Origin of the sequence: Streptomyces sp. NPDC057137, assembly GCF_042670825.1 — a bacterium.
GTDB lineage: Bacteria > Actinomycetota > Actinomycetes > Streptomycetales > Streptomycetaceae > Streptomyces.
In genome coordinates, this window is record NZ_JBHUUW010000056.1 from 1 (window position 1) to 53,929 (window position 53,929).

General features: G+C 70.3%; 44 protein-coding genes and 1 pseudogene. 20 read left to right on the forward strand and 25 right to left on the reverse strand.

The genetic code is table 11. The annotated features are described in order from the left end of the window. The first annotated feature begins 223 nt into the window (after positions 1 to 223). Positions 224 to 1,747, forward strand: coding sequence for a GMC family oxidoreductase (locus ACFT9I_RS31250; RefSeq protein WP_382569798.1), 1,524 nt, complete (start codon positions 224 to 226; stop codon positions 1,745 to 1,747). A gap of 45 nt (positions 1,748 to 1,792) precedes the next feature. Here ACFT9I_RS31250 and ACFT9I_RS31255 read toward each other — a convergent pair whose 3' ends face one another. From ACFT9I_RS31255 to ACFT9I_RS31265, 3 genes are read right to left on the reverse strand one after another with little or no spacing between them, the layout of a single operon-like run. Then, positions 1,793 to 2,431 carry a GerMN domain-containing protein gene (locus ACFT9I_RS31255; protein ID WP_382569799.1) on the reverse strand — a complete coding sequence of 213 codons (639 nt, stop codon included), beginning with the start codon at positions 2,429 to 2,431 and terminating at the stop codon, positions 1,793 to 1,795. Then, positions 2,428 to 4,140, reverse strand: a complete 1,713-nt coding sequence (locus ACFT9I_RS31260; RefSeq protein WP_382569801.1) for an ATP-binding protein — start codon at positions 4,138 to 4,140, stop codon at positions 2,428 to 2,430. Before ACFT9I_RS31260 ends, ACFT9I_RS31255 begins: the two co-directional genes overlap by 4 nt. Then, on the reverse strand, positions 4,137 to 4,835 hold the full coding sequence (locus ACFT9I_RS31265; protein ID WP_382569803.1) for a response regulator: 699 nt from the start codon (positions 4,833 to 4,835) through the stop codon (positions 4,137 to 4,139). The genes ACFT9I_RS31260 and ACFT9I_RS31265 overlap by 4 nt, the downstream gene beginning before the upstream one ends. Positions 4,836 to 5,164: 329 nt before the next feature. Between ACFT9I_RS31265 and ACFT9I_RS31270 the strand changes: the two genes are divergently transcribed. Continuing rightward, the gene (locus tag ACFT9I_RS31270; RefSeq protein WP_382569805.1) at positions 5,165 to 6,058 is read left to right on the forward strand and encodes a DUF3152 domain-containing protein; all 894 of its coding nucleotides are present in this window, start codon (positions 5,165 to 5,167) and stop codon (positions 6,056 to 6,058) included. A gap of 152 nt (positions 6,059 to 6,210) precedes the next feature. On the opposite strand, the gene ACFT9I_RS31275 is transcribed toward ACFT9I_RS31270, so the two are convergent. From ACFT9I_RS31275 to ACFT9I_RS31285, 3 genes are all read right to left on the reverse strand, one after another. Further along, positions 6,211 to 6,699, reverse strand: a complete 489-nt coding sequence (locus tag ACFT9I_RS31275) for a hypothetical protein (protein WP_382569807.1) — start codon at positions 6,697 to 6,699, stop codon at positions 6,211 to 6,213. Positions 6,700 to 6,789: 90 nt separating this feature from the next. Beyond that, on the reverse strand, positions 6,790 to 7,866 hold the full coding sequence (locus tag ACFT9I_RS31280) for a protein kinase family protein (protein ID WP_382569809.1): 1,077 nt from the start codon (positions 7,864 to 7,866) through the stop codon (positions 6,790 to 6,792). A 129-nt stretch (positions 7,867 to 7,995) separates the two neighbouring features. Then, complete coding sequence (locus ACFT9I_RS31285; RefSeq protein WP_382569810.1) at positions 7,996 to 8,649, reverse strand: hypothetical protein; 654 nt, start codon at positions 8,647 to 8,649, stop codon at positions 7,996 to 7,998. Between the two features lie 125 nt (positions 8,650 to 8,774). Here ACFT9I_RS31285 and ACFT9I_RS31290 point away from each other — a divergent pair. Beyond that, positions 8,775 to 8,906: pseudogene (locus ACFT9I_RS31290) on the forward strand (DUF6924 domain-containing protein); the annotation flags it as partial. A gap of 184 nt (positions 8,907 to 9,090) precedes the next feature. Here the strand turns inward: ACFT9I_RS31290 and ACFT9I_RS31295 are convergent. Then, entirely contained in the window at positions 9,091 to 10,344 is a 1,254-nt protein-coding gene (locus tag ACFT9I_RS31295; protein WP_382569875.1) for an MFS transporter, read from the reverse strand. Positions 10,345 to 10,662: 318 nt separating this feature from the next. Continuing rightward, complete coding sequence (locus ACFT9I_RS31300) at positions 10,663 to 10,890, reverse strand: hypothetical protein (RefSeq protein WP_382569812.1); 228 nt, start codon at positions 10,888 to 10,890, stop codon at positions 10,663 to 10,665. Between the two features lie 285 nt (positions 10,891 to 11,175). On the opposite strand from ACFT9I_RS31300, the gene ACFT9I_RS31305 reads away from it, so the two are divergent. Then, positions 11,176 to 12,132, forward strand: coding sequence for a YbhN family protein (locus ACFT9I_RS31305; protein WP_382569814.1), 957 nt, complete (start codon positions 11,176 to 11,178; stop codon positions 12,130 to 12,132). On the opposite strand, the gene ACFT9I_RS31310 is transcribed toward ACFT9I_RS31305, so the two are convergent. Next, complete coding sequence (locus ACFT9I_RS31310; protein ID WP_382569816.1) at positions 12,062 to 13,324, reverse strand: glycosyltransferase 87 family protein; 1,263 nt, start codon at positions 13,322 to 13,324, stop codon at positions 12,062 to 12,064. The two genes, ACFT9I_RS31305 and ACFT9I_RS31310, sit on opposite strands and share 71 nt — an antisense overlap. Continuing rightward, positions 13,321 to 14,751 carry a polyprenol phosphomannose-dependent alpha 1,6 mannosyltransferase MptB gene (gene mptB, locus ACFT9I_RS31315; protein ID WP_382569877.1) on the reverse strand — a complete coding sequence of 477 codons (1,431 nt, stop codon included), beginning with the start codon at positions 14,749 to 14,751 and terminating at the stop codon, positions 13,321 to 13,323. The genes ACFT9I_RS31310 and mptB overlap by 4 nt, the downstream gene beginning before the upstream one ends. A gap of 238 nt (positions 14,752 to 14,989) precedes the next feature. On the opposite strand from mptB, the gene ACFT9I_RS31320 reads away from it, so the two are divergent. Then, positions 14,990 to 15,190, forward strand: coding sequence for a ferredoxin (locus tag ACFT9I_RS31320; RefSeq protein ID WP_382569818.1), 201 nt, complete (start codon positions 14,990 to 14,992; stop codon positions 15,188 to 15,190). 180 nt (positions 15,191 to 15,370) lie between these two features. On the opposite strand, the gene ACFT9I_RS31325 is transcribed toward ACFT9I_RS31320, so the two are convergent. After that, complete coding sequence (locus ACFT9I_RS31325; protein ID WP_382569820.1) at positions 15,371 to 16,093, reverse strand: TetR/AcrR family transcriptional regulator; 723 nt, start codon at positions 16,091 to 16,093, stop codon at positions 15,371 to 15,373. A gap of 132 nt (positions 16,094 to 16,225) precedes the next feature. Here ACFT9I_RS31325 and ACFT9I_RS31330 point away from each other — a divergent pair, with 132 nt between their 5' ends. Both ACFT9I_RS31330 and ACFT9I_RS31335 read left to right on the forward strand, forming a co-directional pair. Next, complete coding sequence (locus tag ACFT9I_RS31330) at positions 16,226 to 17,476, forward strand: saccharopine dehydrogenase family protein (RefSeq protein WP_382569821.1); 1,251 nt, start codon at positions 16,226 to 16,228, stop codon at positions 17,474 to 17,476. A 176-nt stretch (positions 17,477 to 17,652) separates the two neighbouring features. Then, a complete protein-coding gene (locus tag ACFT9I_RS31335) occupies positions 17,653 to 18,357 on the forward strand; it encodes a hypothetical protein (protein ID WP_382569823.1) in 705 nt (234 codons plus the stop codon). A 61-nt stretch (positions 18,358 to 18,418) separates the two neighbouring features. Here the strand turns inward: ACFT9I_RS31335 and ACFT9I_RS31340 are convergent, their stop codons facing one another. The 3 genes from ACFT9I_RS31340 to ACFT9I_RS31350 form a co-directional block, all read right to left on the reverse strand. Next, positions 18,419 to 20,311, reverse strand: a complete 1,893-nt coding sequence (locus tag ACFT9I_RS31340) for an ABC transporter ATP-binding protein (protein WP_382569825.1) — start codon at positions 20,309 to 20,311, stop codon at positions 18,419 to 18,421. A gap of 369 nt (positions 20,312 to 20,680) precedes the next feature. After that, positions 20,681 to 21,139, reverse strand: coding sequence for a substrate-binding domain-containing protein (locus tag ACFT9I_RS31345; RefSeq protein WP_382569827.1), 459 nt, complete (start codon positions 21,137 to 21,139; stop codon positions 20,681 to 20,683). Positions 21,140 to 21,170: 31 nt separating this feature from the next. After that, positions 21,171 to 23,438 carry a hypothetical protein gene (locus tag ACFT9I_RS31350; protein ID WP_382569829.1) on the reverse strand — a complete coding sequence of 756 codons (2,268 nt, stop codon included), beginning with the start codon at positions 23,436 to 23,438 and terminating at the stop codon, positions 21,171 to 21,173. 203 nt (positions 23,439 to 23,641) lie between these two features. Here ACFT9I_RS31350 and ACFT9I_RS31355 point away from each other — a divergent pair, with 203 nt between their 5' ends. After that, on the forward strand, positions 23,642 to 24,193 hold the full coding sequence (locus ACFT9I_RS31355) for a hypothetical protein (RefSeq protein ID WP_382569831.1): 552 nt from the start codon (positions 23,642 to 23,644) through the stop codon (positions 24,191 to 24,193). Positions 24,194 to 24,396: 203 nt separating this feature from the next. Here ACFT9I_RS31355 and ACFT9I_RS31360 read toward each other — a convergent pair whose 3' ends face one another. Beyond that, positions 24,397 to 25,038, reverse strand: a complete 642-nt coding sequence (locus ACFT9I_RS31360; RefSeq protein WP_382569833.1) for a TetR/AcrR family transcriptional regulator — start codon at positions 25,036 to 25,038, stop codon at positions 24,397 to 24,399. On the opposite strand from ACFT9I_RS31360, the gene ACFT9I_RS31365 reads away from it, so the two are divergent. Beyond that, on the forward strand, positions 25,037 to 25,750 hold the full coding sequence (locus tag ACFT9I_RS31365) for an SDR family NAD(P)-dependent oxidoreductase (RefSeq protein WP_382569835.1): 714 nt from the start codon (positions 25,037 to 25,039) through the stop codon (positions 25,748 to 25,750). The two genes, ACFT9I_RS31360 and ACFT9I_RS31365, sit on opposite strands and share 2 nt — an antisense overlap. A 148-nt stretch (positions 25,751 to 25,898) precedes the next feature. Further along, positions 25,899 to 26,540, forward strand: coding sequence for an NAD(P)-dependent oxidoreductase (locus ACFT9I_RS31370; protein WP_382569837.1), 642 nt, complete (start codon positions 25,899 to 25,901; stop codon positions 26,538 to 26,540). A gap of 286 nt (positions 26,541 to 26,826) precedes the next feature. Here ACFT9I_RS31370 and ACFT9I_RS31375 read toward each other — a convergent pair whose 3' ends face one another. Then, entirely contained in the window at positions 26,827 to 27,915 is a 1,089-nt protein-coding gene (locus ACFT9I_RS31375) for a magnesium and cobalt transport protein CorA (protein WP_382569879.1), read from the reverse strand. 203 nt (positions 27,916 to 28,118) lie between these two features. Between ACFT9I_RS31375 and ACFT9I_RS31380 the strand changes: the two genes are divergently transcribed. Further along, complete coding sequence (locus tag ACFT9I_RS31380) at positions 28,119 to 28,874, forward strand: DUF4118 domain-containing protein (protein ID WP_382569839.1); 756 nt, start codon at positions 28,119 to 28,121, stop codon at positions 28,872 to 28,874. 96 nt (positions 28,875 to 28,970) lie between these two features. Here ACFT9I_RS31380 and ACFT9I_RS31385 read toward each other — a convergent pair whose 3' ends face one another. Next, positions 28,971 to 30,680: an alpha-keto acid decarboxylase family protein gene (locus tag ACFT9I_RS31385; RefSeq protein WP_382569841.1), complete on the reverse strand. Its 1,710-nt coding sequence runs from the start codon at positions 30,678 to 30,680 to the stop codon at positions 28,971 to 28,973. Positions 30,681 to 30,905: 225 nt separating this feature from the next. Between ACFT9I_RS31385 and ACFT9I_RS31390 the strand changes: the two genes are divergently transcribed. Then, the gene (locus tag ACFT9I_RS31390) at positions 30,906 to 31,994 is read left to right on the forward strand and encodes a phosphotransferase family protein (RefSeq protein ID WP_382569842.1); all 1,089 of its coding nucleotides are present in this window, start codon (positions 30,906 to 30,908) and stop codon (positions 31,992 to 31,994) included. A gap of 24 nt (positions 31,995 to 32,018) precedes the next feature. Here ACFT9I_RS31390 and ACFT9I_RS31395 read toward each other — a convergent pair whose 3' ends face one another. From ACFT9I_RS31395 to ACFT9I_RS31415, 5 genes are all read right to left on the reverse strand, one after another. Then, positions 32,019 to 32,561 carry a hypothetical protein gene (locus ACFT9I_RS31395; RefSeq protein WP_382569844.1) on the reverse strand — a complete coding sequence of 181 codons (543 nt, stop codon included), beginning with the start codon at positions 32,559 to 32,561 and terminating at the stop codon, positions 32,019 to 32,021. A 164-nt stretch (positions 32,562 to 32,725) separates the two neighbouring features. Further along, positions 32,726 to 36,034, reverse strand: a complete 3,309-nt coding sequence (locus ACFT9I_RS31400) for a S8 family serine peptidase (RefSeq protein WP_382569846.1) — start codon at positions 36,032 to 36,034, stop codon at positions 32,726 to 32,728. A 163-nt stretch (positions 36,035 to 36,197) separates the two neighbouring features. Next, on the reverse strand, positions 36,198 to 37,622 hold the full coding sequence (locus ACFT9I_RS31405; protein ID WP_382569848.1) for a hypothetical protein: 1,425 nt from the start codon (positions 37,620 to 37,622) through the stop codon (positions 36,198 to 36,200). 51 nt (positions 37,623 to 37,673) lie between these two features. Then, the gene (locus ACFT9I_RS31410; protein ID WP_382569850.1) at positions 37,674 to 38,261 is read right to left on the reverse strand and encodes an anthrone oxygenase family protein; all 588 of its coding nucleotides are present in this window, start codon (positions 38,259 to 38,261) and stop codon (positions 37,674 to 37,676) included. Then, positions 38,258 to 39,127: an SDR family NAD(P)-dependent oxidoreductase gene (locus tag ACFT9I_RS31415; protein ID WP_382569852.1), complete on the reverse strand. Its 870-nt coding sequence runs from the start codon at positions 39,125 to 39,127 to the stop codon at positions 38,258 to 38,260. Before ACFT9I_RS31415 ends, ACFT9I_RS31410 begins: the two co-directional genes overlap by 4 nt. A 64-nt stretch (positions 39,128 to 39,191) precedes the next feature. On the opposite strand from ACFT9I_RS31415, the gene ACFT9I_RS31420 reads away from it, so the two are divergent. Next, a complete protein-coding gene (locus tag ACFT9I_RS31420) occupies positions 39,192 to 39,674 on the forward strand; it encodes a MarR family transcriptional regulator (RefSeq protein ID WP_382569854.1) in 483 nt (160 codons plus the stop codon). A 30-nt stretch (positions 39,675 to 39,704) separates the two neighbouring features. On the opposite strand, the gene ACFT9I_RS31425 is transcribed toward ACFT9I_RS31420, so the two are convergent. Then, on the reverse strand, positions 39,705 to 40,346 hold the full coding sequence (locus tag ACFT9I_RS31425) for a hypothetical protein (RefSeq protein ID WP_382569856.1): 642 nt from the start codon (positions 40,344 to 40,346) through the stop codon (positions 39,705 to 39,707). A 253-nt stretch (positions 40,347 to 40,599) separates the two neighbouring features. Here ACFT9I_RS31425 and ACFT9I_RS31430 point away from each other — a divergent pair, with 253 nt between their 5' ends. Together ACFT9I_RS31430 and ACFT9I_RS31435 are read left to right on the forward strand one after the other, a co-directional pair. Then, positions 40,600 to 41,112, forward strand: a complete 513-nt coding sequence (locus ACFT9I_RS31430) for an SRPBCC family protein (RefSeq protein WP_382569858.1) — start codon at positions 40,600 to 40,602, stop codon at positions 41,110 to 41,112. 17 nt (positions 41,113 to 41,129) lie between these two features. Beyond that, complete coding sequence (locus ACFT9I_RS31435) at positions 41,130 to 43,445, forward strand: FdhF/YdeP family oxidoreductase (RefSeq protein ID WP_382569860.1); 2,316 nt, start codon at positions 41,130 to 41,132, stop codon at positions 43,443 to 43,445. A gap of 102 nt (positions 43,446 to 43,547) precedes the next feature. On the opposite strand, the gene ACFT9I_RS31440 is transcribed toward ACFT9I_RS31435, so the two are convergent. Both ACFT9I_RS31440 and ACFT9I_RS31445 read right to left on the reverse strand, forming a co-directional pair. After that, entirely contained in the window at positions 43,548 to 45,164 is a 1,617-nt protein-coding gene (locus ACFT9I_RS31440; RefSeq protein ID WP_382569862.1) for a class I adenylate-forming enzyme family protein, read from the reverse strand. 52 nt (positions 45,165 to 45,216) lie between these two features. Then, positions 45,217 to 47,277, reverse strand: coding sequence for a 4-hydroxy-3-methylbut-2-enyl diphosphate reductase (locus ACFT9I_RS31445; RefSeq protein ID WP_382569864.1), 2,061 nt, complete (start codon positions 47,275 to 47,277; stop codon positions 45,217 to 45,219). Positions 47,278 to 47,756: 479 nt separating this feature from the next. Here ACFT9I_RS31445 and ACFT9I_RS31450 point away from each other — a divergent pair, with 479 nt between their 5' ends. The 5 genes from ACFT9I_RS31450 (at position 47,757) to ACFT9I_RS31470 (ending at position 53,833) form a co-directional block, all read left to right on the forward strand. Then, on the forward strand, positions 47,757 to 48,350 hold the full coding sequence (locus tag ACFT9I_RS31450; protein ID WP_382569866.1) for a cupin domain-containing protein: 594 nt from the start codon (positions 47,757 to 47,759) through the stop codon (positions 48,348 to 48,350). A 46-nt stretch (positions 48,351 to 48,396) separates the two neighbouring features. Beyond that, positions 48,397 to 49,548: a DegT/DnrJ/EryC1/StrS family aminotransferase gene (locus ACFT9I_RS31455; RefSeq protein WP_382569868.1), complete on the forward strand. Its 1,152-nt coding sequence runs from the start codon at positions 48,397 to 48,399 to the stop codon at positions 49,546 to 49,548. A 57-nt stretch (positions 49,549 to 49,605) separates the two neighbouring features. Further along, positions 49,606 to 51,579, forward strand: a complete 1,974-nt coding sequence (locus ACFT9I_RS31460; RefSeq protein WP_382569869.1) for an FAD/NAD(P)-binding protein — start codon at positions 49,606 to 49,608, stop codon at positions 51,577 to 51,579. A gap of 71 nt (positions 51,580 to 51,650) precedes the next feature. After that, on the forward strand, positions 51,651 to 52,778 hold the full coding sequence (locus ACFT9I_RS31465; RefSeq protein WP_382569871.1) for a type III polyketide synthase: 1,128 nt from the start codon (positions 51,651 to 51,653) through the stop codon (positions 52,776 to 52,778). Further along, positions 52,775 to 53,833, forward strand: a complete 1,059-nt coding sequence (locus ACFT9I_RS31470) for a methyltransferase (RefSeq protein ID WP_382569873.1) — start codon at positions 52,775 to 52,777, stop codon at positions 53,831 to 53,833. The genes ACFT9I_RS31465 and ACFT9I_RS31470 overlap by 4 nt, the downstream gene beginning before the upstream one ends. Positions 53,834 to 53,929: the final 96 nt, after the last annotated feature.

Sequence of the window (53,929 nt, forward strand, 5' to 3'; positions counted from 1 at the left end):
GTCCGGGCCCTGCTGCCGTACGCCGAAAGTCCCGGTGTCGTCGCTCTCGAAATGCGCCGGCCCTACGGCGGATTGCCGGCCCCCGCATTGACGCGTTTATCCAGACCCACTCGACGCGTATTGATTCGGGATCGATTCATCGACTGGTTGACTATCATGCGGGGGCCGATACTGCAGATGCCCCAAGGCAATAACCCCGCGCTCGAAAACGTGAGGACGAATTATGACTGTCGAGTCTGATTATGATTACGTCGTCGTCGGGGCTGGGAGCGCGGGCTGTGTGATCGCGAGCAGACTGTCCGAGAACGGAAGCTCCCGGGTACTCCTGCTGGAAGCCGGTCCCGCTCAGGGGCCGGACATCATGGGTGTTCCGCCGGCCTGGTTCGGGCTTCTCGGCAGCGATGTGGACTGGAAGTACACCACCGTTCCGCAAAAGGGCACGAACAACGTGGAGCATTTCTGGCCCCGGGGCAAGGTGTTGGGCGGCTCCAGCAGCATCAACGCAATGGCGTTTCTCCGGGGTGACCGACACTCGTACGACGCCTGGGAAGAATCCGGTGCCTCCGGCTGGACGTACGCGGACATGCTGCCGTTCTTCAAGCGCAGTGAGACCACCCAGGGACGTGACCCGGCCCTCCGGGGAACATCGGGCCCACTGAAGGTCGCCCCGGCGAAGAACCGCAATCCGCTGGCCGAGGCCCTCTTCGACGCCGTGGTCGAGACCGGGTATCCGAGCACGGAGGACCTCAGCGGCGAAAGTCCGGAGGGTGCGGGCTGGTACGACCTGAACATCGTCGAGGGCGTACGTCAGAGCGCCGCAGACGCCTATCTGCTTCCTCATCTGGACCGCCCGAACCTGACCGTCGTCACCGACGCGCTCGCCCACCGGCTGACCTTCGAGGACGACCGGTGCACGGGGGTGGAGTACGAGGTCGAAGGAGTCATGCTGCGGGCGCGGGGGCTCCAGGAGGTCGTACTGACCGCCGGCGTCATCGGCTCCGCCCAGTTGCTGCTGCTGTCCGGGATCGGCCCGTCGTCCCATCTGAACGACGTCGGCATCGAGACGGTCGTCGATCTGCCCGGTGTGGGAGAGAACCTGCAGAACCACATCGAAGTCCCGATCATGTACAAGGCCTCCCGGCCCATCCCCCAAGGCAAGAACAACCACGGCGAGATGATGGGACTTCTACGCAGCTCCCCGGGGTCCGCCCACCCGGACATGCTGATTTTCGCCATCGACATGCCGTTCGCTCCCGGCGTCGAGGAACTGCCGGAACAGGGCTACAGCATCATGACCGTTCTTGCCCGGCCTCACAGCAGGGGAACGCTGCGCCTGGCAAGTTCCGACCCGGCACAGCACCCGGTCCTGGACCCCCAGTACCTCACCGACGAGCGCGACCTCGAAACGCTCCTGGCCGCGCTGCGCGTATCCCGGTCCATCGGCGAGGCACCCGCTCTGGCACCCTGGCGAGAAACGGAACTGTTCCCAGGACCGGATGTACAGGGCGACGACGAACTTCGCGACCACATCCGCAGTACCACTGTCACCGAATGGCATGCGGCCGGCACCTGCAGAATGGGCACCGATGATTTGTCGGTGGTCGACCCCGAACTCCGGGTCCGCGGCTTGCGGGGGCTGCGCGTCGCCGACGCTTCCGTCATTCCCGTCCTGCCTGCGGTCAATATCAACGCATCGGTCATCGCCATCGCGGAGAGGGCAGCAAGCCTCATCGGCCAATCCGTCTGACCCAGGACCTGGAGAAGAGACCTGGAAATGAACCGGAGCCGGGCCTTAGGGCGAAAGACACGCCTCGATCGCCGGTACGGGTTGCCCGCCTGCTCCCTCGACGATGATCCGGGCCGCAGGACGTGGAGAGAGGTCGGGAATGACGCCCGGCGAGGGGGTCGACGTCGGCGCCGTCCGACCTTCCCCGCCCCCCGCACCACCCGTGCCCCCCGTGCTCTGTGCGGCTCCGGCGCGGACGGCCAGCCCGACGGTGCAGGAGAGTTGACGCAGCGCGGCGACGCCGAGCCGAGGCGTACCCGCGGGAAACCGGATCACGACAGTGCCGGCCTCCCGGTCTCTCCCGAGGGTTACCTCCGGGCGGCCTATGTTCGGGGGCAGCGCGGTCGCGAGGCCTTCCGATTCCGCGCGGGTCGGACCGGCGAGCAGTTGTCGTACGGCCGAGGTCACCGGATCCAGGCCCGGGATCCGGTCACGGGCCACCGCGCGCAGGACCACTCCGTCGGCCGGCTGCGCGTCCGTTGTCCCAGGCCCCGCGCGGTCGAGGAAGTAGACCGCGTTCGAAAGTGCCATGCCGGTGGCCGGTTCACCGACCTCGACGACCCCCGAGGGCGGCACTCCGCAGCCTGATGCCAGACACAGAGCGGCCGCCGTCACCGCGAGGGCCGTCGCCGTCCGTCGTGTCACTCGTCCTCTCCCTTCCTGAGCGCGATGGGCTGCTCCCCGTGCCGCTGCGGCTCGCGTGTTCCGTGCGGTCGTAGGGGAAGTTCCACCGTGAAGACCGCTCCGCCGCCGGGGCGGTTCGCAGCTCGGATACGTCCGCCGTGCAGGTGGACGTTCTCCTGTGTGATCGCGAGGCCCAGACCGCTGCTCTCGCTGCGGCTGCGAGCCGAACTCACCTTGAAGAAGCGGTCGAAGAGCTGCGGCAGCGCTGCCTCCGGGACGCCGGGCCCCCGGTCGGACACCTCGATCACCACTACGGGGCACTGCGTCTCCGCTTCTCCCCTCACCGGCCGAGGCCCTGTCGGGCCGTGCGGTGTGCGACGCAGGGTCAGGGCCACCGGCTGTCCTCCGTGCCGCAGCGCGTTGCCCACGAGGTTGGCGACCACGACATCGAGGCGGCGCGGATCGACGCGTGCCCGTATGCCGTCGGGCAGGTCGGTGTCCACGTCGTGGAGCCAGCCCCGGATGGAGAGCGTGCGTCGCAGCGACTCGGCCAGGTCGAGTTCGTCCAGGCCCAGTTCGGCCGCGTGGGCGTCGAAGCGGGAGATCTCCATGAGGTCGTCCACGAGTCGTGCGAGTCGCACGGTCTCCTCGGTGATGAGGCGTACCGCGTCGGCGGCGTCACCATCGAGGCCGGGCATCTCCTCGGCGAGCACGTCGGTGACCGCCGTCATGGCGCTCAGAGGCGTTCGCAGTTCGTGCGAGACGTCGGCCGCGAAGCGGCGTGCTCCGGCCTCCATGCGGCGCAGTTCGGTGACGGACTCCTCCAGCGCGGCGGCGGTGTCGTTGAACGCTTCGGCGAGGTCGGCCAGTTCGTCGGAGCCTTGGACGCTGAGCCGGGTGTCGAGGTGGCCGTCGGCCATGCGCCTGGTCGCCCGGCGCAGCGCCCGTACCGGCCGAAGGACACCGCGCGCCAGAAGCAGCGCCAGCAGGGCGGCAAGGCCGAGGGCGGGCAGAGTGGCCCGCTCGACAGCCCTGACCAGCGCGTCCACGTACGCCTGTTCGCTCTTCTGGGGCACGACGAGGTAGAGCGTGAGCCCCGACAACGTGCGTGAGGTGTAAGGGCCGTCGGTGTACGTGACGGGCAGGCCGACGACGAGAGACGAGTGGTCTCCCGTCTGTACACGCTGGAAGACCGCGACCGCGCGCTGTTCCACAGAGGCGCGCAGTGCGGGCGTCAGTACGTCCGGGGCGGTCGGGCCGGCCGAGGCGGCGCGCAGATCGCCGTAGGTCGCCAGGACCGTCCCCTGCTGGGCCTGGTGTTCGCGTGCGAGCCGTCCCACCAGGCTGTCGAGTTCCTCCTGGCCGAGGGTGGGAGTCAGCCCGGGGATGGCGGCGTCGACGCTCCGCCGGAACTGGTTGACGACCGTGTCCTGGCTCTGCTGCAGCACACCGGTGCGCGCCTGCTGGAAGGTGAGCGCGCCAGTGCCAAGAGCGCTGAGCGCGGCAACGAGAACGAAGGAGAACACGAGCCGCACGCGTAGGGAGCGCGGGCGGAACCGGCGTCGCTTCCCGGCGTCCGATGCCGGCTCTCTCCGGGACGGCCCCTGTGCCTGGAGAGGTGTCTGCGCTTGTACGCGCTCGGGTTCCCGTCGCTTGTGCCGGCCTCCCTCCGGGACGCGTTCGCCGACCGTCCGGGCGTCCCCTTCCCGTTCGCGCCACGGAGCGTTCATGCGTCCCGTGCCACGCGGAAGCTGTAGCCGAAGCCGCGTACGGTCTCGATGCAGCCTGACGCCCGGCCGGCCTCGCCGAGTTTCGCGCGCAGGCGTTTCACGCACGCGTCGACGAGCCGGATGTCGCCGTGGTAGCTGTGCTCCCACACCGTTTCGAGGAGTTGCTGGCGGCTGAGCACCTGGCCCGGGGACGCCGACAGGGTCAGCAGCAGTCGCAGTTCGGAGGCGGCGAGGAGGACCCGCTCTCCGTGGTGGGTCACCACGAGGCCGGCCCGGTCGATGGTCAGCGGGCCGTGGGACTCGGCCCGGGGCCGGGCGTGACCGGGGGCCGGTGCGTCGAGGCGGCGCAGGACGGCGCGGATCCGGGCGTCGAGGACGCGTGCCTGGACCGGTTTCACGACGTAGTCGTCGGCGCCGACCTCCAGTCCGACGACCACGTCCACGTCGTCGCCCTTGGCGGTCACGATGATGATCGGCACCTGCTCGCGGTCGCGGACCTGGCGGCATACGTCGAGACCGCCCATGCCGGGCAGCATGAGGTCGAGCACCACGACGTCGGGCCGGAACGAGGCCAGTTGGCCGAGGCCTTCCTCTCCGGTCGCCACCGCGTGGACGTCGTGCCCCTGGCGTCTCAGCCCCAGGCCGACGGCCCGGCGGACGGCATCGTCATCCTCGATGAGAAGTACGCGGGACATGCGCCCCAGTATGCGTGCGTCCAGGTGAACGCCTGTGCGATCACGGCCTCGCCGAGAGGGCTGTTACGCGATGGTCTTATGCACCGCCCGCCTCGGCTGTGCGTAGTGCCGGCCGCGTGAGGTGAGGCGTGCGCCGCGTGAGGCGCGCGGCGCGGGGGACGTGCGCTGCGCAGGACGTGCGCAGCGCAGGACGGGGCGTGCCGTTATCTTCTCGTGATCTTCTGCACCAGGATCGGTCATGCGAGTTCCGCAGCCTGGGTCCGCTCCGAAACCGGGGCAGGAACCGGCCCGGTCGCACGGTGCCGTCGACGAGGGGAATTCGCTGCCTCATGCGCCATGCCGACAACCGACGCGGCAGACGATCCCAGCACCCTGCCCGCACCCGCCGCCGAAGGGTCCGCGAGCGGGCCGCCCGGCGCCGCCGTCTGCTGGGGCTGGCAGCGGTGGCCGCGGTGGCCCTGACGGCCTTCGGCGCCGTCCGCTGGCAGAGCGATGACCCGCACTCGGCCGACCAGGCCGCCACCTCGCCCCATCCGCCTTCGGCGACACTCCCGCCGTCGCCGCAGGGACCGGCCAACGGGTCCCCGTCACCCTCGCCCTCCTCCTCGGCGTCCGCGTCCTCGCCGCAAACCAAGGAGTCCTCCGCCGACCGTCGGGTGGCCAAGAGCGGAACCGGGGTGTTCAGCACAGCGGCCGCGAACGGCGGCCCCGTCGGCAAGGGCACCATCCGCCGCTACACCGTGCAGGCCGAAGGAGGGACCGGGGTGTCGGCATCCACCGCGGCGAAGGAGATAGCGGCCGTCCTCGGCGACCGGCGCGGGTGGACCGCGAACGGCCACGACGGCTTCCAGTTGGTCTCCTCCGGGCAGAGCGACTTCGAGGTGAAGATCGCAACGCCGGACACGGTGGACCGGATCTGCGGCGCCGCGGGTCTGCGCACACGGGGAGAGGTCAACTGCAACGTGGGCAATCAGGTGATCGTCAACCTCAAGCGCTGGCTGACGGGATCCCCTCAGTTCCCCGGCTCGCTGCACGAGTACCGCGCCCTGATCATCAACCATGAGGTGGGCCACCGGATCGGCCACGGCCACGAGAGCTGCCCCGGCCCCGGCCGCCCGGCACCGGTGATGATGCAGCAGATAGACGGTCTGCACGGATGCCGGGCCAACGCATGGCCGTACGACACCAGTGGCGGCTACCTGGAAGGGCCGAGCGTGCCGTGACCGGCGACGGTGGCCGTGCCGTACACGTGTTTTATGAGTTCGCTGACGGATACGGCACGACAATCATGTCGACATCGTCCTGGCCGCCCTCGCCCACGGCTACGTCGTCCGGAGGCTGCGACGATCCATGACGACCAATGACGACCGATTCGTCAGGGCCGGTCGGACCGGCCCCGTTGCTGCTGCAGGTCCAGATCCCAACTGGCCGGCGGATACGTCGCCTGCGGAGCGGCGAGGGCCACGTCGACCGCGATCCCGACCTCACCGGGGAAGAAGTCGAGGTCTCGGACCAACTCCATCGCCCGTACGGTGTCCTCGCCGAGCGGACGCGACATGCGATCGGCGCCGAAGGGGAAACCCACCGGTTTCATGCGTGCCATACCCAGCGCGTGGTCGGCCCGCCGGTCCAGGCCGATGGCGGAGTATCCGGCCGCCAGGGCAACCCACTTGAGCGCGCTGTTCACACCGTCGGACAGTTCCCCGGCCCCGAGCAACGTCTGCGCGGCGCTGCCTGCGGTCCCGTCTCTGGACGACCTCGGTCCCTGCTGCAGCCCCAGACGCTTTCGTTCACTCTCCAACAGGGCACGCGCCTCATCCAGCACACGACCAACCCGCCGCAGTTCGGTCAGGTCATCGGACATCTCGGTTCCTTCCGTCAACTGACCCGACTTTACGGGCAATTGCGGCGATCGCCAGGCGCTTACGCATAGTCGCCCTGTCTGACAGGTTCGTCAGTCGACGGATGGGCTGTCCATGCGGCCGATCCGGTGGATCTCCTCCAGCGGATACGGGGTCTGCCTGCTCCGGCGCTGGAACTTGAGGTTGAAGTCCGACATCACGGCGGCGATCGGCGCGTGCCGGGCGAGGATCGCTGCGGCCTCCTCCGGGATTCCGGTGGGACGTTTGCCCTCCGCGTAGGCGCGCACCAGCTCGTAGCGGCCGTCCCGGTCCTCCCTCCGGTATCCGAACAGAGCGGTGACAAGCCAGTTCACCAGATACGTGGCGGTGAAACAGCGGTCGTAGGTCTCATGCCGGTCGAAGAAGCCGGCCTCGTCCTGCGACAGTTCGAACCGGGAGGAGATCGCGAGACCGTAGTCCGCGAAGTAGAGGCGCTCACCGTCGGTCAGGATGTTCTCGAAGTGCGCGTCGAAGTGCAGGAGCCCGCGGCTGTTCATGAACGAGACGCCGGCTGCCAGTTCTCTCTCCACCATGGTGCAGGCCCGGTTGGCGACCTCGTCGCCTGCTTCGACCTGGGTGCCCAGCCACTGGTGCAGGTTCTGCGGGATGTACTCCAGGAACAGCGCGACGCTCGCCGAGGACTGCTGCAGAGCCTCGATCCGGCGGCGTACCTGCGATCCGCCGCCCCGGTAAGCAACAGCCCGTTCGATGTCGGCCAGGTCCTCGGGCAGGGGCGTCGCGTCCGGCAGCACTCGCCAGTGGTACATCAGGGGGAAGCCCTCGTGTTCCGCCGCGAGCACCCAGTTCGTCGTCATGGTGTGCACGGCGAGTTCTCTCCAGGCCCCGAAACCCGGCCCGGCGAGGGTGCCGACGCCGTAGTGACAGAAGTCGGGCAGCTCGAACAGGTTCCCCGTGGACCGGACGTGCTCCGGTTGCCTCTCCAAGTCGGTGAGGGGCACCCGCTTCACGAAGACCGGGGTTCCGGCGACATCCAGCAGGGACGACTTCCCGCCGATGCCGGATCCGATCGGCACCGCCGTGTCCACCAGCTCGTGCAGTGCGCGATCACTGCGCAGGGCCAGGGATGTGGAGACGGCGCTATGGGCGGTGAGACGCGCACCGTGCGACATGTCAGGGATTCTCACTGCTGCCTCCACCTGGATGTCGGGCTCAATCCCGCGATGGCGGTACAGCTGAGCCACGCGGCGACCACGTTCGACGTACACGTGCGACCCAAGGCTCGCGGGTGACGGCTTGGCTCAGAGTTCATCGTGGTCCGCTCCGGCGGCCCAGCGGCGAATGTGCCCGTCGGGGTGGGCCTGGGCGGACGCGCGGGTGCTCGCGAGCAGTTTGTGCAGGCGTGGTGGGTACGCCGCCCGGGAGGTGGGCAGGTCCAGCAGGACACGGTGGCGCATCCGCAGATCGGTGGCCTCGGCGAACACCTGCATTGACGCCTCCAACCAGGCGTCCTTGATGTCTCGCGACTCGTCCAGGGCAGGATCACGTACCCCACCAGGTCCATACGCGGGGGACCGATCTGCGCGTATGGGCAAGTGGGCCCAGTACCAGGCCCGCACAGCACCCGCTCGCTCAACATCCGTACCGGCCCGTAGACGGTCGACCAATGCGGCCATCACACGGCGGCGTCCGAATGCGTAGAGCGCCGGTTCGACGAACCAACGGCAGAAGCTGGGATCCGGGTCGTGTACGGCTGCCGCCATCAACGGGGCGAACAACTCCTCGGGCAGACCCGCACGTTCCAGGAGGGGCTTACGCACCGCATGGGCGAGATGGCGGGCGCTGCGTTCCTCCGGCTTCATGGCCACGTCATCGACACCCAGCAGCCGAGCCACCTCCGTCGCGCGCACCAGGAATGAACACGATTCCCTGTCGTTCTGTTCGTCTTCGGCCATAGCGGCATTCTGGACTGCGTCGGGGCGCTGTTCGTGATCGGCACGATGCCGTCGACGTCTCGGACGAGGGCCAGGACGAGGATCTCGACCCGATGTCCTAGCAGGAACTCGTCGACTCTCCACCGGCCCGTGAGTTCAGGACCACGCCGGCCGCTGTGCATGACGTGCACGCGAACCTGTCGCTCGCGAATGTGGACTTCGAGGAGTTCGTCGAGGCGGCGCGCGCCGATCCTGACGGCATCCTGCGCCCCGTGTGAAGAAGCGGGACCCCTTGCCGTCGGCTTCGCTCACCCGTTGGACGCCGACGACGCGGCGACGGCTCGGCCGGCGTGCGTGAAGCGGCCCCACTGCTCAGCCTGGCGCCGGGCTCCGGACCTTTGCCTCGGGACCGGACTCGTCACCTTGGTTGGCACTTCTGTGCGGAACGGCGGTGCCGTGCCGTCACCCCGCCCGCCCGACGGCGCCTTCGGCGTCGGCCGACACTGTGATGGTCTTCTCGCCGTTCCGCGTCCCCGCCGGCGGCGTGGTGGAGCGGCGCGTCAGCCGGCGTACGTCCGGCACGGCCAGGACCGCGGCCGTCAGCAGGACGACCAACGCCGAGCAGCCCCACAGGGCGTACGTGCGCCCGAAGGCGCTCTCCGCGGGTCCGGCGAGCGCGGTGGCCACCGGAATCATCCCGATCGAGCCGAGCATGTCGTACGCGGAGACCCGGGAGAGTTTCTCCTCGGCGATCTCCTGATGCAGCGCGGTCATCCACGACACCCCGAAGACCTCGATCGACAGCCCCGTCAGGAACATCACCACCGCCAGCCCCGCGCCCGGCAGCGGGACCGCGAGCCCGGCGGCCGGCAGTGCGAGCGGGAAGACGCAGAGCGTGCCCGCGAGCAGCAGCCGCCGCGGCCTCCAGCGCATCATCACCAGCGCGCCTCCCACGGTGCCCGCGCCGAACGCGGCGAGTGCCAGGCCCCAGGGGCCGGCCCCGCCCAGCTCGTCGCGGGCGACCAGCGGCCCATATACCGACTGGGCCGCCACGACGACCGCGTTGACCACCGCGAACTGGACGACGATCGCCCAGAGCCACGGTCTGCCGATGAACTCGTGCCAGCCGTCGCGCAGATCTGCGACCATCCCGCCGCCGGGCTCCCGTGCCGGGATATGGCTGACGTCGAGGAAGGCGCGCAGCGCCCCGGCCACCAGGAAGGCGGCGGAGTCGACGGCCAGTACCCAGCCGGGGCCGATCACCGCGACGAGCGCCCCGCCCAGGGCGGCGCCGCCGATCCCGGCGCCGTGCATCGACATCCGGTAGAGGGCGAAGGCACGGCCCGCCTGTTCACCGTCGACGCTGGACATCAGCATGCCCTCGGAGGCCGGGCTGAAGAAGGCGTGGCCCGTGCCGCCCAGTGCGGCCAGCGCCATCATCTGCCACAGCCGTGCGTCGCCCATGAGGACCAGAACGGCGAAGGTGGCCTGCGAGACGCAGTTGACAGCGTTGGCGGCGACCATCACCCGGTGCCGGGGCAGCCGGTCCGCCAACGCGCCGCCGATCAGCAGGAAGAGAACGAGCGGAATCGTACGGGCCGCCGCCACGAGCCCCACGTCGCCCGCGTCGCCGCCGGACTCCAGCACCGCGAACGCCGAGGCGATCAGGGCGCCTTGGCTGCCCAGATTCGTGGCGATCGCCGCGGCGGTCAGCAGTGTGTAGTTGCGGCCGGCCCACGCGGGGCGGTGCGGACGGGGGGCGCGTCGCGGGCGTCGCGGCCCGGTGTCGGCGTTGGCGTCGGCTTCGGCGGCAGGGGTCACTCCCGGACTATCCCCGCGGCCGTCGCCTCCTGCCAACCGGTTTTGTCGCCATCCGTCAGGGTGCCCCGGCCGGCCGGACGGGGTCCATGCTCTCCTCCCCAACCCGTCGGCCCCCGCCGGTGCCTCGGTTCTCACATGGTGCGGGTCGGTGCGACGCGGCACTCGTCAGCGATCACACGTCCGGGCATGAACGCGAAGAGTGGATCCTGCCCGTTACGCGTAGACGTACAGCGCCCACCTGGCGCCGGTGCGGACGCACGCGTGCTCGCCGACCTGTGTCTGGCCCACCTCGAAGCACTCCTCGATGGTGTCGTAGTAACCCACGAGCACGGGTGCCGATGCGGGTGCCGACGCGGCGGCCGATGCGGGTGCCGCGACGGCGCCCCCTGCCAGCATGACGGCCCCCAGCGCGACGCCCGCAGCCCAGATCCTGGTACGCATACGATTCTCCCCCTATGGTCGGTTCTCCTGCCCGACGGCAAACCTCGCACGGGCCGACAAGGCGGGCAATACGTCCGGCCGTCGTTGGCCGGATACGGTGCCCGTCTCCTCGCGTGTCCCGCACATCTGGCCGAAGTCGGGCGGTGGCAACATCCGCACAGCACACAGGCTGGGGCCGTTCGGCCAGTCGACGGGCGGAGGACACCGCGAAGTCGCGCGGAGTGGGCATCTCTTGGAGGAGACCCTCGCCCGCGCCTTGGCGGGTCATGGAAGGACTGCTGCGCCATGTCGATGACCCTGCCCTCCGCACTGCGGCGCTTGCCGTTGCGGCAGTTGCTCTGTCTCGTCGTCCTTCTCCTCGTGACCGCCTGGGTGGCAGGAAACTGGCCGGTGATCCTCGCGGGCCTCGACGAGCTGCGCGGCGCGGACCGGAACTGGCTGCTGGCCTCGGTCGTCGTGACCGGGGCGTGCTGGATACCGGTCTGCCTGCTGCGCCAGGGCACCGTCATGGAACGGCTGCCCGCCGGGCGGCTGTTGGCCTCCCAGATCGCGGCCGGGTCGGCGAACCATCTGCTGCCCGGCGGCCTCGGCGCGCACATGGTGACGCTGCGGTTCTTCCGGGGCTGCGGGATATCCACCGCGCGGTCCTTGGCCGCGCTCGCCCTCTACTCGCTGGCCCAGCCGATCGGCCGGTACGCCCTGCTGCTCACGCTCATGGCCGCCCACCCGGGAGCCGTCCCGCTGGGCGCGCTGCTGCCGGCGGAGTACGGGATCCTCGCGCTGCTCATCCTGGTCGGCGGACTCACGCTGGTGGCGCTGGTGCTGTGGTCGGTACGGCCGCTGCGCGGCTTCGTCCGGGACTTTCTGCGGACCGCGCTGACCGACGCGCGCGCCCTGCACGCCAGGCCCGCCCGGGCGATCGCCCTGTGGACCGGGGCACTGGCCTTCCCCACGCTCCAGGCCTGCGTCATGGTCACGGTGGCCCGCGCGCTGCAGATGCCGGTGCCCACCGTCGACATCATGATCGCCTACCTGGCCGCCGGGATCGTCGCCGGGATCGTGCCGACCCCGGGCGGGATCGGCTCCGTCGAGGCGGCGCTGCTCATCGCGCTCGTCGGCGCGGGCTCCCCGGTCTCCGTGGCGACCGCCGCGGTCCTCGGATTCCGCATCGTCACGGTGTGGCTGCCGCTGCTCCCCGGGGCTCTGGTGCTGGCCGTACTGGTCCGCCGGAAAGTGCTCTGAACGCCGGGTCCGGCGGCCGGACGGGGAGCGTCAGGAGCAGCGCGAGTTCCGTCCAGACGAACGTGTTGGCGCCGATGAACCCGTCGATGCCGCTCGCGTCGTACCGCCACAGCCATACGACATAGCTGCACAGGATCACGTACACCGCGACCGCCGCGATCAACGGGCGGCCGCGGCGCGGCGGTTGGAGGGCCCGGTCGGCGAGGACGGCGAGCGCCGGGAGCAGCCAGACGAGGTGGTGCACCCAGGTGACCGGGCTGACGAGGCACGCGGCGGCGCCGGTCAGCGCGATGCCGCCGCGCACGTCGCCCACCGCTCTGGCCTTGTCGACCCGGTACGCCCAGACGCCGACGACGGCGACGACGCCGCAGGCCCACCACAGCCGGTCGGGTTCGGCCGGTGCGGAGAGCCGGGCGAGGACGCCCTGCCAGGACTGGTTGGAGACGTAACCCAGGTCGCCGATACGGCTCGTGTCCCAGAGGGCCGATGTCCAGTACGCGTGCGAGGCACCCGGTGCGAGCCATATGGCGAGCAGGGTCGCGCCCACGGCGACGGCGACGGCCGTGCCGGCGGCACGCCACCGGCGGGTGACGAGGAGGTAGCCGATGAAGATCGCGGGGGTGAGCTTGACCGCCGCGGCGAGTCCGATACCGATGCCGGCCCACCGGCTGCCGGTGGACAGCAGACGGGCGTCGGTGAGGACGAGAGCCAGCAGGAGGAGGTTGACCTGGCCGAAGCTGATGCTGTCGTAGACCGGTTCCAGCAGTGCGAGCAGGCACAGGATCAGGACGTACGAGGTCCACCGGTCCAGGCCGTGACGGCGGATCACCGGCTCGGCGAGCCGCCGCAGGATCAGGGCCAGGGCGCCGAGGTTCGCCACGATGCCCGCGGTGAGCGCGGCGGGCCAGCTGAGCAGCGACAGCGGCAGCACGCACAGGGCGGCGAAGGGCGGGTAGGTGAATCCGTACGCCTGGCCGGGCACCCGGTAGTCGTAGAGCCCGGCGCCGCGCAGTCCGCCCCGGGCATCGGTCCAGTGGCGTACGGCGTCGTAGTAGACCCACAGGTCGAACCAGTCGCGGTGGTACGGCACGGTCGCGACGAAAGTCGTCACGCCCGCGCACAGCAGGCCCAGGAGCAGACGCCCGCGGCGCCGCGACGCGGACCACGCCCCCGTCAGGCCCCACTCCGTCATGCCGCCCTCCCCGGTTGCCGCACGGTCAGCGGTACTTCGTCGCCGGACATCTCGCGCACCCACCAGAGCGCGACCAGCGCGAACACTCCGCCGCATGTCGCGAGCGCCAACTGGAGGCCGTCCGCGGCGAGTCCGCTGGGCAGTTGGGCCAGCGCGAGCACCCCGCTGGCAATGGCCACCACCCGGCGCGCCGCGCCCGGTGGGGCGGCTGCCGCCAGCGGGAACAGGCCCCACAGCACGTACCAGGGGCGGATCGCCGGGCCCAGGACGGCGACGGCGATCAGGCTGAGGCCCAGCGCGTACACGGGGCTGTGCCGGGGGCGGCGCAGCCACACCAGCAGCACGGCGACGGCCGTCGCCGCCAGGCCGACCGCACGCCAGGCGTCGAGGGCGAACGGTGCCAGGTCGCTGCCCGCGCCGCGCAGCGCCGACGCGGTCATTCGGCCGAGGAGGGAGGTGAGGGCCCAATTGTGGCGGGACACCGGGGTGTTGAGGGCGCCGATCCAGCCGTAGCCGGTGCCCGCGATCGCTGTCACCGCGGCGGTCGTCGCGACGGCGGCACCGGTGACCGCGCACGCCGCTCTGAGCCATCGGTACCGGCCCGTGAGCCCGCCGGCCCAGAACGCGGCGACGGCCAACAGCCCCAGCGCGGCGGGTGCCTTGACCAGCGCGGCAAGAGTCATCAGGACCGCGCCCAGCAAGGGGAAGCGGCCCTTCGCGGCCACGAGCGCCATGCCCAGGAGCCCCAGCATCACGGCGTCGTTGTGCGCGCCGGCCACCAGGTGCAGCAGAAGCAGCGGATTGAGCGCCCCCAGCCACAGCGCGGCGGCCGGGGCGGTTCCGGCGCGACGGGCGAGCAGCACCAGCGACAGCACCATCAGGCCCACGCCGAGCAGCGCGACCAGCCGCATGCCGAGCACTCCGGCCGAGAGTTCGGCCCGTGAGGCGCGAGCGATCAGCGAGGCGAACGACAGGAACAACGGGCCGTACGGGGTCGGCGTGTCCTGCCAGATGGGCGCGACCTGCGCGGCGAGCGGACCGCCGAGCCGGTCGGGGCCGTGGGTGTACACGTCGATCCGGGCGTCCACCATCGCGCCCTGCGCCAGATAGCTGTACACGTCGCGGCTGAACAGCGGTGGGGCGATCAGCAGCGGCGCGGCCCACACGACGAGCGTGACCACCATGCCGCGCGTATCGGGCGGCCGTGATCCGCGTACGGCGCGGCCCAGCCAGGCCCAGGCCGCGACGAGCAGCACGAGCCCGAAGTAGGCACCGAAGAGACCCACCGCCGCCGCTTCCGACGACGGCGCGAGAGCCTCACCGACCGGCAGGGCACCGGCACTCTCGCCGCCGACGGCCACGGCCGCGGAACCGGTGAGCCCCAGTAGTCGGCATCTGCGTATATGTGATTCGTCGCCCGGGGTCAGCACCAGGCGAGCGTGCCCGCGGCCGATGGCGGGAAAGGAACGTGCGGCGCGCCGGAGGAAGTCCGGAACGTGTCGGCCCGCCTGTGCCCACGGTCCGGTGCCGGTGGTTGATGACCACACCGCCGGCGCACACCGAAGGGTTTCTCGGACACCGGGCACCGAGGCCAAATAGGCTGCTGCTCAGGGGGGTTGGTCACACCCCGGGCCTGAAATCGGAAACTGAGCGAGGAAGCGAGAAATGGTGATGAAGGTAGCGGTGGACAGGGACATTTGCTGCGGTGCGGGCCAGTGTGGGGCGATCGCGCCTGGAGTGTTCGACGAGGACGACAACGACGGTCTCGTCATCCTGCTCACCGACTCCCCCGCGCCCGAGCACCACGCCCATGTCCGCGAAGCCGCGGACGCGTGCCCGGCCGCGGCGATCGTGATCACCGAGTGACGGTCAGGACGAGGGCGTGTCCGGCGGATCTTCGCGGATCAGACCGCGGCGTCTGGTGCCGTGCATCGCAAGGCGGAGGATCGGCGTTGTGGATGGCCCGGCCGTACTTGGACGACTCCGACAACGCAGCGAGGTGCGGTATCAGGCGTCGCGGGCCCGCGAAGATCCGCCGGACAGGCCCTAGGCCGGTCGTGGTGGCCGTGGGGCGGGTGTGAGCCGCGCGGCCGCGTCGTTCAGCAGGGTGTCCAGGACGGCCGGGTAGGCGCTGTGGGTCATGCGGCCGGCCAGCAGGCGTGCGGTGGCGGCGATATGGGGGTGGGTGTCGGCGGGGAGCCGGGCGTATGTGGAGCTCCACATCTCCTCGTCCGTCGCGCGGGCCTCGTCGGTGAGGGCCAGCGATCCGGCGTCCAGGGCGGCGAAGGCCAGACTTGAGTCGATGAAGGCGTGGTAGACGCGGACCGCCGTGGCGTCGGGGAAGCCCGCTTCGCGCAGGATGCCGAGGATCGCTTCGTCCACCGCGATCTCGCGGGGCCGGCCGGTGACCCGGCTGGCGGTCAGTACGGCGGCCTGCGGATGCGCGAGGTAGGAGGAGTGGATGGCGAGCCCCAGGGCGCGCAGGTCGGCCTGCCAGTGCCCGGTGGCCGTCCAGTTGTCCAGTGCCCGTCCCATGAGTTCCTCGCCGATGGCCCGGGTCAGTTCGTCCATACCCGCGAAGTACCGGTAGAGGGTGCTCGGGTCGGCGCCGAGGGCGGCGCCCAGCCGACGGGCGGTCAGCCCGGTGCCGCCGTGCTCTCTCAGCACCCGCAGCGCGGTGTGCACGATCAGCGTCTCGGACAGTACGGAGCCTTGCCGGGTCGGACGGCGCCTGCGTCGCGCCCCCTCCGGCACCACCTTTTTCGGCACCGCGTTCCTCCTCTGTTCCCTGTCAGCCGCCACCGGCCGCCCTTATGCCAACACTGTTGACCCTAACCCGCGTCATCCCGTTCCATCGGGGCACCGGCAGGCGCCCGCCTGCGTGGACGAAAGGTGTGAGACATGCGAGTACTGCTCGTGGGCGCGGGCGGCGTCGGAACCGCCATCACCCGGATCGCGGCCCGCCGGGACTTCCTGACCCACATGACCGTGGCCGACTACGACCTCTCCCGTGCGGAGAAGGCCGTCGCCGCGCTGGCGGAGCACGGGGAGCACGGGGGGCATGGAGACCGTTTCAGCGCACGGCGCCTGGACGCCTCCGACGAGGAGGCGGTGCGCCGGGCACTCGTCGAGGACCGGTGCGACGTCCTGCTCAACGCCACCGATCCGCGGTTCGTCATGCCGCTGTTCCAGGCCGCCCTGGCGGCGGGCACGCACTACCTGGACATGGCGATGTCCCTGTCCTCGCCGCACACCACGCACCCGTACGAGCGCTGCGGTGTGAAGCTCGGCGACGGGCAGTTCGAGCTGGCCGGCGAATGGGAACGGTCGGACCGCCTGGCTCTGGTCGGCATGGGCGTGGAGCCCGGTCTGTCCGATGTCTTCGCGCGGTACGCGGCCGACGAACTCTTCGACGAGATCGAGGAGATCGGCATCCGGGACGGCGCCGACCTGACCGTCGAAGGCTACGACTTCGCCCCGTCCTTCAGCATCTGGACCACCATCGAGGAGTGCCTCAATCCGCCGGTGGTCTACGAGAAGGAGCGCGGCTGGTTCACCACCGCGCCGTTCAGCGAGCCGGAGGTCTTCGACTTTCCCGAGGGGATCGGCCCGGTGGAGTGCGTCAACGTGGAGCACGAGGAGGTGCTGCTGATCCCCCGCTGGGTCGACGCGCGGCGGGTGACGTTCAAGTACGGCCTCGGCGACGACTTCATCGCCAAGCTCAAGGTCCTCCACGAGCTGGGCCTGGACTCCACCACCGAGGTCACGGTCCCCGGGCGGAGCGGACCGGTCCAGGTCTCGCCCCGTGATGTGGTCGCCGCCTGTCTGCCCGACCCGGCCACGCTCGGCGACCGCATGACCGGCAAGACCTGCGCGGGCACCTGGGTCAGGGGCGTCAAGGACGGTGCCGTGCGCGAGGTGTACCTCTACCACGTGGTCGACAACCAGTGGTCGATGCGCGAGTACGGTTCCCAGGCCGTGGTCTGGCAGACCGCCATCAACCCGGTCGTCGCCCTCGAACTGATCGCCGACGGCGTATGGACCGGCACCGGAGTCCTCGGCCCCGAGGCCCTGCCGCCCCGCCCGTTCCTCGACCTCCTCACCGCGTACGGGGCGCCCTGGGGCCTGCGCGAGGAGAACCCGAGCGAGTAGTCCGGGCGGGCCCGCCGGTCGACTCCGTACGCGGCGTGGTCGGCGAGGGCCTCACCCCCTGGGACGCCTACTGACGGGCACGGGCCTCTCGCGGGCATACTCGTCATGCGCGATCACCGGCGGGCGAGCCCCGGCCAACTCGGGCCGAGCACTGGCCTCTTGACGAAAGAGAGAGTGTGAGTCCGACGCGGTCCGACCCACCGATACCCCTGCCCGATACCCAACGGCGCGTCCGCCGCAGCCGGTTGCTGTTCATGGCGCCGCTCGTGCTGCTCGGGATCCTCGTCGTGATCCTGCTGTGGGAGGTCGTACGGTCCAACATGTCGGCGGAGGCCCGGCTCGACTGGCCCTGGCGGCTGCGGATACTCGAACCGGACCCGCTGGGCAGTCTGCTGGCGGTCGCCGCGGGCGCGGTCTTCGCGCGGGCCCAGTACGCCCGTACCGTCAGGCCGTATCTGGGGTGGCGGGCGTCCTGGGAGCAGGGGGACCTCCGGTCGGAGGGCGCGGCGTGGCGCGTGGGCATCCTCAACGGCGGCCAGCACACCGCGGTGATCGAGAGCTATGACTTCCGGGTGGTCCCGGCGGGGGGTACCGAGGACGGCGAAACGTCGTGGGTGGACGCCCAGGGCGCCGGAGCCGTACTGACCGCGGCAGGACTCACCGCCGGGGAGGACTACCTGCTCGTCACCTTCGGCCCGGGATTTCCGCTGGTCGGTACCGGGAACTACGAGACCGTTCTGGTGGGCGCCTTCTCGAAACGCGTTGTCGACCAGGTCGACGCGCTGTATCTGCGCGTACGGGTCACGGACGCCGTAGGCGACAGCCATGAGCGGATCGTGAACTGTCTGAAGGCGGCGCGGGTGTCGCCCCGGCCGGTATGAGCGCACCCGGGGCTCGCCCACGGCGCACAGGCCCGGACGTCGCGAGGGGATGCCCCGTTGGTCAGGTGATCGCCTCCGTCTGCGTGGTGCGGGGTCGGTAGCCGCCGGCCTGCAGGGTGAACATCGCGGTGTAGGCGCCGCCGCGCGCCATCAGCTCATCGTGGGAGCCGGCCTCGGCGATGCGGCCGTCGTCGAAGACGTAGATCCGGTGACAGTCGACGACACTGGCGAGGCGGTGGGAGATCAGCACAGTGATCTGGTCCTCACGCAGCCGGCCGCGCAACACGGCCTCGTAGACGGCGTGTTCGGACGGCGGGTCCATGCTCGCGGTCGGCTCGTCCAGGAGCAGCAGGGGTGCGTTCTTGTACAGGCCGCGGCCCACCGCGACCTTGGCCCACTGTCCGCCGGACAGTTGCTGACCGCCCTTGAACCGCTTGGACAGCAGTGTCTGCCACTGCTGCGGCAGGGCGGCGATCACCGTGTCGGCCCCGGAGGCCCGCGCGGCGTCCATCGCACGCCGGGGGTCGGCCTCCACGAGGCTGCCGGTGGAGATGGTGATGTTCGACAGGGCGCTGAAGGGGAAGTGAGCCGGATCCTGCAGCACGCAGGCGACTTGGCGGTGTACCGAATGTGCGTCCATGTCGCGGACGTCGACACCGTCCCAGGTGACGCTCCCCTCGTGTGCTTCGTACAGACCCGCGAGGAGTTTGGCGCAGGTGCTCTTGCCCGATCCGTTGAGGCCGACGAACGCCACCGTCTCCCCTGCGGACAGGCTCAGAGTGACCCCGTTCAGGGCCGGGGTGTCCTTGCCGGGGTAGGTGAAGTGCACATCGTTCAGCGCGATCGTCTTCACCCGCTCGGGAGCCTTCAGTTCGCCCTCGCGCGGCAGGAGCCGGCGGCAGCGTTCCTGTACAGCGAGGAGGTCGTCGACCCACAGGGCGTGCTCGAAGACGAGATGCGCGACGTCGACGAGCCGGACGAGGGAGCTCTGGCCTGCCTGGATGGCGAGGACGGCGCCGGCGCCCGCCGCCAGGGGCAGCCAGCCGGAGACCAGCATGGCGCCCAGCGCGGTGTAGGTGATTCCGGTGCCGAGGCCGCCGACGGCCCGGCCGGTCAGGTTGAGCATCGCGGAATTCACGCCCAGGCGGGTGTCCTCCTCCGCGATCTTGGTGGTGAGCCGGCGGTGCTCCGCCAGGAGCGCGTCCTGAGCGGTGTCCGAGCGCAGCTCGGCCGCCGCGTCCACGTCGAGGAGCAGCCACGAGAAGACACGGACGCGGCGCTGGAGGCTGTTCCAGCGTTTGAAGGAGTGGAACCGGGCGCGGGCGCTGCGCACCGCGGCGGCTCCGACGGGGAGGACGGACAGCAGGAGCAGCGGCAGCAGGAGCGGGTGCAGAACGCTGAGCACGCCGGCGGTGCCGACGAGCCCGAGGGCGGCCGACGCGAGGGAGATGACCTGCCCGACGATCTGCCGGGCGTAGAACAGCCCGCGGTCATTGGCGCGGTGTACTTCGTCGTGCCACTCGGCGTCCTCGACGGCCTCCAGGCGTACATGCGCGGTGAGCCGGAGGAACTCGCACTCCAGGCTGGTGCGGATCTTGGGCGTGACCCGTGCCTGGGCTGCGGCGACAGCTGCCTCCAGCAGTGCGCGTGCGGCAAGGAAGGCGACCACCAACAGGATCTGTGGAACGGCGGCGCGCACGCGCTCCGCCGTCGGCCCTTGGGCGAACAGATGCTGGAGCACACCGACCGAGGCGATCAGGCTGAAGGCCGACATGGCGGCCGAAGCCAGCTGACAGACGATGACCGTGAGGGTGGCGGCGCGGTCCGCCTGCCAGGCGAGCCGTCCGATCAGCAGCGTGATCTTGGGCAGACGGACCAGGACCTGCCGCACGGTGGCCTTCGCCGCGGCGCCGTCATGGACAGACCAGTACGCCTCCTTCAACTCGTCGGTCACATCACCGTCTTCCGGACCGGCCGGCATCCGGGCGGGCGGAGGCGGGAGGGGAGGGTTCCTGGGCGAGGGGACGCCGTTCTCTGCGGACTCGTCCGACGTGTCGTCTGAGATCAACTGCGCTTCTCCTGCTCGATGGCCGTGGTCAATACGGAGCTACCCGGACCAACGACGGTGGTGCGGCTATCGAACACACGTGTTTGAGACGGAGCGGATTGCGTACACGGGCGGCGGAGTCTCCTCGTGTGCCGTACATCCACCCTTGAGGCATACGGCTTGCACGGTCGCGGGGTGATGGCCGAAACGCCGGTGCCGATACGCGTGTGACGCACGGGGTTGTGTGGGGACGGCCGGCGTCTTCCGTGAGCCGCGTCAGTGTGCCGCGGGCCCGGTGGAGTCCCGTACGACCAGGTGCGGCACGAATGCCTCCTGGCGGCGCGGGGACGTCGGGTCGGCGATACGGTTCCTGATCATGTCGGCGGCGCGCCGGTCGATGTCGGTCTTCGCCGGGGACACCGTGGTCAGTGGGACCTCGCACAGGTCGGCCACTTCGTCGTCGTACCCGACGACGGAAAGGTCCCCGGGTACGCCCAGTCCTCGCCGGCGGGCGGCGCCCACCAGGAGCGATGCCTCGCGGTCCGCGAAGCAGAGCACGGCCGTCGCGCCGTGCCGCACCAGCTCGTCGAGGAAGCGGTCCGCATCCTCGGCGGTCCGCGCCGTTCGACGTGGGTGCGTACGAGTTCTGATCTCCGCGCCGGCCTCCGTACCGACCGAAGGCCGCAGGTTACGACGCCCGGGGTGGGCCGCCCGGGACTTCCCCGGACGGCCCACCCGGCGCAACAGCGACTGCTGAAAGGACGACCTAGCCGGCGCCCCCCGTCCTGCGTCGGCGCGTCCACCACACCAGCGCTCCACCGGCCGCCACGATCGCGAGAGCGACCGCCGCGATGAGTCCTACGGGAGTGTCCGACCCGGTGTCGGCGAGATCGCCGTCGGGCTCCTTGCCCGTCACCGGCTCGGAGGGGTCCGGTGCCGGGGACGACGGATCGGCGCCGGTGTCGGTCGGCGGGTCCGTCGGGCCCGGCGTCGGATCGGGGTTCGCGCCCGGGTTCGCGCCGGAGGTGTTGCCGCCGAGGAAGAGCGTGTTCTCGTTCTCGGCGTCGTTCGTCATCGCCTTGACCGATGTGTCCTTGGTACGCGGCAGGTAGCGGTGCTCGGAGCGGAACTGCTGGGCGCTGACGTTCTGTTTGGGCGCCTTGGACATGTCGACGCCGCCGACGATGTAGATCATCGTGCCGCCCGCCGCGGGCACGTCGTACTGGAACTCACCCTCGGTGTAGATCTTCCGGTACTCCTGGAACAGCTCGTTCTTGTCCCACTTCTCGTTCGGGGCGCGCAGCGGCCACTTGGACACGTCGTTGCTGTTGATGATCGAGCGGTAGTCCGTGGGCGCCTTGGCGTCCTGCTGGCGGACGAACTCCGCGGCGACCCGTGCGTTGTAGACGCGGCGCAGGTCGGAGTACTGCGACTCGGTGTTGATCTGTTTCTCGACCGCGGGGACGATCATGGAGTCGATCACGGCCTGCGCGGCCTTGGTCTCCGCCTCGTCCGGGGTGCAGATCGGCTCACCGGGGCCGGGCGTCGACGTGGTCTGCGCGGTGGACTTCAGCCGCAGCGGGGCGTCGAGGATGTAGATGCCGCCGTCCTGCTCGCGGACCTGGGCGGGCTTGGGCTCGATCCAGTTGCGCAGGCCGGGCATGCACGGCTTGCCGTCCTCCTTGGGAAGAGCGGCCCAGTAGCGGCGGCCGAGGTCGGTCTTGGGATCCATCGCCCGGTAGAAGTCGTGCTTCATCCGGAGATCGGCTTCCAGCAGGACCCGACCGGCGTCGGTCCTGCCGAACGCCGCGTCCATGATCCGGTCGGGCTCGTCCGGGTTGAGATTGACCCAGAACTTGTCCGGCGTCAGGGCGAGCCAGGTGAGGAACGAGTCGGAGATGAGCTGGGCCTTGGCCTTGCCGCCCCAGCCGGAGTTCTCCTCCTTGTCCTCCTTCGCGCTGAAGGCGTAGTCGACGCCCTTGCCCTTGACCGGCTTGCCGACGTACTCCAGTTCCAGGGTGGAGAAGTCCACTCCGCCGGGACCGCGCAGCGCGTTCGCGGCGCCGGGCACGCCGCGCGCGGCCTCGATCTGACGGCGCATGGTCTCCGGCGTCGGCTGCGACCGGTTGATCATGTCGGCGCCGCCGGTCCGGGCGCCGGGCTGTCCCGGAGGTGTCATCAGGCCGTTGCCCCGCTTGTACGGGCTGCCGCCGGACGGCGGCCGTTCCGTGGCCGAGGACAGGTGCTGATACGTGGTGACGGTCCGGTTCGGCGCGTTGGTACGCAGTTCGTTGATGAACTTCGTCGTGCCGGACTTCTGCTGCTGGCCGTGGACGATGGTGTAACGGGAGCCGTTCCACTTGGGGTCCCTGGACCACGCGCGGTCCTTCGGCGCCTGCACCGGATCGTGCTTGCCGTTGGACTTGATCTCGACGATGTGATTGGTGCGCCTGTTGTAGGCGTCGAGGACGCGCCGGTGCTCCTTGCCGGTGGCGGGATCCTTGAAGATGACCTCCTTCTGGCAGATCCAGTCCGGACCCACCAGCCCCATGTCACGCACGACCTTCGCCTCGTACGCCTTGCCGCGCGGGTCGTGGCCGGAGGGCGGTATGTACGCCTCCCTCAGCCAGGTGCCGAAGTCCACCCACCGGTTGGGGTACTTGGTGCGCGCCCGCTCCCAGTACGCGTAGACGCGCTCCTTGGTCCCCTTCTTGTAGTCGTCCGGGTTGTCGCTGACCTCACCCGGCTTCGGCGCGGCGAGACCGTCCCACTGAAGGCCGTTGTTGACGTAGTCGTACGTGTCCCACAGTGCCTTCACGCGGGAGGCGTCACCGGCGGGCAGACCACCCGGGCGTACCCCTGAGATCTTGTACAGCTCATCGCAACGGGTCCCCGGATTCAGCGGCTTGGGCGCGGCCCCCGCCGTTCCCGTGAGAGCCGGCAGAGCGCCGAAGGACAGCACGGCCGCGCAGGCGACCGCGACCGTGGCACGCGTCAGGGCACGCAGACGTCCCCGTCGAGTCGATCGATTCACTTTGTTTCCCCCGGGGACCCCAGAAAGGCAGTCTTCGCACGGCTCCAGGGCCCCCATGGTCGATTGGAGCCGGCGAGGCCCACCACGATAGGGATGTCATGTACGTGCCGTCCCGCCCGACACGCGGATGAGTCGGCGTTCAACTCCCTTTGCTCACAGGGTCTTTACGCATGCGCCGGTGGCGGCCGTTAGAGTCGCGCGTTATGGAGTTCGAGGACGAGGACGCCTACCTGGCCGACCAGGAGCGCCAGCACGCGGAGGACCGGCTGCGGTGCGACAACCCCGTCCTGCACGGGTGGCTGGCCGAGCGGCGGGCCGCGTTCCCCGCGTGGGCGGAGGGCGCGGAGCGGGGGGAGGGCGTGGAGCCGTACCCGTACGACGACGTCTGGGACTTCGGCGTCGAGTCGGTCGACCGGCTGGAGAGGCTGATCCGCGCCACCTTCACCTCCTACGAAGACGCGCGGGCGCGGGAGGACGGCCCCTTCATGCTCGGCGCGGCCTGGTATCTGGGCGAGGTGCACAACCGGGCTTGCGGCACCGTGTGGCAAGTCCACCCCGACGCACGGAAGTTCCCCCCGTACAAGGTGCAGCCGTTCGTGACGATCCCCTGGGAGCGCAAGGACGAGTACGAGGACGAGGAAGGCGTCGAGGACGACGCACGCCCGCTGTACGGGCCGGTCAACGGGATCTGCCAGCTCTTCAAGTGGGGGCCGGACCGGCATCTGCGCGACGACATGAACCGGTACGCCCTCTAGGACCTGTCTTCAAAGTCCCGCCTGGCCCGCGACGCCTGGCACGGCACCTCGCCGCGTTGTCGGAGTCATGCAAGTACGCCCAGTACGAGCATGATCCTCCGCCTTGCGATGCACCGCACCAGCCGCCGCAGGCCCCGCCCTACGGGCGGACGGCGCTACTTTGAAGACAGGCCCTAGGTCGCGCCCGGAAGGACAGCGGCTTCTCAGCCTTCGTCGCGGTCGATCTCCAGGGGAGAGCGGGCGCGGAGCCCGTCGACGAGGAAGGCGACGCCCCGGCGCCAGGCGTTCGGATCGCTGTCCGCCGTGGCTTGGAGCGTGGCGGTCGTCAACCAGTACACGTAGGACAGATCCGCCGTGGTGAAGTCCTCGCGCAGAGCGCCTTGTCGATGGGCGTTGGCCAGGACGCGGCGGGCCGTGTCCGCCTGGGCCGAGCAGACGTCGATCAGACGGGTTGAGCGGAGGGCCCCGCCGCCGAGTGCCTCACCGAAGGACCGGTCGCCCGCCTGGAGTTCGCACAGCCGCTCGATGTATCCGGTGAACCCTGCCCATGCGTCCTGTTGTTCCAGTGCCCAGCGGCCGGCCTCCTCCAAGCGCGCGGCGAGGGCGTCCGGCACCACCGCGTCGATGAGCTGTTCACGGCCTCCGAAGCGGTGGTAGAGCGTGCCGACGCTGACTCCCGCGCGCTTGGCGATCGCGTCCACCGGAGCCCCGAGCCCCCGCTCCCGGAACACCTCGGCCGCCGCCGTCTTCAGCCGCTCCTCGTTACGCGCCGCGTCGCTCCGCAGTCCGCGCTCGGCCTTCGGCCGGCCTCTGCTGCCGAGCACTCCTGAGGAGCACGTCGCCATGTCCCCTGTCATCGTCATTTTCGGGGCCGGTACCGGCCTGGGAGCCTCTTTAGTCCATCGCTTCGGCTGTGAGGGCTTCCGGATCGCCCTCGTCGCGCGCCGGCCCGGACGCCTGGAGGAGCTGGCCCGCTCCCTCGCGTCCGACGGCATCGAGGCCGCGGCCTTCCCCGCCGACCTGGCCGACCCCGCCGGCGTTCCGGCACTGGTGACCCGCATCCGGGACCATTTCGGCCGCATCGATGTCGTGGAGTACTCACCCGTAGCGATGACGACCATGCCCCGGCCCGCGAGAGAGCTGACGACGGACCGGCTCGGCGAACTGCTGAACCTGTTCACCCTCACACCCGTCGCGATCGTCCGCGCCGTCCTTCCGGAGATGACCGCGTGCGGTGACGGCGCCATCCTCGTCACCCACGGCTTTACCGCCGCCCGCCCCGTACCGGGCATGAGCGGCCTCGGAGTGGCGGGGGCCGCCACCCCCAACTACCTGTACGCGCTCCACGGCGAAGTCGCTCCGCTGGGCGCGTACGTGGGCACGCTCACCGTCGGCGCGGTCATCGCCGGCAGCGAAGGCCACGACAGTTTCGAGGGCGCTTCCCTGCCACCCGGGATCACCGTGGTCGAGCCGGACCAACTGGCCGACATCTACTGGGACATGTACCGGAGCCGCGACCGCGTCGAGGAGTCCTGGCCGCCGGAGCCCTCCGCCTGAGGTGCCGTCTGCCGATGGGTCGGCCTCGCACGCCTTGACGCTGTTCCCCGTGCCCGTTTCGCGACCTCGCCGAGTCCGCTGTCGCCTTTCGGTGTAAACCCTCACATTAGGGAATGTAAGCCTCAACCTAAACAGGAGGGTGATCTTCATGAGCAGGGTCGTTGTATTCGGCGCGGCCGGGCAGCTCGGACGGCGGATCGCGGCCGAGGCCGCCCACCGGGGTCATGAGGTGACCGCCGTGGTGCGCCGCACGGACACCGCTCCGGACTTCGCCGAAGGAGTGGCCGTGGTGGCGGGAGACGCCACCACGGCGGAGTCCGTCGCCCCGCTCGCCAAAGGCGCCGACGCACTGGTGACCGCCGTGAGCGCACCGGGCCGGGGGATCTACCGCACGGTGGCCGGGACGATGGTCGGTGTTGCCGCGGCGCTGACCCCGCCGGCACCGCGGATCATCCACATGGGTGGCGGCGCGACACTGACCACCCCGGACGGGACCCGGATCCTGGACCTTCCGTCTTTCCCCTCCGAGTACCTGGACATGGCCTCCGGGCAGGCCGAGGCACTGGACGTCTACAAGAACAGCTCCGGGGTGACCTGGACGTACGTCTCGCCGCCGCCCGTGCACTACGCGGTGGGTGAACGGACCGGGACCTACCGCACCGGGCTGGACCAGCCGGTCGTCGGTGCCGACGGCGAGGCGAGGTTGAGCTACGAGGACATGGCCGTAGCCGTTGTGGACGAGATCGAGCACCCGAAGTTCCTGAACGCCAGGTTCACAGCCGGCTACTGAGATCCCGACACCCGCGCATGGCGAGGTCAGGGATGCACGAGATCACGACCACGGCGGGCACGAGCCCGCGCAGCGGCGAGGACACCGCCGATGACGACAAGGGGGCCCGGCCGACGCACAGCGGGAGAGGTTTCGGTCAGGTCGGACATGGGGGCTCCACACGTCAGGGATCAATACGGATCCCTGTCGCGCCTCTCTCACGTCGTCACCACCCTGCAGAAGCCTGCACCGACGACGGTCGCTACACCAACGACCGGCTCACCGAGCAGACGTGAGCCGGTCGGTCCTACAGCCACTTGTTGCGGCGGAAGGCGCGGTAGATGAGGGTGCACAGCGTCGCGATGACGGCGATGACGGCGGGGTAGCCGTAGGTCCAGCCGAGTTCGGGCATGTGCTCGAAGTTCATGCCGTAGATGCCGACGATCATGGTGGGGACGGCGATCAGCGCGGCGCCGGAGCTGATACGGCGGATGTCGGAGTTCTGCCGGACTCCCAGCTGGGCGATGCTCGCGTTCAGCATGCCGCTGACGAGTTCGTCGAAGCCGGCGATCTGTTCGGCGACCTGCTGCTGATGGTCGGCGACGTCGCGCAGATAGTTCGTGACCTCCGCCGGGATCTGTACCAGTGACCTCTCCCCCAGGCGCTGCATCGGGTTCGAGAGCGGGACGACGGCCCGTTTGAATTCGAGCAGCTCCCGCTTGAGCTGGTAGATCCGGGCGGCGTCCACGGGGTGGTCGGGCGAGAAGACCTCGCTCTCCAGCTGGTCGACATCACCGGCGAACGCGTCGGCGACGTCCATGTAGCGGTCGACGACCATGTCCGCGACCGCGTACAGGACGCCCGCCGGACCGCGGGCCAGCTGATGGGGGTCCTGTTCGAGCCGGTGGCGTACCGCCGTGAGGGGCGGCGCGCTGCCGTGCCGGACAGTGATGGCGAACCCGGGGCCGGCGAAGACCATGATCTCCCCGGTGTCGACGATCTCGCTGGTCGCGGTGATCGCCTCGTGCTCGACGTAGACGATGGTCTTGAGGACGAGGAGCAGGATGTCGCCGAAGCGTTCCAGCTTCGGCCGCTGGTGGGCGTGGACGGCGTCCTCCACCGCGAGCGGGTGCAGGTCGAACGCCTCGGCGATCTCGCGGAACTGTTCGGTGCTCGGCTCGTACAGACCGATCCACGCGAAACGCCCCGCCTTGGGGTCGATCCGCTGAAGGACCGTCGTGAGGTCGACCGGGCCCGACAGCCTGCGGCCGTCCTCGTACAGGGCGCAGTCCACCACCGTCGGCGGCAGCCCACCCGCCCCCGGCTGCTCGTCACCGGGCCGATGCGGGGAATCCGGGAGGCGCATGGCCCGACCGTAATCCCGTGAGGAGCTCAGGCGAGGAATCCATGCCGCATCTTGTCGACTCTTTGGCGCCTTCCCTGTGGTTCCGCGTCAAGGACTCGTACGAAACCGTCCCCGCTGCGTCAAGGCCGCGGGAGGAGGGCTCGGCTCCTGATGCCGCCGCGTCGCACCAGGAGGAGGCTGGTCATCAAGAGGGCCGGAGGTTCGGCGGTTCGGTGAGGTGAGGTGAGGTGATCATGAGGCTTTCGCTGCGCGACGTGACCGCCCTGACGGCCGGACTCGTCGCCCCGCTCGCGACCGCGCTGGTGTTCCTGCCGTTCCGCACGAGCGTCACACAGACCAATCTCGCGCTGGTGTTCATGGTCGTCGTCGTGGCCGTATCAGCCCTCGGGAACCGTCTCGCCGGCGCGGTCGCCGCCCTGTCGGCCGCCGCCTGGTTCGACTTCTTCCACACCCAGCCGTACCAGAGCTTCGACATTCACGGCCGCGCGGACATCGAGACCGCCGTCCTGCTCTTCGTCGCGGGCCTGATCGTGTCGCAACTCGCCGCGCGGGCCCGCGTCCTGAAGCGGGTCGCGCTCACCGACGCCTCCCACCTGGAACGGTTGCACGACACGACCCGGCTGGCGCGCTCCAGCACATCCTCCGACGACGTCGTGCGGCGCACCCGGCGAGAACTGATCGAGGTACTGGACCTGAGCGCCTGCCGTTTCGAGTACGGGAACCTCCTCGGCCACCCGCCACGGCTCGACCCGGACGGCACGGTAAAGGTCGCCGACTGGATCTGGGACCTCGAACGGCAGGGGTGGCCCGACGGCGAGATCGAACTGCGCGCCGACGTCCACGGCCGGTACCAGGGCCGTTTCATGATCACCCCGACACCGGACTCCCTCCCGCCGTCACTGGAGGCCCGCCTGGTCGCCGCCGACCTGGTGGCCCAGGCCGCCGCCGCCCTGGACGACGACACCAGGGCCGACACCCGGCCGGCCTGAGGGGGTGGGGTCGGCCGGGGCGGCGGGGCTCCGGCACCATCACCCGCGTAACCGTCGCGTTCATCCCCGGGGAGGCACCTGGGGAGGCACCCGTCGTCAGCCGGCGGTGTTGCGCTTGCTCAATCCGGCGGCGAGATCGCTGAGCAGCTCGGGCAGGTCGAGCGGGTCGGTGTGGACTTCGAGCAGGACCAGCCGGTCCGGGGCGGCCTCGGCTGCCGACAGGGCGCGGTCCAGTTCGTTCGGGGTGGCGGCGCTGAGGCAGAGCGCGTCGCCGACGCCGAGGGCCGCGGGCAGCTGCTGCCAGTTCCAGGGCGCGATGTCGTTGTAGGCGGCATGGGGCCCGTTGATGGCGCGTTCGACCGTATAGCCGCTGTTGTTGACCAGAAGGATGATCGGGGTGAGGTCGTAGCGGCCGAGCGTGCCCAGTTCCTGCATGGTCATCTGGGCCGCGCCGTCTCCGATGGCCAGGAGGCAGCGGTCGTGGGGAGAGGCGAGCTGAGCCCCCAGCATCGCGGGCAGGCTGTAGCCGATGGAGGCCCACAGCGGTTGTCCGATGAATCGGGAGTTGGCGGGGAACGGCTGGGTGCACAGGCCGAAGAAGGAGGTTCCCTGTTCGGCGACGACGATCTGTCCCTCCTGGACGGACCGGGCCACGCGCGGCCACAGATAGCTCTGACGAAGAGGTTGGTGCCGCTGTCGCGCGGTCACCTCGGCCGGCTCGGCCGGCTCGGCCGGCTCGGTGGCGGAGGTTCCAACGGCGCAGGTGACGGGGTCGACGGGGAAGTGCGTCGCCAGCACCGCGCCCAGTGCGGTCAGTGCCAGGCCGAGCGGGACTCCGGGGTACTCCGCGCCGTCGATGAAGGCGGAAGCCGGCTGCAGGTCGATCCCGCGGTCGATCTCGATGCGGTGGCTGAAGCCGCCGCTGGTCGTGTCGGCGAGCCGGACACCCGCGCGGATGAGGACGTCCGCGTCCTCGACGGCCTGTTGTGTTCGGGGGTCGCTGTACGCCCCCGAGTACACGCCGACGTACGAGGGAAGGGTTTCGTCGGCGACCGTCTTGCCCATCGAGAGTGTGGCGAAGGGCAGTTGGCAGCCGCGAAGCAGCGTGTCGAGCTGGCCCCGCGCGCCGAACCGGTCGACGAGGAAGTCGGCCAACACCGCGGCGGAGTGCGCGTCGGCCAGCTTCTTGGCGGCGTCGTCGGCGAACCGTTCGAGGGAGGCGGAGTCGACCGGGAAGGCGCGCTCTGCCAGCGGTGACGGGCCGGCGCGGGCCGGCATCCGGGAGAGTGCCACGTCGGAGGCCATGCGGAGGTACACGGGCCGCTTCTCTCGCAGGGCCGTCGCCAGGACACGGTCGATCTCCCTGGCCGCGTTGGCGGGAGTGATGGTCGCCGTGGTGACACTGACGCTCAGCTGCGCACGCGCGAACCGTTCGAAGTCGCCGTCACCGGCGGTGTGATGGACGGAGGCTCCGGCGGTCTCCATGGCGGTGGAGGGCCCGGTCGTCAGATGGACGACCGGTACGTATTCGGCGTAGCTGCCGGCCACACCGTTCATGGCGCTCAGCTCTCCCACACCGCAGGTCGTGAGGAGTGCCCCCATGCCTCGAACGCGTGCGTAGCCGTCGGCCGCGTAGGCGGCTCCGAGTTCATTGGCGTTGCCCACCCACGTGATTCGGGAGTTCTCCATCACCTTGTCGAGAAAGGCCAGGTTGTAGTCGCCTGGAACGCCGAACAGATGGTCCACTCCGACGGAAGCGAGCCGATCAAGGAAGTATTCGGCGACTGTCGTCTCACGTGAAATCATAGGAATCTCCCCTATTGTCGGGACTGCTGACGTCACATCACCTGTCCCTCGCGTAGATCGCTACGCAGTAGGGCAGAAGCGGGAATCCAGGGCCCGGTCTTCTGTAAACGGGGAAGCGTCGGCGACCGGACGCGTGCCGAAAACGGCGTGACGTTCCCGTCGCGCATATGGTCGGATGCTCTTCGTCTCAGACCCGCTCATGGACCGGCGCCCTGAAGGAAACAGATGACCGACCGTGGCCTACCCGATGCCGAGACGATCGAGGCTGTCCTCGCATCCCATGAGGGCGCCTGGGGAGCCGGACTCCGAGTGCTCTCGGTGCGGGACCTGTCGCCCGGACTGGGACAGGCGGCGGTCCTTGGGGTGAGCGCCGCCTGTCCACCGGACGGCCGGCCGGCCCGGTGGATCGTCAAGATCCCCGGTTGGGGCCACCGGTCCTTGCTCGACTCGCGCGACAGCCAACTGGCCCGCCGCGAAGCCCACTTCTTCGGCAGTGACATTCCCGGTCTGCTGCCCCGCGGCCTGGCCACGCCGCCGGACGCGACCCTGGTCAGCCACGACGGCCTCGCCTGGATTGTCATGCGCGACATCGGCACCGCGTTGCAACGGCCCTGGACCCCCGCCGCCGCCACGACAACTGCCCTACGCACCGCGCTGCTGTACGTCCCAGGAGCCTCGCGCCCTGACCTGCTCGACACCCCCTGGCTGGAGCGCGCGGGCTACGCCGCCTACGCCCATCACATTCCGGCCGGCCACGACAACCTCGACGCCCTGGCCGACGATCCGCGGCTCAAGGCACTGTTCACTCGCGAGCAGGTGCACGCCCTGCACACATGCCTGGACGCGGCCGCGGAGCTGAACTCACGCGCGGCCACGCTGCCCACCACTCTCGTCCACGGCGATCTCACTCCGCGCAACGCCGGCCTGGACGCAGACGATGCCCTCGTCCTGATCGACTGGGAGCACGTCGGCATCGGCCCCGTGGGCTTCGACCTGGGCACCCTCGTCTCCCTCTACCGCGCCTTCGGCGGCCACGGCGAACTGGACGAGCCGGCCCTCCTGCAGTCCTACGGCCAAGCGGTCAGCGACCTGGCCGACACCGACCTACGCCCGTCCGCCGCCCTGGGCTTCGCCACCGTCCACCTGACCTGGGGCCTGCACCTACGTCTGGGCCCCGGCCTCACGGCGGTGCGCCAGGGCCTCCACGGCAAGACCCCGGGGGACGTCGCCCCGCACCTCGACGACATCCGCTCGGGCTGCCTGCGCGCACTGTCCTGGGCGTCGGCGGCCGGAGTTGACGCGGCGGGTCACTGACGTGCCCCCGGCCGTCTCGCTCACTCATGGAACGTCCGGGGACCGGGCGAAGTCGGCGAGCGTGCGGAAGTCGTTCTCGCGCAGGCCGATGCGTGGGTTTACGTGATGCAGAAGCCCAGGCCCGCGATGGTGGGCGGTCACGTATGCCTGGTCGGGATCGCTCTGTTCGTCGTCCACCCAGGCGAAGGAACGGCCGTCGGCGTAGTCCACCAGTGGGCCGGTCTTCCAGTGGACCCCGTCGGGACGCTCTTGGAACAAGGCGTCGCCGAAGTCGATGAAGGGGAGTTCGGGAAGGCCGAGCACCGGAGCGATCCACCGGTTGGCGTCGTCCATCCATGTGGTGGCCCAGCACAGCTCGTAGCCGAGTCGGAGCAGGGATCGCCCGTGCTCCGGGTTGAGCCAGACCCTCAAGGGCCGCCGCCGGGCCGAGAGTCCTGGGGGTTCGGCTGAAGTTCCGCTGTCCTGGGGCACTCTGAGTGTGGTGTAGCCGTCGGGGCGCTTCTCCGGCTTGGCCGCGTAGGGGTTGAGTGGCCCGTCGACGTCGAGGAACAGCAGCGGTCGGTCCACGATTCCCCCGGGGTCTTGCTCGACATCGGCTGCGCGGTAGGAGCGTAGCCCCACCGCGCAGCCGTGATTGTCGACGCCTCTGGGCCGCCCCCGGCTCCTGTCCGGAGGGGTGGCTCAGCGCGACGTCCGCACTGGTGGGCAGGTAGAACCGGGCACGTGCCGGATCACTTCGTGCGGTAGGCGTCGATGATCGTCTGGGAGAAGGTGTTCCCGTTCCGGTCCCTGATGTCGGCCCGGAAGGAGACCGAGCCGCCGGCCGGCGGGTTGTCCACCTTCACCGTGCCCTTGTGCGTGACGAGTCGGTGCCACTTCTTGCCGCCGTCGTAGGAGGCGGACACCTTCAGCGACGCGAGGTCCCGGCCGGCGGCCGAGCCCTGGACGGTGACCGGCACGGACTGCCTGACGCCGGCGGCGGCCGTGGAGTCGAGGGCGAGTTCCGGGGTGTAGCGGACCACGCTCGTCGGGACGGCGACGGCCTTCGCCGTACGGGACGAGGTGAACTCCGCCTGCCAGGTGACGGTCGAGCTGACCGACGAGACGCCGGACGCGGCCCGGCCCACGGTGGTCACCAGGCGGTACCGCGCCTTGCCGGCGGGCAGTTGGAAGGTGGCGGTGTCCAGGACGTCGTCGACGGTCGCGTACTCCCGGCCGTCGCGGTACAGCGTGGTGGACGCCGATTCCGCGTCGTACACGCTTCCGCCGCTGTGGGCCGCGCCGTCGGCGAAGGGCCTGATCGTGCCGGTCAGTTTGTCGCCGTCCCGGATCAGCCCCTGGCCCTTGGCGAGCGCCGGCCCGAACACCCCGGTGTTGACGGTCTCGGTGTGGCGGTCGCCTCCGCGATACGTCCGGCCGGGGATCTCGTACTCGGCCCGGACCGCACCCGAGTCGGCCGCGAGCTGCTGGGAGGAAGCACCCCAGCGGTAGCCTCCCTGGAGGTACACCGTCCTCGTGTTCGGCAGGTCGGAGTAGAAGCCGACCGCGCCCGCCGGGATGTCCAGTGCGGTGGTCCAGTTCAGTCCCGGGGCTCCGGTGACCGACGCGCCCTGCCGTACGGTCAGCTTCGCCAGGTCCGCCGGGGTCACGTGCTGCGTGTGGCCGGTGTAGAAGGCGTCCTTGAGGGTGTCCGCGAGGTGGTATTCGCTGGCGCCGTTGGACCAGTGCGACACGAAGTACGAGGTCGCCTCGCCCGGTGGCAGCGGGTCGCCGATCTGGGCGGAGCGGGTGTTGGCCAGGTTCGTCCCCAGCCCGAACGCGCTGGTCGTCTCCGTTCCGTGCGCCTTCGCCGAGCTGATCAGGAAGGAGGAGTATCCCTTGGCGTCCGGGTCCGGCAACGACACGTCGATCGGCTTCGCCCGCCGGGCGTCGATCTCGACGGTCATGTCGTGGTCGACCGTCAGCTTCGGCGCGACGAGGTAGTCCAGGCCGAATCCACCGGCGTCGTCCCTCGTGAAGGTCTTGCCCATGACGGAGTAGTCGCCCGCAGGCACGCGCACCGTGCTCGTGCCGTCGTCCCCCCGGATCAGCTGGTAGTTGTCGTTGCCGATGCCGGTCAGCGTGGCGGCCCAGTCGTAGAAGTCGGGCGTCGAACCGTCCCGGCCGGTGGCTTTGAAGGTGAGGTCGTACGACTCCGCCGCACGATCGAGCCCTCCGACGCTGCGGACGGTCTGGTCGCCGCCGACCGCCGTGACCGTCAGGCTGAACGCGCCCGAGACGTCACCGCCGACGCGGGTGTCCGCGGTGACGACGACGGCGGACGTTCCGCCGGCCGGGACGGTGATCTGCCGGGCGCCGAGGGCGAACAGCCCCTCGGGTGCGGCGGCTCCCGCCGGGCCGGTGCCCTCGGCGGACAGGTCGAGCGTCACCGCCTGGTCGCCGTCGTTGCGATAGGTGATCGTCCTGGTCATCGGCTCGTCGTCGGTGTGCGGCCAGAGCACGCGGCCGAAGTTCAGCGATACGGGCTCCGAGACGACGGTCTGCCGCGTCGCCCGGGTCAGGTCGACCCGGCCGCTGCCCTGCTCGTACGCGCTGTGGGCGCCGGGCTCGGCGGAACCGACCAGCGCCGACTTGATCCGCGCCCCGGTCCAGTCCGGATGCTGCTGGGCGAGCAGGGCCGCCGCGCCCGCGACGTGCGGGGTGGCCATGGACGTACCGCTCATCGTCACGTACCCGGGGGCGGGATGCGGAAGGTCGGGCCGGGTGCCCTCGGCCGATGCCGCCGTGATGTCCACGCCGGGCGCGGTCACATCGGGCTTGGCTCCCCCGTCTTCCAGGCGCGGGCCCCGGGAGGAGAAGGAGGCGAGCGCGTCCTTCTTGTCGACGGCGCCCACGGTCAGCGCGGAGTCGGCGACGCCGGGCGAGCCGATCGTGGTGTCCCCGGGGCCGGAGTTGCCCGCGGCGACGACGAACAGCGCCTTGTCGGACAGCGCGTTGACGGCTTCTTCGAGCGGGTCGACGCCCAGCGTGTCCGTGGCACCGAGGGACATGCTCACGATGTCGGCGCCCTGTTCGACCGCCCACTCCATACCCGCGATGATCTCGGAATTGAGCCCGGAACCGGCGGAGTTGAGCACCTTGCCGATGACCAGGTCGGCCCCCGGGGCCACGCCCTTGTAGGCGCCGCCGGACGCCGCGCCGGTCCCCGCCACGGTGGAGGCCACGTGCGTACCGTGCCCGTTGTGGTCCTGGGTGTCCGCCTCGGGCGTGAAGTTGCGCTGGGCGACGACCTGACCGCTCACGTCGGGGTGGCCGGTGTCGATGCCGGTGTCGAGGACCGCGATCTTCACCCCCGTCCCGTCGTAGCCCGCCTGCCACGCGTCCGGGGCGCCGATCTGCGGCACGCTCACGTCCAGCGAGGCCGTGGCCACGCCGTCGAGTCGGACGGAGGCCACGCCCGGGGCCAGTTCACTCACTCCGGCCGAGGTGTCGGTGAGCGTGGACCACGCCCCGGCGGCCTCTTCCGGTCGCAGGACGAGCGCCTCGCCGTCCACCGCGTCGAGGTCCCGGACGGAGGTGCTGGTCTCCGCGTGCAGTCGCGTGCGTGCGGCCGGGCTCGAAGAGGCGTACTCGACGATCACCGGTGTCCCGCCGGCCGCAAGGTCGTCGTACTCGGGACGGTTCAACTCCGCCGCGTCGAAAAGCGACAGGTCGAGGCGCCCCTCGGCGATGAGCGGTTCGACGTCCGAGGGGATCACATAGGTGTGCCCGCCGGTCCGACTGATCTGGACGGGCACCGAGGCCCGGCCCTCGGCGGGTGCCACCCCGACAACGTTGCCTTCCTTGTCCAGCGCCACCCGGTCACCGGTGATCAGGGCGACCGTCCGAACCGCCGCGGTCGCCGTGCCCGGTGCCGTCGTCCTCGCGGTGTCCGCGGCGGCCGGCGGGGCGTCGGTGAGCCCCACCGTCATCCCCGCGACGAGCGTTACGGCCGCGGCGACGGCGACCGCGCCAGGTCGGATGCGTCTTGTGCCCAGCACTGTCGCCCCTGTCTGCAGGCTTGCTGTCAGATGATGATCGATCAGAGTGCGAGCGACAGCCTGTCCGTCATGATGAGACCATGTCAATGGCGCCTGGAGGACGGGCGAGTGAGGCACCGCGTCGTTCTGCACCGAGGCGAATGCCGCTGGGCCCGACTGATTCTCACGTCCAACGCAGCAGGTTGCCGGTTGAGTTGCGGGCCAGGAACAGCGTGAGATACGTCTGCCCCGCCATCGCGCCGACGCGGTGCTCCCGCCCGTAGTACGTGTTCTCCCCGGCGGCGCCGTAGGTCCGGCCGTCGGTGAAGCGGGACATGAGGGAGAGCTGGTCGTCGTTGTGCAGTCGCTCCCACTCGGCGGCGGGCGGGGTGATGCCTTGGTCCTGCCCGGTGAGTGACACCAGAAGGTCGAAGTTGCCGAAGTAGAACGGGAAGTGCGTACCCCAGTCGTTGCCCTTGGGGTAGAAGATCTCCGCGGAGCCCGGACGGTAGATAGGGGTGACTCCCCCGCCCGGCAGCGGGAACGGCTTGTCCACCAGGGCGCCGTACGTCAGCTTGATGTTGTGCAGCGCGGCCTTCGGCGCCGCACGGCCGGCCAGGCCGAAGACGAAGCCTTGGTACAGACTCTGGTCGAAGGCCACCATGTACAGCGGGTGCAGCCGTGCGTGGTTCTCCAGTGTCCCGTCGTCGGCGATGTTCGTCCCCCGCAACCAGGAGGACAGCTGGATACCGTTGATCGTCTCGCCGCTGGTGAGGTCCGCCGGCCTGGCCGCAGCGGCGAGCAGCAGCTCGACGTTACGACGCGTCCAACGGGCCGCGTTGGAGTGGCTCGGCATCATCGCGGCGGCCAGGGAGAGCGCGGCGGCGCTCCAGTTGTCCTCCTCCGCCTTGCTGTCGCCGGGGGTGACGACGGTGCCGTCCCGGCGGGTCATGTACAGCTGGTCGCCGCCGGTGCCGATGAGTTGGACGCTGTTGCAGGTGGTCAGCCGGTCCGCTTCCCACACCAGCATCGCGACGAGGTGACGGCGCGTGGTGTCGTCCAGCCGGTCCCAGAAGAGCCAGCCCGCCAGGGCCGTGTAGTACGCCCACAGGGCGGTCTGCCAGCCGCCGCCCCAACGGTTGCCGGTATTGGGGTTGTTGGCCCGGTGCCGGGCGGCGAGGGTACGGATCAGGTTGTGGGTCCGGACGGTGGCGTTCGCGGCCGACAGGGTCCGGGGGTCGTACGTCTCCGTGACCAGTGCCGTGGTGGCGGCGACGGCGGCCATGGCGGGCAGCCGGACAGCCCGCTCGTCGGTGCCCTTGAGGTCGATGTAGCCGTCGGGAAGATAGTGCGTGTAAGTGGCGGCGTACCAGGGTCCGATCAGGTAACGGGCACTCCCCGCGAGGATCGCTGTCACTCGGGATCCGGCGGCGTCCGCCCCTGAGTAGGACCCCAGGCCCGGCCAGTTGATGGCTTCGACGCCGTCGCTCTCCGCCGCCCGAGCGGTGCTCATCGTCCCGGCCCCGAGCGCCCCGAGCGTACCGGCGAGCCCGATCGCACCCGCTGCTCCGAGGAAGCGACGCCGGGAAGGGGGAGGCAGGTCGGGCATGGTCGGACTCCTACTCGTTCTCATTCGAACAACGTGAGGCCGTATCCGACGTTAGCGACGAGCACGCGTTCGCGAGTGGGTCTCCCTCCCCGCTGTCCTGAATCCGTCGTCAAGTTGAGGGGATGGCCGGCTCGTCAGGGCCGACGCCCCGTCCGGGACCGGAGTACGGGTCGTGCCCGCCGCCGCGGCGTTCAGGAGTACGAACGCGAGAACGGCGGCGGCCGTACGTACGGCGTGGGCGATCTGCCAACGGTCGCGCACACTCGTCCAGTCGGCGGGGGGTGCCTGCGCGTTCCAGTCGAACTGATCAGCGTTGATGGGGAGGTTGAAGGCGAGCGTCGTGACAAGAACGGTCAGGAGCAGGGCGAACGCCGTCGACGTCAGCCAGAAGGTACGGCCTCTCGCCTTGAGGGCGGTGGCGGCGAGAATCGCCGTGGTCAGCAGCGCCGGCAGGAGGGTGGCGGAGGCGAGGTCGTCCAGTCGCAGCAGTTCGACCTGTCGCACCTGGGTGTACACGGAGCCGTCGAAGCGCCGCAGCGAGAGTTCGAGGACGAGGACCGTGACCAGGAACCCGGCGAACAGGCCGGCGAAGGCCAGACCCGTGTAGCGCAGGACCGTGGCGGCCCGTTCGCTTCTCATGAGGGCCGCCGGTTCTGGAAGGCGGCGGCGTGTTCGACGGCCCAGGTGGCGAAGGTGAGAGCGGGGCGGTCCAGGAGCTGTTCGACGGTGTCCGTCGTCGGCCCCGGCTCTTTCAGGCAGGCGGCGGCGTAGCCGATCACCCGGTCGGGCACGTCCTCGGGCAGGCCCTGGGCGAGCATCGCCCGGCGCAGTTGCTCCGGGGGAATCTCCTCGAAGGTCAGCTCCCTGCCGATGGCCCGGCCGATGAGCCGGGCCTTGTCGTGCTGGGTGAGCGACTCGGGACCGGTGAGGGCGTACGTCCGGCCGGCGTGGGCGGGGTCCAGCAGTGCCCGTACGGCGACTTCGGCGATGTCCCGCTGGTGGACGGGCGAGGTCGCCGCGTCGCCGTACGTGCCCCGTACGACGCCGGTGGCGCGGATCTGCGGCGCCCAGGCGAGGGCGTTGGCCGCGAAGTCGGCGCAGCGAAGGAACGTCCACCGCAGCCCGGAGGCCCTGGCCGCGCTTTCGACCGCCGCGAACTCCTCGGCGAAGCGCCGGTACCCGCCGCCGTACTCGACGGTGACCGCCGACAGCACCACCACCCGCCGCACGCCGTGCTCGGCCGCCAGCGCGAGCAGCTCGGCGCTCGCTCCCCCGACGGCGCGCGGGCTGAGCAGGAGAACGTCCACACCGCCCAGCGCGGGCGCGAGCGTCCGCGGTCGGGACGGGTCGCCGACGACCGTCCGAACATGGTCGGCGACGGCGGTGGCGGCGGTGGCGGTGGCGGCCGGATCGCGGCTGACCGCCACTGTCCTGACCCCTTCGGCCGCCAGCAGCTTCACCACCGCGCGGCCTATGGTTCCGGTCGCTCCGGTAACCATGATCATGGTGCACACTCCCGTCCGGGATACCCTGTCTTCCGAATACCGGATATTACGAGGAGCGTAACATATGAGTTCCGTACAACCTGGCGACGCGGGTCGGCGCAGGCGGCTGAGCAGCGAGATCCGGGAGGAGCTGCGCGTGCTGGGCATCCAGTTGTCCCTGCTCAATCAGCAGGTCGGCGCGCGACTTGAGCTCAAAACCATCGACGTCGACTGCCTCGACCTGATCAACCGGCACGGCCCGATCGGCCCCAGCGCCCTCGCCCGCCTCGCCGGGCTGCATCCCGCCACCCTGACCGGGATCCTCGACCGGCTCGAACGCGGCGGCTGGATCGCCCGTGAACGCGATCCGAACGACCGCCGCGCCACCCTTCTGCGTCCGCTGCGCGACCGGAACCCGGAGATCATCGGGCTCTACGCGGGGATGTCCTCCGCCGTGGACGAGATCTGTGCCGACTACGACGAAGCCCAACTCCAACTGCTGGCCGACTTCCTGCGCCGCACCTCGACGGCCGGCCGCGGCGCGACCGACGACCTGGCCGAGCGCTGACCACTCACCGTGTCCGCCGTGCCGGGTCGGTCAGCCGCCCGGGAGGCTGTACCCCGAGGTGATGTTCAGCGTGGTCGCAAAGGTCAGGTACATCAGCCACAGACCGGTGACCGTGTGGAAGAACCCCTGCCCCCACTCACCCGCGGTCGCCAGCACCCCAGGGGACCCGTCCTGCCGGGGCTTGTCGAACGGCAGGCTGATGAAGAACTTGGAGACGTACACACAGGCGAGGCCGGTGAAGAGCAGGCCGACCGGCCAGGCCCCGGCGCTGAAGAAGACCACCATGCCCAGCACCGACAGGATGACGAAGGCGAAGCACATCCCGGCGTCGGTCCGCACCCCGGTCCGCTGGAAGCGGTTCCAGCCCAGTGCGAACCAGTGAATGCCGTACGCGCTGAACGCCAGCGCGGCCATGTACAGCGCCTTGTCGTGGAACACCTGGAACCAGGTGAGCCCGACGAAAAGATAGATACCGGCCAGCAGCTGGCACAGGCCGGGCATGAAGATTCCCCATACGCCCATGGCCCGGTCGACATCGGCACTCCGCCGTGGAGCACGGAGCAGCTCTTGCGGACCGTAGATCAGATAGCCGGTGCCGAGGCCGAAGAACCCCAGCACCACAGGCACGAAAGCCGAATCGGGGAAGATCACGGCGAATTTGCCGGGGTCCATGACGCACTCCTCCACCTGAGGGAAGTCGGAACCGGAGAAACCACCGGCGGCCGGGCTTGCGAAAGTGAGACCGAATCAATCCCAGAATGTGGAGCGATGCCACTCGGATGTGCCATCCGTGTCGGATGTGCCGTCGGCGCGCTTCGAGGGGCGGACCCGATCTGCTTTCCCTAGGCTGCATAGGTGTCGGGCTTTCCCGTCCGGCCTCTGTCGGTCATGTGCCACCATCCGGCGCGGAGGGATCGGAACATTCATGAGCACCATCGAGGCTTCTGCCGACGTGGACGTTCCGGTCCGCGTCGCCTACAACCAGTGGACGCAGTTCGAGAGCTTTCCCCGCTTCATGGACGGCGTGCGGCGTATCGACCGGCCGCAGTCGACGATGACCCACTGGGTGACCCGGCTCGGGCCGATGACCCACGAGTTCGACGCGGAGATCGTGGAGCAGCGCCCTGACGAGCGGGTCAGCTGGCGAAGCCTGGGCCGGCCCCGCCATTCGGGCACCGTGACGTTCTTGGAACTTGCCGAGGACCGTGTGCGGGTGACGCTGCGGATCGATTTCGCACCGCGCGGATTCATCGAACGTGGCGGGGACGCGCTGGGCGTCGTTCACCGTCGGGTGCACAACGACCTGAAATCCTTCAAGGAATACATCGAGGGCCAGGGGCGGGAGACCGGAGAGTGGCGTGGCACGATCAGCGACAGCCGTGTCCGGCCGAACTCGGGACAGAAACATCCAGAGGTTCCCAACTGGCCCACAGGCTGAGGCGAAAGGCTATTCGGGTGAAGAGGCGACCGACCGAGGACCCGAGCGAGAACGAACCTGAGATCACTCCGCCCAAGAAATGGGCGGCGGGCGTTCCCGCCGTCGCCCACGCGCTTGGCTATTCCCTCGCGGAGACCTCGGCCCGGAATACGGCTGTGACGCTGGCGAACATCAACCAGACCCGGGGTTTCGACTGTCCCGGCTGTGCGTGGCCGGACCCGAAGCCGGGGAGCCGGCACCGTAACGAATACTGTGAGAACGGCGCCAAGCACGTCAATGACGAGGCGACCACACGGCGGGTCACCGCCGAGTTCTTCCGTCGCCATTCGGTGAGCGAACTGGGCCGCAGATCGGACATGTGGCTCAATCAGCAGGGGCGGCTCACCGAACCCATGGTGAAGCGGCCGGGCTCCGAGCACTACGAGCCGATCAGCTGGCACGAGGCGCTGGGGCTGATCGCCGACGAGCTACGGAGCCTGGACTCGCCCGACGAAGCGGTCTTCTACACCTCGGGACGGGCCAGCAACGAGGCGGCCTTCGTCCTCCAGCTTTTCGCCCGCGCCTTCGGCACCAACAACCTCCCCGACTGTTCCAACATGTGCCACGAGTCGAGTGGCGCGGCCCTGCACGAGACGCTGGGTATCGGCAAAGGCAGTGTGAGCCTGTCGGACATCCACCACGCCGAGCTGATTCTCATCCTGGGCCAGAACCCGGGCAGCAATCACCCCAGGATGCTCTCGGCGCTGGAGGAGGCCAAGAACCGGGGCGGCCGTATCGTCGCGATCAACCCGCTGCCGGAGGCGGGCCTGATGCGATTCAAGAATCCGCAGACACCGCGCGGTGTGGTGGGCCCCGGGACCGTGATCGCCGACGAGTTCCTGCAGATCAGGCTCGGTGGTGACCTCGCCCTTCTCCAGGCGCTGAATCTGCTGCTGCTGGAGGCGGAGGACGCCGCGCCCGGCACCGTGCTCGACCGGTCCTTCATCAACTCGCACACCAAGGACTTCTCCGAGTTCGCCGAGCACATCCGTACGACGGTCTCCTGGCCCGACGTCCTCACCGCCACCGGACTGACCCGTGCCGGTATCGAGCGGCTGCGTGACGCCGTCCTCGGGAGCGAACGCGTCGTCGTCTGCTGGGCGATGGGGCTGACCCAGCAGAAGCACGCCGTGGCCACCATCCGGGAGATCGTGAACTTCCTGCTGTTGCGGGGGAACATCGGCAAGCCCGGCGCCGGGCCGTGTCCGGTGCGTGGCCACAGCAACGTGCAGGGCGACCGGACCATGGGTGTCTGGGAGAAGATGCCCGAGGCGTTCATGGAGGCCCTCGGCCATGAGTTCTCGTTCACACCTCCGGCCGCGCACGGTCTGGACACGGTGGACTCCATCAGGGCGATGCTCGACGGGCGGGTGAAGCTCTTCCTCGGCCTCGCGGGCAACTTCGTACGGGCCACTCCCGACAGCCCCGTCACCGAGGGGGCGTTGCGCCGCTGCCGTCTCACCGCGCAGATCTCGACCAAGCTGAACCGTTCGCACACGGTCTGCGGCGACACGGCGCTGATCCTTCCCACGCTCGGCCGGAGCGAGAAGGACATCCAGGCGGGCGGGGAGCAGTTCGTCACCGTCGAGGACTCGATGAGCCAGGTCCACAGCTCCCACGGACGCCTCGAACCCGCCTCCAAGCAGTTGCTCAGCGAGGTGGCCATCCTCAGCCGGCTGGCCGGGATGACGCTGGGGGACCGGGTGGCCGTGCCCTGGGGGGAGTTCGAGGCGGACTACGGCACGATCCGGGACCGTATCGCCCGGGTGGTGCCGGGGTTCGACAACTACAACGCGCGAGCGAGCCGGCCGGGCGGCTTCCTGCTGCCGAACCCGGTCAACGAAGGGGTCTTCCCCACCGCCGTCGGGAAGGCCGTCTTCACCCGCAACGGGTTCGAGATGCTGAGTGCCCCCGAAGGGCATCTCGTGCTGCAGACGCTGCGCTCGCACGATCAGTGGAACACCGTCCCGTACACCACGAACGACCGCTACCGCGGCATCCACGGCTCGCGGCGGATCGTGATGGTCAACCAGAACGACCTGGACGCGCTCGGTCTGCGCGACGGCGACCAGGTCGACCTGGTCGGCGTCTGGCACGACGACATCGAGCGCCGTGCCGAGGGCTTCCGGCTGGTCGCCTACCCGACCCCGGCCGGCTGCGCCGCCGCGTACTACCCGGAGACCAATGTGCTGGTCCCGCTGGACAGCGTCGCCGACGTCAGCAACACGCCGACGTCGAAGGGGGTCGTGATCCGACTGGAGCCGGTACGTGAGGTAGCGACGGCCCGGCCGTGACGTTCGGTCCTCCTCGCGGGCGTCGATGACGGCCGGCGGTTGGGGTCGTGTCATTCGCCGTACGAGGGCCATCCCCGCGCGCCGCGGGGATGGCCCTCGGCTCTACAGGCCGGCTTCGAGGCGGCGGGAGAGTTCGACCCGGCGGGTCTTCAGCGTGGCGGTGCGCGGCAGTTCGGCCAGCGGGATCTGGACGGGATCCGCCAGCTGCGGGTACGCGGCCGTGGCGGCGCGCCAGCGGTCCGGGTCCAGCGGCTCGTCGTGGTGGGTGCAGACGACCGGGACCGCGTTGGACCCGGGGCCCGGCACCACGACCACCTCGGCCAGCTCCGCCAGTTCGTCCAGGAGGATGTCCTCGATCTCCAGGCTGCTGCCCACCCCGGGGATCTCGTCGAACTCGCGGTCGAGCATGTGCAGGCAGCCGAACGAGCTGCGGTAGCCGACGTCCCCGGTACGCCACCAGCCGTCGTGCACATTGGCGTCGTAGCGCTCCTGCTCGCCGTGGTACGTCTTCGCTATCCCGTCCCAACGGACCTCGATGGAGCCGGGGTTCCGCTTCGAGGGCCGCTTGCCGTCCCGGCTCACCAGCCTGACCCGGGCGCTGCCCGGCAGGGGGTAGCCCACGCAGCGGCCGTCCATCCGGTGGGCGAACCGGCGGTAGTACGGCCGGCCGGCCGCGGGGCCGACCTCGCTCTGCCCGTAGATCTGGAAGAACTGCGCCCGCTGGGCGGAGGCGTGCAGCAGACGGCGCACCGTCCTCGGGTGGATCGCGTCGAAGGTGCTGCTGAAGTACTTGACCGACGCGAACGGACGGCGCGCGTCGTCGGCCAACTCCTCCCAGGCCAGGAAGGAGTTGGGCAGCGCCTCGATCAGCCAGGGGCTCCGCTCGGCGAAGAACTCGGCGACCGCGTCCGGCGTGCCGTCCTTCACCAGCAGCGGCGGCATCCCCTGGAGGAGGCAGAGCGACATCGCCGCGAATGTCCGGGAGTGACCGAAGGGGATATGGATCGCGACGGTCCCCCGCTTCCTCATCAGCCCCAGCAGGAACAGCTGCGGGCGCAGCCGGGACCGCATCGTGCGCGGCGTGTGCACGACCAGCTTGGGCAGTCCCGTGGTGCCGGAGGTGTGCGTGATCATGGCCGGCTCGTCCAGACCGCGCAGCACCGGCCGTACCGGCACCGTGCCGTCCAGGTCGGCGAGCGCGACCGCGCCCGCGTCCGGACCGGCGTCGCCCACACCGATCACGCCCCGGGTCAGCTCGGCCAGTTCCACACCGTCCTCGGTCAGGGAGCGGAGCTTGGGGCCGTCGGTGACCAGGTGCGGCCGCTCCAGCCGGGCCAGCAGCGCGGCGATGGCCGCGGAGTCCAGGTGCTGCGAGAGCATGACCGGGACCGCGCCGATGCGCTCCACAGCGGTCGCCAGCAGCCAGAGGTCGAAGTTGGGGGCCTTGCAGATCACCACATGGCCGCCCGCGCGCACCCCGGCGGCGGCGAACCGGTTCGCGATGTCCGCGACATGTCCCACGAGTTGACGGACCGTCAGGTGACGTCCGGCCTCCGGCAGGACGTCGAGGTCGTGGTCGAGGACGAGCGGCATGGCGCCGCGGACGCGCGCGGCTCGCTCCGGTACGACACCGAGATAGAGACCGTGCTTGTGCGGCGACGTACGTGCCGACGCGGGGTCCGGCCGGTGACTCAGCTTGTCCAGCAACGTGCTTCCCATGAGGTCTTCCTTTGCGTCCGACTGGGCGGGGGTACGGGGTGCGGATACGGCGTCAGCGGTCGCGGTAGGCGACCATGTCGGCCAGTTCCTCCAGACGCAGGCGCCAGCGGTGCGGCAGGCCGGCGTCCGTCAGGGCCGCGCGGGCGTCGGCGACCAGGGCGTCGATCCGCTCCTCGACATCCGCGCGCACTCCGGAGGCGAGCAGGGCGGCACGGAGTTCGGCCGGGTTCCAGTCGGCGTGGCGGCTGTCCTCGACCAGCCGGGCGACCCGCGGGTCCTTGGCAGCGGCCAGCGCGATCAGCAGGGTCATCTTGTGCTCGCTGAGGTCCAGGCCGGTCGGCTTGCCGGTCACCGTCGCGTCACCGAACGCGTCGAGCAGGTCGTCCCGCAGCTGGAACGCCTCGCCGGCCGCGACCCCGTACACCTCGAAGACATCGTGCAGCCCGGGGCGTCCGGCGATGGCCGCGCCGAGGGCGAGGGGGCGGTGGATGGTGTAGCGGCCGGACTTGCAGACCGCGACCCAGCGGGCCAGCTCCGGGTCCGGTTCCACCTCGGCGGCCAGGGCGATGTCCAGCTGCTGGCCGATAATCATCTCCGTGACCAGCTCGTGCCACACCTCCGCCGCCGGGCCGGTCAGCCGGCCCGCGAGCCGGTTCGCGTAGCTGAGTGCCAGGTCCCCGGCGAGGAGGGCGACACTCTCCCCGTACCGGCGGGACTCCCCCGCCCAGGCGCGCCGCGCGTGCAGGTCCGTGTACGCGACGTGGACGGTCGGGGTGCCCCGCCGGGTGGGCGAGTTGTCCATGATGTCGTCATGGATGAGTGCGAACGCGTGCAGCAGTTCGAGCGCCGCCGCCGCGTCGACGACCGTGTCGTCGTCCACGCCGCCGCCGGCCGCCAGATAGCCGGTGACGCAGAACAGGGGGCGCAGCCGCTTGCCTCCCGCCGCGACGAGTTCGGCGACGGCCGCGACCGGCACCGCCACCCGGGCGTCCACGGCGCTCCAGCGCGCCTCCTCGGCGCTCAGCAGTTCCTCGATGCGCCGGTCGACGCGGTCCAGCAGCTTGGCGCAGGTCTCCTCGTCGACGCCGCCACGCTCACCGACCGCCGCCGCACCGACCTCCGACTCCTCTGCTGTCCCCGACGGCCCCGGCCGTACCGCGTCCCCCGGCACCCTTGATTCCTCCAGCTCCGGCGGCAGTTTGAACACCACGTTCTCGGTGGCCGTCACCTCCGTCTCGACGTCCTGGTAGCCCAGTTCGGCCAGGCGGTGCAGCACCCGTTCCACCAGCACGTCGGGCACGCTCGCGCCCGCCGTGAGGCCCACCGTGCGTACGCCCTCCAGCCACGCGGAGTCGAGCAGGTCCGGGTCGGGCAGGAGCCGGGCGTCGGTGCCGGCGGCCCGGGCGACCTCCACGAGGCGCAGTGAGTTGCTGGAGTTGGCCGAGCCGACGACGAGGACGAGGTCGCTGCGGCCCGCGATGGCCTTCACCGCGTTCTGCCGGTTCTGGGTGGCGTAGCAGATGTCGGCACTGGCCGGACCGGTCAGCGTCGGGAACCGCTCGTGGAGGACGGCCACGATCTGGGCCGTGTCGTCCATCGACAGCGTGGTCTGGGTGAGATACGCGGCCGTCGTGCCCGGCGCGAGGTCGAGGCGCCCGGCCTCCTCCACGCTGCCGACGACGACGGTGCGCTCCGGGGCCTCTCCGTAGGTGCCCTCGATCTCCTCGTGGTCGACGTGCCCGATGAGGATCAGCGTGTCCTTGTCGCGGGCGAACCTGATCGCTTCCTGGTGGACCTTGGTCACGAGCGGGCACGTCGCGTCGATGACCGTGAGTTCGCGTCGCTGGGCGTTGTCGCGGACCTGCGGGGACACCCCGTGCGCGGAGAAGACGCACACGGCCCCGGCCGGTACGTCCTCCTCCGAGTCGACGAACCGGGCGCCCCTGCCCTCCAGTTCCCGCACGACGTGCTCGTTGTGCACGATCTGCTTGCGTACGTACACGGGCGCGCCGTGCAGTTGGAGCGCGCGTTCCACCGTCTCGATGGCCCGGTGCACTCCGGCGCAGGCACCCCGGGGCTCGGCGAGCAGAACTCGGTGCGGGGCGGACGGCATGGTTTCCCCCTCGGGATGGTCGGAACGGGATCGACGATGTGCGGTTCGGGCAGGCCGGCCGGCGCCGGGAGAAACGCGCCGGTCTCCCGGCGGCTCGCGTACGGAATTCGTCCGCCCGAACGGTGTCGTCCCGCCGGATTCTGGAATTCCGTACGGGTGCAGCCGTCCCGACGGTGATCGGCGGACCGCGAAACGCATCCTCGACGCCGCCCCTTGCCCGGGAATACGCGAAGTGTTGGCCCCGGCTTGGCGGCAAGCGGGAACCAATCCCGGACCCAGTGGTCCCCAAGTCACCGCGGGCATTCTCGCTGCGGAGGCCGTCCGGTGCCGGCCCGGGGCGCGGAATTTCCGGCGTACCGGAAAGCGTCCGCCTGCTTCCTCCACTTCCCCGGTTTCCCCGGTTGTCCCTGACTTCAGAATTCCGCCGCCGCGCGGCTGCCCGGCCCGCGCCCGCATTCGATCCGAGAGAGCGACACCACATGAGCGGTCTCATCGTCCCGCCCGGCCAGGGCCGGAAACTCATCACGAAAGCGCAGGACGTGACCTTCAAGGTCACGGCCGCGGACGGTTCCTCGTCCTCCGTGTTCGAGGTGGTCGTGCCGCCGGGGTTCGACGTCGGCGCGCACACCCACAGCCACTCCCAGGAGTTCTTCTACGTCCTGGAAGGTGAGTTGGAGCTCTTCGCGTTCGAGCCGACCGAGCGGACCCCGGACACCTGGCACGGCTGGGAGTCCACGAGCGGCGACCGCGCCGCGCGCGCGGTCACGGGCAGTTGCATGTTCGTGCCGCCGGGCTGCCCGCACGCGTTCCGCAACCCCACGGACAAGCCGGCCCGCATGCTCTTCCAGAGCTCCCCCTCGCCGGACCACGAGCGTTACTTCGAGGAGATCGTCGAGATCTTCGCGGCCGGCCGGTCGGTGGACTCCGAGGCCGTGGAGCGGATGCGTGAGCGCTACGACGTCCAGCAGATCACCCCGCTCCGTTTCACCCCGCCCACGCCGAACCCGCCCGTCCCGAACCCGACCGCCCCGAATCCGGCCACCCTGAGCCCGGCCGGGCGGTCCGCGGCGTGAGCAGTGACGACCTGACCAGAGACGAAGAGTTGAGGGGTGATCTCGGATGACTGTCACGACCACGGACAGCATCTCGCTCGTGCACGCGAGCCTGGGCGAACAGGAACTCGCCGCCGTCGCCGAGGTGTTCGCCTCGGGCTGGCCGGCCGGCCAGGGCCCGCAGGGCAAGGCACTCGAAGCCCAGCTGCAGCAGCGTTACGGCGTCGGTGACGCGGTCGCGCTGAGCAACTGCGGCGCGGCGCTCCACCTGAGCATGCTGGCGCTCGGCGTCGAGCCCGGCGACGAGGTGATCGTCGCCGACTACACCTTCCCCGCCCCGGCCCACGCGGTGCGCTACGTCGGCGCGACCCCGGTCTTCGCCGACGTACGCCCGGACACCGGCACCGTCGACCCGCAGGCGGTGGCGGAGCTGATCGGCCCGCGCACGGTGGGCATCATCGCGGTGGACACCGTCGGGCTGCCCGCCGACTACACCGAACTGATGGCCGTCGCCGACCGCCACGGCCTGTTCGTCGTCGAGGACGCCGCCTGCGCGGTCGGCGCCACCTACCAGGGCCGCCCGGCGGGCGCGCTGGCGCCGGTGGCCTGCCTCTCCTTCCACGGCCGCAAGGGCGCCACCAGCGGTGAGGGCGGGGCGCTGCTCGCCGCCGACCCGGTGATCGGGGCCGACGCCCGGCTGCGGTCGTCGTTCGGCATCGGGAGCATCTACGACCAGGCGCAGGTGGTCGGCCTGCCGATCCCCTCGTTCACCGACATCGGCTACAACTACAAGCTCTCCGACATCGCCGCCGCGATCCTCCAGGTGCAGTTGGGGCGGGTCGACGAACTGCTGGGCCGCCGGAGCGCGGTCGCGGCGTCGTACACGGAGCTGCTGGCCGACGAGGAACTGCTCACGGTGCCGTACGTGCCCGAGGACCGCACCCACGCCTGGCAGTCCTACCTGGTGACCCTCGACCCGCGGGTGGACCGCTCCGGGCTCGGCGCCGCGCTGCGCGCCCAGGGCATCGGCTGCGGGCACGGCACCTGGGCCAGCCATCTCCAGCCGGTGTACGACTCCGCGCAGGCGTGCCCGGTCTCGGCGGATCTCTTCCAGCGCAACCTGGCCATACCCATGCACGCCGAACTCCGCCCGGACCAGGTCGAACGCGTCGTGGACGTACTGCGGGCCGAGCTGAAGAACAACCTGCGCCCGAACTGACCGACGCGCCGGCTGTGGGCGCCCGCTCTGTTCGCGTATTCCCATCGAGGAGAGTCCGTGCTTGTCGTCTGTCTTGTCGGAGCGGGGCCGCGCGGTCTGTCGGTCCTCGAGCGGCTGTGCGCCAACGAGCGCAAGTCCCCCGCGCACCCGGCGGTGACCGTGCACATCGTGGAGCCGTACGCGCCGGGCCCGGGGAAGGTGTGGCGCACCGGTCAGTCCCGGCGGCTGCTGATGAACACCGTCGCCTCGCAGGTCACCGTCTTCACCGACCACACCGTGACGATGGGCGGGCCGGTGGAGGAGGGGCCGAGTCTGTACGCGTGGGCCGGGGATCTCGCCCTGCGGTCGGCGGATCCCGGCGTACGCGGGCGGTTCGCGCCCGAGGTCCTGGCCGAGGCGGGCCGGCTCGGCCCGGACGACTACCCAACCCGTGCCTTCTACGGCGCGTATCTGGAGGACGCCTTCCGTACCGTGCGGGAGGCGGCGCCCGCGCATGTCACCGTCGTCGAGCACCGCACGAGCGCGGTGGCGCTGCACGACGAGGGCCGGCCGGGCGGCTCGCAGACCGTGCTCCTGGCGAACGGCACGCGGCTGACCGGTCTGGACGCCGTGGTCCTCAGTCAGGGGCACGTCCCGGCCGCCCCCACGTCCGGTCAGCGGGCCCTGGCGGCGGCCGCCGCCCGGCACGGCCTGACCTACCTCGCCCCCGCGAACCCGGCCGACCTCGACCTGTCCGTCGTCGCGCCCGGCGAGACCGTCTTCGTACGCGGTCTCGGGCTGAACTTCTTCGACGTGCTCGCGCTGCTGACCGAGGACCGGGGCGGCATCTTCGTCCGCGACGGCGGCCGGCCGCGCTACCGCCCCTCGGGCCGGGAGCCGCGTATCGTCGCCGGGTCCCGGCGCGGTGTGCCGTACCACGCGCGCGGCGAGAACCAGAAGGGTCCCTACGGCCGCCACGAGCCGCGGTTGCTGACCCTGCGCGCCGTGGCCGGGCTGCACCGGCGCGCCGAGGACAGCGAGCGGCTGTCCTTCCGCACCGACCTGTGGCCGCTGATCGCCAAGGAGGTGGAGAGCGTCTACTACGGAACGCTGCTGTCCGCCGGTGGCCGGCGGCGCGAACGCGAGCCTTTCGTACGGGACTTCCTGGCCGCTCCCGACCGGGCGGCGGAGGCGCGGCTGCTCGACGCCGCCGGGATCCCGCCGGACGAGCGCTGGGACTGGGAGGCGCTGGCCCACCCCTGGCGCGGCCGGGACCTGCGCGACCGGGACGGCCACCGGGCCTGGCTCCTGCGCCATCTGAACGAGGACGTGCGCGAGGCCAGGGCGGGCAATACGGACGGCCCGCTCAAGGCCGCCCTGGACGTACTGCGCGACCTGCGCAACGAGATACGTGCCGCGGTGGACCACGGCCGGCTGGAGGGCGGCTCGTACCAGGACGATCTCCAGGGCTGGTACACCCCGTTGAACGCGTTCCTGTCCATCGGTCCGCCCGTCTCCCGTGTCGAGGAGCTGATCGCGCTCGTCGAGGCGGGCGTGGTGGAGATCCTCGGCCCCGACGTACGGGTGTCCGCCCCCGATCCCGGTGAACAGGGCGGGCGGCGGGCGGCGTTCACGGTCGTCTCCGGTGTCGTACCGGGGCCGGCGGTGCGGGCGACGGCCCTGGTCGAGGCCCGGCTGCCCGAGCCGGATCTCACCCGCACCGCGGACCCGCTGCTGCGCGGGCTGCTGGAGAGCGGGCAGGCCGCCCGGTTCCGGATCGACGGCTCCTGCGGCACCGAGTTCCCGACCCGGGGGCTGGCCGTCACCGAGCGCCCGTACCGGCTCGTCGACGCGGCGGGGCGGGCCCATCCGCGCCGGTTCGCCCTCGGGGTGCCGACCGAGGGCGTGCACTGGGTGACCGCCGCCGGGATCCGCCCCGGCGTCGACTCCATGACCCTCGGCGACGCGGACGCCATCGCCCGTGCGGTGCTCGACCTGAAAGCGTCGGCAAGCCGACGCCAAGGAGCGGGCAAGCCCGCCGTACGACATTGACACCCTGATAGAAGAAGACAGAGGCAAAAGGCAGAGAAATGTCTTCACTTTCTGAGAGGCAGACGCCGGACATGCCCATCCTTTGCAAGCCCGCGGTGCGCGTACCGGAATACATCATCACCATGGAGCAGACCCTGGATTTCGCCAGGAAAGCTCATGCGGGAAAGCCGCAACTCCCGCTGGCACTCCGGCTGATAGAGAATACCGGAGTGCAGAAGCGGCATCTGGTGCAGCCGATCGAGAAGACCTTGGACCACCCGGGCTTCGAGGAACGCAACCGTATCTACGAGACCGAATCGAAAAAGAGATGCCCCGAGGCCATCGAGGAGGCATTGGCGAACGCGTTGCTGCGGGCCGAGGACATCGACGCGATCATCTATGTGTCGTGCACCGGCTTCATGATGCCCTCGCTCACCGCATGGCTGATCAACACCATGGGGTTCCGGTACGACACCCGGCAGCTGCCCATCGCCCAACTGGGCTGCGCGGGAGGCGGGGCGGCGATCAACCGCGCCCATGACTTCTGCGCGGCCCACCCCGACAGCAACGTGCTGATCGTCTCGTGCGAGCTGTGCTCGCTGTGCTACCAGCCCGACGCCGACGACGTCGGCTCGCTGCTGTCCGACGGACTGTTCGGCGACGCGGTCGCGGCGGCCGTGGTGCGCGGGCGGGGCGGCCCCGGCGTCACCGGCGTCCAACTGCGGCACAACGCCTCGTACCTCATTCCGAACACCGAGGAGTGGATCTCGTACGCCGTGCGCGACACCGGGTTCCACTTCCAGCTCGACCGCCGGGTGCCGGGCACCATGGAGCCGCTCGCGCCGGTGCTGCGCGACCTGGCCGCGGACCACGGCTGGGACGCCTCGGACCTCGACTTCTACATCATCCACGCCGGCGGCCCCCGCATCCTGGACGACCTCGCCAAGTACCTCGGGGTCGACCGCACGGTCTTCCGGCACAGCTGGGGGACGCTGACCGAGTACGGGAACATCGCCAGCGCGGTGGTGCTCGACGCGCTGCGCAGGCGCTTCGAGGAGGGGCCCCTGCCCACGGACGCCACCGGCGTGATCGCGGGCTTCGGCCCCGGCATCACCGCCGAGATGGCCCTGGGCACCTGGGTCGACGGCACCGCCCATCACCACGGGGAGCGCCCGGCCGCCGAGGCCGCGCCGCGCCCGTACGCGGGGAGGATCGTATGAGCGGCACCGAGACCGGCATCAGCATGGGCACCGGCAGCGACAGCGACAGCACCACCGGCACGCAGGCCGGACCCACGTCCGACCGGATCATGCGGATCATCAACGGCTACTGGGCCACCGGAGTTCTGGGCACGGCGGCGACGTACTCCCTGTTCACACACCTGGAGGACGGCGCCGAAACAGCGGCGGCGCTGGCCGAGCGGGCCGGGATAGCGCCGCGCGGCGCGCAGGCGCTCCTCGACGGTCTGGTCGCCCTCGGCCTGGTCGAGGTGGCGCACGGCCGTTACCGCAACACCCCGGAGGCGGCGGCCTTTCTCGTGGAGGGCCGGCCCGCGTCACTGGCCGGGTTCGCCCGCCTCAAGATGGGCCATCTGGGATCGCTGGCCGCGTTGCCCGACGTCGTACGCGCGGGAGGGCCGGTGACGGAGGCGGTGGTGGAGGTCGCCGACAACCCGCACTGGGAGAACCTCGTCCAGGCCATCGCCGCGCAGTCCGTGCCCGTGGCGCACATCGCCGCCGAGGCGCTGGGGCTGGCCGATGCCGGGAAGGTCTCGATCCTCGACATCGGCGGCGGTTCGGGGGTCTGCTCGGCGGTCTGGCTCGGGCTCAACCCCGACGCCCGCGCCACCCAGATCGACTGGGCGCCGATCAACGCGATCGCCCGGCGGCTCCTGGCCGAACAGGGCGTGGGCGACCGGGTCGACCACGTCGACGGCGACTTCCACACCGTCGACTTCGGCAACGGCGACCACGACCTCGTCATGTACTCCAACATCGCCCATCAGGAAGGGCCCGAGGAGAACCAGGCGATCTTCACCCGGATACGCAGGGCGCTGCGGCCCGGCGGCACGCTCGTCGTCTCCGACTACCTCACCGACGACGACCGCACGGGCCCGCCCTTCGCGCTGACCTTCGCCGGGGAGATGCTCCTGAAGAGCCGGCACGGCTCCACCTGGCGGCGCCGTGACTGTCACGCGTGGCTCACCGCCGCCGGGTTCGAGGACATCCGCTTCCTGGACACCCCGTCCCCCACCACCCTCGTGCTCGCCCGCTGACCCGCGCCCCTCAGCCGTGGCCTCCGCCTGACGGCGACCGGGACTTCGGCCCACCGAAGGGACGCGGGCAACGAGGAAGCCTTCGGCGCGGCGGCC

What these genes read in the sequence shown, in the direction of transcription:
- ACFT9I_RS31370 (WP_382569837.1), top strand. Translation starts at nt 25,899, where the DNA reads ATGAGCAGGGTCGTTGTATTCGGCGCGGCCGGGCAGCTCGGACGGCGG.
- ACFT9I_RS31445 (WP_382569864.1), bottom strand. Translation starts at nt 47,277, where the DNA reads ATGCCGTCCGCCCCGCACCGAGTTCTGCTCGCCGAGCCCCGGGGTGCC.
- ACFT9I_RS31420 (WP_382569854.1), top strand. Translation starts at nt 39,192, where the DNA reads ATGAGTTCCGTACAACCTGGCGACGCGGGTCGGCGCAGGCGGCTGAGC.
- ACFT9I_RS31310 (WP_382569816.1), bottom strand. Translation starts at nt 13,324, where the DNA reads ATGACGGAGTGGGGCCTGACGGGGGCGTGGTCCGCGTCGCGGCGCCGC.
- ACFT9I_RS31415 (WP_382569852.1), bottom strand. Translation starts at nt 39,127, where the DNA reads ATGATCATGGTTACCGGAGCGACCGGAACCATAGGCCGCGCGGTGGTG.
- ACFT9I_RS31250 (WP_382569798.1), top strand. Translation starts at nt 224, where the DNA reads ATGACTGTCGAGTCTGATTATGATTACGTCGTCGTCGGGGCTGGGAGC.
- ACFT9I_RS31280 (WP_382569809.1), bottom strand. Translation starts at nt 7,866, where the DNA reads ATGTCGCACGGTGCGCGTCTCACCGCCCATAGCGCCGTCTCCACATCC.
- ACFT9I_RS31410 (WP_382569850.1), bottom strand. Translation starts at nt 38,261, where the DNA reads ATGAGAAGCGAACGGGCCGCCACGGTCCTGCGCTACACGGGTCTGGCC.
- ACFT9I_RS31385 (WP_382569841.1), bottom strand. Translation starts at nt 30,680, where the DNA reads ATGATTTCACGTGAGACGACAGTCGCCGAATACTTCCTTGATCGGCTC.
- ACFT9I_RS31380 (WP_382569839.1), top strand. Translation starts at nt 28,119, where the DNA reads ATGAGGCTTTCGCTGCGCGACGTGACCGCCCTGACGGCCGGACTCGTC.
- ACFT9I_RS31320 (WP_382569818.1), top strand. Translation starts at nt 14,990, where the DNA reads ATGGTGATGAAGGTAGCGGTGGACAGGGACATTTGCTGCGGTGCGGGC.
- ACFT9I_RS31330 (WP_382569821.1), top strand. Translation starts at nt 16,226, where the DNA reads ATGCGAGTACTGCTCGTGGGCGCGGGCGGCGTCGGAACCGCCATCACC.
- ACFT9I_RS31365 (WP_382569835.1), top strand. Translation starts at nt 25,037, where the DNA reads ATGTCCCCTGTCATCGTCATTTTCGGGGCCGGTACCGGCCTGGGAGCC.
- ACFT9I_RS31390 (WP_382569842.1), top strand. Translation starts at nt 30,906, where the DNA reads ATGACCGACCGTGGCCTACCCGATGCCGAGACGATCGAGGCTGTCCTC.
- ACFT9I_RS31300 (WP_382569812.1), bottom strand. Translation starts at nt 10,890, where the DNA reads ATGCGTACCAGGATCTGGGCTGCGGGCGTCGCGCTGGGGGCCGTCATG.
- ACFT9I_RS31455 (WP_382569868.1), top strand. Translation starts at nt 48,397, where the DNA reads ATGACTGTCACGACCACGGACAGCATCTCGCTCGTGCACGCGAGCCTG.
- ACFT9I_RS31470 (WP_382569873.1), top strand. Translation starts at nt 52,775, where the DNA reads ATGAGCGGCACCGAGACCGGCATCAGCATGGGCACCGGCAGCGACAGC.
- ACFT9I_RS31425 (WP_382569856.1), bottom strand. Translation starts at nt 40,346, where the DNA reads ATGGACCCCGGCAAATTCGCCGTGATCTTCCCCGATTCGGCTTTCGTG.
- ACFT9I_RS31450 (WP_382569866.1), top strand. Translation starts at nt 47,757, where the DNA reads ATGAGCGGTCTCATCGTCCCGCCCGGCCAGGGCCGGAAACTCATCACG.
- ACFT9I_RS31285 (WP_382569810.1), bottom strand. Translation starts at nt 8,649, where the DNA reads ATGGCCGAAGACGAACAGAACGACAGGGAATCGTGTTCATTCCTGGTG.
- ACFT9I_RS31405 (WP_382569848.1), bottom strand. Translation starts at nt 37,622, where the DNA reads ATGCCCGACCTGCCTCCCCCTTCCCGGCGTCGCTTCCTCGGAGCAGCG.
- ACFT9I_RS31360 (WP_382569833.1), bottom strand. Translation starts at nt 25,038, where the DNA reads ATGGCGACGTGCTCCTCAGGAGTGCTCGGCAGCAGAGGCCGGCCGAAG.
- ACFT9I_RS31260 (WP_382569801.1), bottom strand. Translation starts at nt 4,140, where the DNA reads ATGAACGCTCCGTGGCGCGAACGGGAAGGGGACGCCCGGACGGTCGGC.
- ACFT9I_RS31440 (WP_382569862.1), bottom strand. Translation starts at nt 45,164, where the DNA reads ATGGGAAGCACGTTGCTGGACAAGCTGAGTCACCGGCCGGACCCCGCG.
- ACFT9I_RS31305 (WP_382569814.1), top strand. Translation starts at nt 11,176, where the DNA reads ATGTCGATGACCCTGCCCTCCGCACTGCGGCGCTTGCCGTTGCGGCAG.
- ACFT9I_RS31270 (WP_382569805.1), top strand. Translation starts at nt 5,165, where the DNA reads ATGCGCCATGCCGACAACCGACGCGGCAGACGATCCCAGCACCCTGCC.
- ACFT9I_RS31355 (WP_382569831.1), top strand. Translation starts at nt 23,642, where the DNA reads ATGGAGTTCGAGGACGAGGACGCCTACCTGGCCGACCAGGAGCGCCAG.
- ACFT9I_RS31430 (WP_382569858.1), top strand. Translation starts at nt 40,600, where the DNA reads ATGAGCACCATCGAGGCTTCTGCCGACGTGGACGTTCCGGTCCGCGTC.
- ACFT9I_RS31275 (WP_382569807.1), bottom strand. Translation starts at nt 6,699, where the DNA reads ATGTCCGATGACCTGACCGAACTGCGGCGGGTTGGTCGTGTGCTGGAT.
- ACFT9I_RS31465 (WP_382569871.1), top strand. Translation starts at nt 51,651, where the DNA reads ATGCCCATCCTTTGCAAGCCCGCGGTGCGCGTACCGGAATACATCATC.
- ACFT9I_RS31265 (WP_382569803.1), bottom strand. Translation starts at nt 4,835, where the DNA reads ATGTCCCGCGTACTTCTCATCGAGGATGACGATGCCGTCCGCCGGGCC.